The 41,607-nt window shown below is 33.5% G+C and carries 41 protein-coding genes and 1 pseudogene; 10 read left to right on the forward strand and 32 right to left on the reverse strand.

The features are described from left to right. Window positions 1-451: 451 nt before the first annotated feature. Together GOQ24_RS07605 and GOQ24_RS07610 are read left to right on the forward strand one after the other, a co-directional pair. Window positions 452-706: a hypothetical protein gene (locus GOQ24_RS07605; protein ID WP_155092383.1), complete on the forward strand. Its 255-nt coding sequence runs from the start codon at window positions 452-454 to the stop codon at window positions 704-706. Window positions 707-718: 12 nt separating this feature from the next. Beyond that, window positions 719-1,102, forward strand: coding sequence for a DUF805 domain-containing protein (locus tag GOQ24_RS07610; protein WP_155092384.1), 384 nt, complete (start codon window positions 719-721; stop codon window positions 1,100-1,102). Between the two features lie 200 nt (window positions 1,103-1,302). Here GOQ24_RS07610 and recQ read toward each other — a convergent pair whose 3' ends face one another. After that, window positions 1,303-3,498, reverse strand: a complete 2,196-nt coding sequence (gene recQ, locus GOQ24_RS07615; protein WP_160339411.1) for a DNA helicase RecQ — start codon at window positions 3,496-3,498, stop codon at window positions 1,303-1,305. A gap of 90 nt (window positions 3,499-3,588) precedes the next feature. Here recQ and GOQ24_RS07620 point away from each other — a divergent pair, with 90 nt between their 5' ends. From GOQ24_RS07620 to GOQ24_RS07645, 6 genes are all read left to right on the forward strand, one after another. Beyond that, window positions 3,589-4,554 carry an SIS domain-containing protein gene (locus tag GOQ24_RS07620; protein ID WP_155092386.1) on the forward strand — a complete coding sequence of 322 codons (966 nt, stop codon included), beginning with the start codon at window positions 3,589-3,591 and terminating at the stop codon, window positions 4,552-4,554. 37 nt (window positions 4,555-4,591) lie between these two features. Beyond that, window positions 4,592-5,410 carry a twin-arginine translocase subunit TatC gene (gene tatC / locus GOQ24_RS07625; RefSeq protein ID WP_155092418.1) on the forward strand — a complete coding sequence of 273 codons (819 nt, stop codon included), beginning with the start codon at window positions 4,592-4,594 and terminating at the stop codon, window positions 5,408-5,410. 2 nt (window positions 5,411-5,412) lie between these two features. Then, entirely contained in the window at window positions 5,413-6,153 is a 741-nt protein-coding gene (gene lptB, locus GOQ24_RS07630; protein ID WP_155092387.1) for an LPS export ABC transporter ATP-binding protein, read from the forward strand. A gap of 220 nt (window positions 6,154-6,373) precedes the next feature. Next, window positions 6,374-7,162: a polysaccharide biosynthesis/export family protein gene (locus tag GOQ24_RS07635; RefSeq protein WP_155092388.1), complete on the forward strand. Its 789-nt coding sequence runs from the start codon at window positions 6,374-6,376 to the stop codon at window positions 7,160-7,162. A gap of 5 nt (window positions 7,163-7,167) precedes the next feature. After that, the gene (locus GOQ24_RS07640) at window positions 7,168-9,573 is read left to right on the forward strand and encodes a GumC family protein (protein ID WP_160339412.1); all 2,406 of its coding nucleotides are present in this window, start codon (window positions 7,168-7,170) and stop codon (window positions 9,571-9,573) included. A 241-nt stretch (window positions 9,574-9,814) separates the two neighbouring features. Further along, entirely contained in the window at window positions 9,815-12,037 is a 2,223-nt protein-coding gene (locus GOQ24_RS07645; protein ID WP_155092390.1) for an NADP-dependent isocitrate dehydrogenase, read from the forward strand. Window positions 12,038-12,183: 146 nt separating this feature from the next. Here GOQ24_RS07645 and GOQ24_RS07650 read toward each other — a convergent pair whose 3' ends face one another. Further along, a complete protein-coding gene (locus tag GOQ24_RS07650) occupies window positions 12,184-12,876 on the reverse strand; it encodes a LytR/AlgR family response regulator transcription factor (protein ID WP_160339413.1) in 693 nt (230 codons plus the stop codon). Further along, entirely contained in the window at window positions 12,852-13,853 is a 1,002-nt protein-coding gene (locus GOQ24_RS07655) for a sensor histidine kinase (RefSeq protein WP_160339414.1), read from the reverse strand. Before GOQ24_RS07655 ends, GOQ24_RS07650 begins: the two co-directional genes overlap by 25 nt. A gap of 245 nt (window positions 13,854-14,098) precedes the next feature. Between GOQ24_RS07655 and GOQ24_RS07660 the strand changes: the two genes are divergently transcribed. Then, entirely contained in the window at window positions 14,099-16,426 is a 2,328-nt protein-coding gene (locus tag GOQ24_RS07660; protein ID WP_410505193.1) for a TonB-dependent receptor, read from the forward strand. Window positions 16,427-16,430: 4 nt separating this feature from the next. Continuing rightward, complete coding sequence (locus GOQ24_RS07665) at window positions 16,431-17,273, forward strand: DUF4249 domain-containing protein (RefSeq protein ID WP_160339416.1); 843 nt, start codon at window positions 16,431-16,433, stop codon at window positions 17,271-17,273. A 55-nt stretch (window positions 17,274-17,328) separates the two neighbouring features. Here GOQ24_RS07665 and recN read toward each other — a convergent pair whose 3' ends face one another. From recN to GOQ24_RS07805, 29 genes and pseudogenes are all read right to left on the reverse strand, one after another. Continuing rightward, the gene (gene recN, locus GOQ24_RS07670; protein ID WP_160339417.1) at window positions 17,329-18,984 is read right to left on the reverse strand and encodes a DNA repair protein RecN; all 1,656 of its coding nucleotides are present in this window, start codon (window positions 18,982-18,984) and stop codon (window positions 17,329-17,331) included. Window positions 18,985-19,001: 17 nt separating this feature from the next. Further along, window positions 19,002-19,886 carry a DUF4835 family protein gene (locus tag GOQ24_RS07675; RefSeq protein WP_155092396.1) on the reverse strand — a complete coding sequence of 295 codons (885 nt, stop codon included), beginning with the start codon at window positions 19,884-19,886 and terminating at the stop codon, window positions 19,002-19,004. Next, on the reverse strand, window positions 19,879-21,087 hold the full coding sequence (gene coaBC / locus GOQ24_RS07680) for a bifunctional phosphopantothenoylcysteine decarboxylase/phosphopantothenate--cysteine ligase CoaBC (RefSeq protein ID WP_155092397.1): 1,209 nt from the start codon (window positions 21,085-21,087) through the stop codon (window positions 19,879-19,881). Before coaBC ends, GOQ24_RS07675 begins: the two co-directional genes overlap by 8 nt. A 15-nt stretch (window positions 21,088-21,102) precedes the next feature. Further along, window positions 21,103-21,420: a DNA-directed RNA polymerase subunit omega gene (locus GOQ24_RS07685; protein ID WP_155092398.1), complete on the reverse strand. Its 318-nt coding sequence runs from the start codon at window positions 21,418-21,420 to the stop codon at window positions 21,103-21,105. Window positions 21,421-21,430: 10 nt separating this feature from the next. Next, the gene (locus tag GOQ24_RS07690; protein WP_155092399.1) at window positions 21,431-22,237 is read right to left on the reverse strand and encodes an outer membrane protein assembly factor BamD; all 807 of its coding nucleotides are present in this window, start codon (window positions 22,235-22,237) and stop codon (window positions 21,431-21,433) included. A 165-nt stretch (window positions 22,238-22,402) separates the two neighbouring features. After that, entirely contained in the window at window positions 22,403-22,918 is a 516-nt protein-coding gene (locus GOQ24_RS07695) for a ferritin (RefSeq protein WP_155092400.1), read from the reverse strand. 5 nt (window positions 22,919-22,923) lie between these two features. Then, window positions 22,924-23,808, reverse strand: a complete 885-nt coding sequence (dapA, locus tag GOQ24_RS07700; RefSeq protein WP_155092401.1) for a 4-hydroxy-tetrahydrodipicolinate synthase — start codon at window positions 23,806-23,808, stop codon at window positions 22,924-22,926. A 15-nt stretch (window positions 23,809-23,823) separates the two neighbouring features. Continuing rightward, a complete protein-coding gene (locus tag GOQ24_RS07705; protein WP_155092402.1) occupies window positions 23,824-24,339 on the reverse strand; it encodes a DUF6913 domain-containing protein in 516 nt (171 codons plus the stop codon). 62 nt (window positions 24,340-24,401) lie between these two features. Further along, complete coding sequence (ligA, locus tag GOQ24_RS07710) at window positions 24,402-26,399, reverse strand: NAD-dependent DNA ligase LigA (protein ID WP_155092403.1); 1,998 nt, start codon at window positions 26,397-26,399, stop codon at window positions 24,402-24,404. Between the two features lie 11 nt (window positions 26,400-26,410). Next, window positions 26,411-26,884, reverse strand: coding sequence for a DUF6495 family protein (locus tag GOQ24_RS07715; RefSeq protein ID WP_155092404.1), 474 nt, complete (start codon window positions 26,882-26,884; stop codon window positions 26,411-26,413). A gap of 522 nt (window positions 26,885-27,406) precedes the next feature. Continuing rightward, window positions 27,407-27,850: a 50S ribosomal protein L9 gene (gene rplI, locus GOQ24_RS07720; protein WP_155092405.1), complete on the reverse strand. Its 444-nt coding sequence runs from the start codon at window positions 27,848-27,850 to the stop codon at window positions 27,407-27,409. A 64-nt stretch (window positions 27,851-27,914) separates the two neighbouring features. After that, window positions 27,915-28,211 carry a 30S ribosomal protein S18 gene (gene rpsR / locus GOQ24_RS07725; protein ID WP_155092406.1) on the reverse strand — a complete coding sequence of 99 codons (297 nt, stop codon included), beginning with the start codon at window positions 28,209-28,211 and terminating at the stop codon, window positions 27,915-27,917. A gap of 5 nt (window positions 28,212-28,216) precedes the next feature. Further along, a complete protein-coding gene (rpsF, locus tag GOQ24_RS07730; protein WP_155092407.1) occupies window positions 28,217-28,558 on the reverse strand; it encodes a 30S ribosomal protein S6 in 342 nt (113 codons plus the stop codon). Between the two features lie 133 nt (window positions 28,559-28,691). Continuing rightward, window positions 28,692-29,234 carry a DUF4375 domain-containing protein gene (locus GOQ24_RS07735; protein WP_155092408.1) on the reverse strand — a complete coding sequence of 181 codons (543 nt, stop codon included), beginning with the start codon at window positions 29,232-29,234 and terminating at the stop codon, window positions 28,692-28,694. Between the two features lie 108 nt (window positions 29,235-29,342). After that, entirely contained in the window at window positions 29,343-31,793 is a 2,451-nt protein-coding gene (gene priA / locus GOQ24_RS07740; protein ID WP_155092409.1) for a primosomal protein N', read from the reverse strand. Window positions 31,794-32,263: 470 nt separating this feature from the next. Beyond that, a complete protein-coding gene (locus GOQ24_RS07745; protein ID WP_155092410.1) occupies window positions 32,264-32,692 on the reverse strand; it encodes a DUF2147 domain-containing protein in 429 nt (142 codons plus the stop codon). 39 nt (window positions 32,693-32,731) lie between these two features. Then, complete coding sequence (locus GOQ24_RS07750; protein ID WP_155092411.1) at window positions 32,732-33,631, reverse strand: YihY/virulence factor BrkB family protein; 900 nt, start codon at window positions 33,629-33,631, stop codon at window positions 32,732-32,734. A 31-nt stretch (window positions 33,632-33,662) separates the two neighbouring features. Beyond that, on the reverse strand, window positions 33,663-33,902 hold the full coding sequence (locus tag GOQ24_RS07755; protein ID WP_155092412.1) for a hypothetical protein: 240 nt from the start codon (window positions 33,900-33,902) through the stop codon (window positions 33,663-33,665). After that, window positions 33,899-34,906 carry an SPFH domain-containing protein gene (locus GOQ24_RS07760; RefSeq protein ID WP_155092413.1) on the reverse strand — a complete coding sequence of 336 codons (1,008 nt, stop codon included), beginning with the start codon at window positions 34,904-34,906 and terminating at the stop codon, window positions 33,899-33,901. Before GOQ24_RS07760 ends, GOQ24_RS07755 begins: the two co-directional genes overlap by 4 nt. A gap of 3 nt (window positions 34,907-34,909) precedes the next feature. Continuing rightward, window positions 34,910-36,301, reverse strand: a complete 1,392-nt coding sequence (locus GOQ24_RS07765) for a hypothetical protein (RefSeq protein WP_155092414.1) — start codon at window positions 36,299-36,301, stop codon at window positions 34,910-34,912. A 168-nt stretch (window positions 36,302-36,469) separates the two neighbouring features. Beyond that, entirely contained in the window at window positions 36,470-36,829 is a 360-nt protein-coding gene (locus GOQ24_RS07770) for a hypothetical protein (protein WP_155092415.1), read from the reverse strand. Between the two features lie 10 nt (window positions 36,830-36,839). Then, entirely contained in the window at window positions 36,840-37,700 is an 861-nt protein-coding gene (gene nadC / locus GOQ24_RS07775) for a carboxylating nicotinate-nucleotide diphosphorylase (RefSeq protein ID WP_155092416.1), read from the reverse strand. 88 nt (window positions 37,701-37,788) lie between these two features. Then, on the reverse strand, window positions 37,789-38,364 hold the full coding sequence (locus GOQ24_RS07780) for a DJ-1/PfpI family protein (protein WP_155092417.1): 576 nt from the start codon (window positions 38,362-38,364) through the stop codon (window positions 37,789-37,791). Between the two features lie 399 nt (window positions 38,365-38,763). Next, on the reverse strand, window positions 38,764-39,066 hold the full coding sequence (locus tag GOQ24_RS16460; RefSeq protein WP_166520727.1) for an RHS repeat-associated core domain-containing protein: 303 nt from the start codon (window positions 39,064-39,066) through the stop codon (window positions 38,764-38,766). A 296-nt stretch (window positions 39,067-39,362) separates the two neighbouring features. Next, the gene (locus GOQ24_RS07790) at window positions 39,363-39,755 is read right to left on the reverse strand and encodes a hypothetical protein (RefSeq protein WP_155093496.1); all 393 of its coding nucleotides are present in this window, start codon (window positions 39,753-39,755) and stop codon (window positions 39,363-39,365) included. 2 nt (window positions 39,756-39,757) lie between these two features. Then, complete coding sequence (locus GOQ24_RS16645; RefSeq protein WP_243731259.1) at window positions 39,758-40,141, reverse strand: hypothetical protein; 384 nt, start codon at window positions 40,139-40,141, stop codon at window positions 39,758-39,760. 9 nt (window positions 40,142-40,150) lie between these two features. Then, window positions 40,151-40,282, reverse strand: a pseudogene (locus GOQ24_RS16650) (RhsD protein); the annotation flags it as partial. A 270-nt stretch (window positions 40,283-40,552) separates the two neighbouring features. Next, window positions 40,553-41,014 (reverse strand): hypothetical protein, encoded by a 462-nt coding sequence (locus GOQ24_RS07800; protein WP_160339418.1) that lies wholly within the window; start codon window positions 41,012-41,014, stop codon window positions 40,553-40,555. A gap of 5 nt (window positions 41,015-41,019) precedes the next feature. Next, window positions 41,020-41,514, reverse strand: coding sequence for a hypothetical protein (locus GOQ24_RS07805; RefSeq protein ID WP_208103214.1), 495 nt, complete (start codon window positions 41,512-41,514; stop codon window positions 41,020-41,022). Window positions 41,515-41,607 lie beyond the last annotated feature (93 nt).

Below are 41,607 nucleotides of genomic sequence, written 5' to 3' on the forward strand. Positions count from 1 at the left end.
AGTTTTAGTTAAATATTTGTGATTCAGAACCTTAAATATACTAATCCTATCTCTTTTTTTATAGCTTTTTTTTGCTTTTTCTTATATCGAACTCACGTTAATCTATTAAAAACAACAGTACAACTGCTAATGAAATTTGAAAACAAAAGGGGGTGGTCGGCTTGTGATCGGCATGTGGTCGGCTTATGATCGGCTTATTTACCCTGTTTTTTAGCCGACCACCTACCTATCAATATGAAATCATACACCTAACATTTCCTTTGAATGCTAACACTACTTAACACCCTATACACCACAATCGCGAAGATTAAAACACAAGAGACCACCACATACAAACGACGCGATATGATTCATTCTGATGTTCACTATTGCTTTGGATTGAATACTGTTAAAGATTCGCTTACTTGAATCAACATATTTTATTTACTTTTGACAAGAACTTTACAACACTATGGAACGAAAAATAAAATTAATCTGGGACTTCAGAGGACCTGGAGCTTCAAAAACAGCAGAACACCATGTCATTCACTTAAAAGAGTACATCGCAATCGAAAAACTTCCTATTGCGATAATTGACATGGAAAATATAAACGAATCATACAGCTTGGCTTATATTGTCGTAAATGATGAGCAAATGCTCCAACTAAGAGATGTCCTAAAACCACATCGTGGAGAGTTGTACGAAGGAGATATAACTCATAATTAAATCTAAAACCAAATGCTAAACAACTTTTTCTCCAAGATCTATTACTATCTTTTTAACATAACTGGGAGAGCTAATAGAACCGAATATTTTATTTATTCGATAATCTATGCATTGACGACTATTGTCATTTATCGCTTGATAGACAATATCGACCTTTACAACCGCAGCATTTTAAACTGGCCATATGCTTTAGTATTGCATATCCTAATCACTACCCCTACAATGGCTGCAACCACGCGTAGACTAAAAGACGCTAATTTGTCTTTACATTGGTTTTTACTCTATTTGATACCTGTTGTTAAGTACTTTTTAATTATTTATCTCTGTATCAAAAAGACATCAGTTAATAATAAGACTATAGCAACAGACCGTGAGCGCATTCTTTATAAGGACTAAACGACAGCTTTACACTTATCAAAAGGTTTATCAATGCGAATTAAGTTTAGTACTACACTGTTATGAGTACAACAAATAAGTTCAATAATACACAACGTACTATTTCCTAATCATAGAATGATGACTACAAATCAATAAAAAAGCGAGTTTCTATAAATTAGAAACTCGCTTTTTATATTTTAATTTATCAGTTAACAAATCTAATTTGCCTCTTTACTCATAAATTGAATTCTCATCAATCGTAGTTCATCGGTATCATAATCACCTTCAAATTCCGCCATTGCAACTTTAATATTGTCTGTCTCAGATTCCATAAAGTAATCGTAGATTTCCTCTTGACTATCTTCATCAAGTACTTCCTCTAACCAGTAATCAATATTCAATTTAGTACCAGAGTAAACAATCTGCTCCATTTCTTTCAATAGACCATCCATGTCTAATCCTTTTGCTTTGGCAATATCATCAAGCGAAAGTTTTCTATCAACACTCTGAATAATGTATAATTTAAGAGCAGAGTTAGCACCTGTAGACTTCACCACTAAATCGTCTGGTCGAATAATGTCGTTTTCCTCTACATATTTCTTTATTACTTCGACAAATTCTTTACCGTATTTCTTGGCCTTACCATCACTAACTCCAATGATATTTGCCATTTCCTCAAGAGTAATAGGGTACTTCAGCCCCATTTCTTCTAATGAAGGATCTTGAAACACCACAAAAGGTGGTACACTTGATTTCTTGGCAACTTTCTTACGTAAATCTTTCAAAATACCAATCAGTACCTCGTCTACCACAGAGGCAGATTTTGAAACACCTAAATCTTGTTCGCTATCTGAGATTGAATATACGTGATCTTCAGTCATCAAGAAAGAGTAAGGTTTCTCCAAATACTCAAGTCCTGCCTCAGTAGATTTCAAAACACCATAAGTCTCAATATCTTTTTTCAATAGTCCTGCAACAAGCATTTGACGAATCAAAGCCATCCAGTACTTATCGTCGTGTTCTTTTCCACAACCAAAATAAACTTGACTATCCGTTTTATTCACTTTAATTAAAGCATTAAGCTTTCCAAGCAAAGTATTCACCACTTCTTTAGTCTTGTAAATCTGTTTGGTATCGCGAACGACTTCAATTACCTTCTTGACACTATCTTGAGCCTCGATTTTACTCTTAGGATTTCGGACGTTGTCATCCATATCAGCACCTTCGCCATTTACTTCATCAAATTCTTCTCCAAAATAGTGAAGTAAGAATTTTCTTCTCGACATAGAAGTTTCAGCATATCCAACTACTTCTTGTAATAGTGCAAAGCCAATTTCTTGTTCCGCAATTGGCTTTCCTGCCATAAACTTCTCAAGTTTCTCTATATCTTTATAAGAGTAATAAGCAAGGCAATATCCCTCACCGCCATCACGACCAGCCCTACCAGTTTCCTGATAATAACTCTCAAGCGATTTCGGTATATCGTGGTGGATTACATATCTCACATCTGGCTTATCGATTCCCATACCAAAAGCAATTGTTGCAACAACAACATCTACTTCTTCCATCAAGAACATGTCTTGGTGTTTTGCACGAGTTTTAGCATCTAATCCAGCATGATAAGGAACAGCACTAATACCGTTTACTTGCAAAACATTCGCAATTTCTTCTACTTTCTTACGACTCAAACAGTATATTACACCTGATTTACCTTCTCTCTGTTTAATAAAGCGAATGATGTCAGATTCAACATTTTTAGTTTTGGGTCTAATTTCATAAAACAAGTTAGGTCTATTAAAAGAAGCCTTAAACACGTTTGCATTTGGAATCTCCAAATTCTTAAGAATATCCTCTTGAACCTTTGGAGTTGCAGTTGCAGTTAACCCTATAATAGGAATATCTCCTAATTGCTTTATGATATTTCGAAGATTTCTATATTCTGGACGGAAGTCATGCCCCCATTCAGATATACAGTGAGCTTCATCTATTGCGACAAAAGAAAGCTTTTCTCCTTGTAAAAAAGTGACATATTCTTCTTTTGTTAAAGATTCAGGAGCAACGTATAACAATTTAGTCACACCATTTTTAATATCTTGCTTAACTTGATTCACCTCTGTTTTAGTAAGAGATGAATTCAATACATGCGCAATACCGTGCTCTGTTGACAAACTGCGTATTGCATCTACTTGATTCTTCATCAATGCAATAAGCGGTGAAACAACAATAGCAGTACCTTCCAGAACTAAAGCTGGTAATTGATAGCATAGAGATTTACCTCCCCCAGTAGGCATAATTACAAAAGTATTATGTCCCGAAATAATACTTTTAACTACATCCTCTTGTAGACCTTTAAACTGTGAAAAGCCGAAAAATCTCTTTAACTCCTTGTACAAGTCAAATTCAGTTGATTTCATTATTTTTGTATGGTATTTTACATAAATTTGCAGTACCTAAAGGTACAAAATTTCTTTAGTTCAATCCTAAACATTTAACATTCACTAATTTTGAATACAACATCAACTATACTGAATACTGCTAAAAACACTTTGTTATCTGAAAGTGAAAGCATTAAGAAACTTGTTAATTATTTATCTGATGATTTTGCACATGCTGTTGAGGCTATCTTCAACTGCAAAGGGCGAATCGTAGTGACAGGAATAGGCAAAAGTGCACTAATTGGCGCAAAAATAGTAGCAACATTCAACTCAACAGGTACTCCAGCCATTTATATGCACGCTGCAGAAGCTGTACATGGTGACTTGGGAATCGTACAACCTGAAGATTGTGTCATTTGTATTTCAAATAGTGGAAATAGTCCAGAAATAAAAGTATTAACTCCATTGTTAACAAGACAAGGCAATAAATTAATCGCCATAACAGCTAACGAAAACTCTTTCTTGGCGAAAGGCTCTGATTTTGTATTACTGTCAAAAGTAGACAGAGAAGCGGATCCAAATAATTTAGCCCCTATGAATAGTACAACAGCTCAATTAGTATTAGGAGATGCCCTTGCTGCTTGTTTAATAGAGTTAAAACAATTCACTTCAAATGACTTCGCAATGTATCACCCAGGAGGAGCTTTAGGTAAAAAACTGTTATTATTGGTAAAGAACATCTTGAAAAGTCAAAACAAACCGGCAGTTTCACCTACATCTTCTATTAAAGATGTGATTGTCGAAATATCAGAAAAACGCCTCGGTGTGACAGCTGTAGTGGAAAATAATAAAATAATTGGTATCATTACAGACGGAGATTTGCGTCGTATGCTACAAAAAAGCGATTCTTTAGCTAACTTTGTAGCCGCTGATATCATGACTCAACATCCAAAAACAATAGATGTTAACCAACATGTATCAAAAGCATTGTCCATATTAGAGGATAATTCTATCACTCAATTATTGGTAACAGACAATGAAGAATACGCTGGTGTAATACATTTACATGATATCCTTAAAGAAGGAATAGTTTAAAATTATGACAAAAAAAGTAAAGAACGAAAAAAAGGAAATGTCTTTCCTTGATCATTTAGAAGAATTACGTTGGTTATTGGTACGCTCATCTATATTTATTTTAGGTGGAGGTGCTGTAGCATTCTTCTTTAGGGACTTCATCTTTAACACAGTAATCTTTGGCCCCAAAGATCCCAATTTCATTACATATAAAATGTTTTGCAAAGTAGCCCAATACTTTAATTTTGAAGATGGCTTTTGCAATCAAGAATTACCTTTCGAAATACAGAACCGTACAATGGATGGTCAATTCTCTGTAATTATATGGACGTGTATCAGTGCAGGTTTCATAATTGCTGTGCCTTTTATTTTATGGGAAGTTTGGAAATTCATCAGCCCTGCTTTATACAAAAATGAAAAAAAATATGCGAAGCTATTTATTGTAGTATCCTCTTTGCTCTTCTTCTTGGGAGTATTATTTGGCTATTATATGATAACTCCATTATCGATTAATTTCTTAGCAAATATCCAGGTCAGCGAGATTGTCAAAAATCAAATTGATATAAACTCGTATATCAGTCTTGTTAAAACAACATCTATTGCCTGTGGATTAGTTTTTGAATTACCTATTATCATTTACTTTCTGTCTGTTATGAATTTAGTTACCCCTGAATTTTTAAGAGATTACAGAAAGTATGCGATTGTACTAATTTTGATTGTTGCGGCAGTCATCACACCTCCGGATGTGGTTAGTCAAATCATCGTATCAATACCTTTATTAATTCTCTATGAAGTTAGTATATATATTTCTAAATTCGTACAAGGATCAAATAAGAGAAAAGAGTTAGCCAATACCAATATTACTAAATCAGAGTAAGAATGAAATTAAGAGCAGACAATATCATCAAAATATATAAAAAGAGAAAAGTAGTAAAAGGAGTTTCTGTTGAAGTAAATCAAGGAGAAATCGTTGGTCTACTGGGACCTAACGGAGCTGGAAAGACCACTTCTTTTTACATGATTGTGGGACTTGTAAAACCCAATGCGGGTCATATATATCTTGACAATACAGATATAACTGATTTCCCAATGTATAAACGAGCTCAACATGGTATTGGATATTTAGCACAAGAAGCTTCAGTATTTAGAAAATTAAGTATTGAAGACAACATACTGAGTGTGCTGCAATTGACTAAACTTTCTAAACAGGAACAGATAGCAAAGATGGAATCTTTAATCGAAGAATTTAGCTTAGAACATATCCGTACCAACAGAGGAGATTTACTTTCAGGAGGAGAGCGACGTCGTACCGAAATTGCAAGAGCATTAGCTACCGACCCAAAATTCATATTATTAGATGAACCATTTGCAGGAGTTGACCCTGTAGCAGTAGAAGATATACAGAGAATCGTAGCAAAGCTAAAAAACAAGAATATTGGAATCTTGATCACTGATCACAACGTGCAAGAAACCTTAGCAATCACGGACAAAACATACTTAATGTTTGAAGGAGGAATCCTAAAAGCTGGAATTCCTGAAGAACTTGCTGCGGACGAAATGGTCAGAAAAGTATACTTAGGACAAAACTTTGAATTGCGTAAGAAAAAATTAACTTTTTAATCAAACAATCCTTAATACTAAATTATTAAGGATTGTTTGATTATATACATTTCCTTTTCTATAACAGTTCTATTTCTAAGAAAAAACACAAAGAAGTATCACTAATCAGACTTATTTAAAAATGTAATGACTCGTCAAAACACAACAATTGCGAAACCTAAATTACATTTTTATTTTTTTGACTATCTTTAAATTTTATATTTGCACAAAAAAAAAGAAAATGAAAAGTAGAATTTCCTTAAATATAACTGTTGTAATTGCAGTTTTTACACTTCTATTGACCTCTTGTGCATCAAGAGAGAAAATAGTGTACTACCAAGATGCTGACAGTGTATTAATGAACAATTTACAGGATACAAAATTTCAAACAAGACTACAACCTGATGATTTGTTAATGATTATCGTTTCAGCAGAAGATGTTGAAGCAGCAGCTCCATTCAACTTAATCAACAGTATGACCTCAAACCCTCTTAATCCAGCAGGTACAGGTCAAATGCAACAACAACTCTACTTAATTGACAACAACGGGTATGTTCAATTCCCAGTGTTAGGAAATATAAAATTAGGAGGAATGACGCGTAAAGACGCTCTTAACTACCTATCAAAAGAAATCGGACAATACATCAACAATCCTATTATTAACTTGCGTATAATGAACTTTAAAGTAACTGTTCAAGGAGAAGTTAATAAACCAGGAGTCCACTCAATAAACAGTGAAAGATTAACCTTATCAGAAGCAATTGCTTTGTCAGGTGATATGACTGTTTATGGAAAAAGAGAAAACGTTTTAATTATCAGAGAAATTGACGGTCATAGAGTCCCTATCCGCGTGGATATGACAAAATCAGACTTTATGAATTCACCTTTCTACTATTTGAACCAGAATGACATCGTCTATGTAGAACCAAATAAAACAAGAGTAAATTCTTCAGTAGTGGGACCGAACTTAAGTTTAGGTCTATCAGCACTTTCACTTCTTGTTACTATTATTGCGTTATCAACTAAATAATTACTATGGAAAACAAATTTGACAACAACGACAACAGCAACATTAATATAAGAGAAGAATTAGAAAAATATTTAATTCACTGGCGCTGGTTTGTTGTTAGTGTAATTATTACTATTATTTTGGCTTTTGTATATTTAAGATATACAGAAAAGACATACAAAATAAATACTACGATAATCGTAAAAGATGAAAAAAGGGGTGGTGGTATCGCTTCTGAGATGGCAGCTTTTTCTGATTTAGGATTATTATCGGGTGGTAAGAGTAACGTTGAGAATGAAATGCAAGTATTACAGTCGAGAAGCTTAGCTGAACGCACTGTACGCAGACTACAACTTAACATTGCATATATAAATGAAGGCAGAGTCGTAAAGAGCAATTTATACAATGACACACCTATTTCATTCAACTTTGTAAAGCGCGTATTTGACTTTGATACTATACGCTATACTTTTTATGTAAAAAATATCGATGAGAACCAATTTACTTTATTAAATGAAGATAAAGAAGAGATTGGAACTTATAAGTATACAGAGAATATTGAAACTGTTTTAGGAACATTAGTCGTTACTAAAAATCAAGAAAAACCCCTGCCTACGCTTAAAAAACTAAAAGAGGAAAAAGAAGAAGAGCCAATTAGAGATGTTACTGTAGAGATATTTCCAGTACAAAAGGTGGTAGATGATTATGTAAAAAACCTTCAAATCGCTCCTACTGATAAGTTTTCAAGTGTTTTAGACTTATCTTTACTTGATGCAACACCTACTAAAGCAATTGACTATCTAAATACATTAGTTACCCTATACAACGATGCGGCAATTGCAGACAAGCGATTTATATCAGAAAAGACATCTGAATTTATTGAAAGTCGATTAAATTTAATCACTGAAGAATTAGGTGATGTAGAGAAAAGTGTTGAGGGATATAAATCCAGACACAATATTACAGATATACCAACAGAATTAGGTCTGTACTTACAGAATACTAATGTATATGAAAAGCAAATCATTGAAAATGAAACCGAATTAAAAGTGGTTACTTCAATGATTGAATTTTTGAAAAAAAGTGAGCCTAATGAACTTATCCCTGGAAATATTATTTCTTCAGATGCAAGTTCGAATAGCTTGATTAATCAATATAATACAATAGTATTAGATAGAAATAGAATTAGCGCAAGCTCAACTTCAAAAAACCCTGCTGTAATCAAATTAGACAACCAAATTTCAGCAATGAAAGCTTCAGTTATGGAAAGCTTAATTACGCTACAGAGTTCTCTAAAAATTACACAAAAGGAATTAGCCAGTAAAGAATCAGAAATTAAAAATAGACTTTCTCAAGTTCCAAGACAGGAAAGAGAGTTTAGAATTATTGATAGACAGCAAAAAGTAAAAGAGGCAATCTACCTTTACTTATTCCAAAAAAGAGAGGAAACAGCAATTGCGTTAGCTGCAACAGATTTAAATGCTAAAGTGATCGACTTAGCAAAAAGTTCGGATAAGCCTGTATCACCTAAAAAAGCAATTATATTATTGGCTGCTTTAATCTTAGGAGGACTTATTCCTTTTGCAATTATTTACTTGCGCAGTTTATTAGACACAAAAGTGAAAACGCGTCTTGACATTGAGGAGGGAACTAATTTACCTTTCTTAGGAGATATTCCACACTCAGATAATAACGCGCAAATTGTCGATGTTTCAAGTAGAACAAGTACTGCAGAAGCTTTGCGTATCATTCGTACCAACTTAGAATTTATGCTAAGTCATACGGAAGAAGGAAAAGCAAAAATGATCTTCTTAACTTCTACTTTCCCTAAAGAGGGAAAAACTTTTACATCTGTAAATATAGCAGCGACAATTGCTTTATCAGGTAAGAGAACATTGTTAATAGGACTTGATTTGCGTAATCCTCGCTTAGATGATTACATTATGCTACCTACTCAAGGTGTATCAGATTATTTATTAAGAAAAGAAGAAAATATAGATCAATTCATTGTAAAAGTAGATGGTTATGACAACTTCTACGCTTTACCAGCAGGTACAATACCTCCTAACCCAGCAGAATTGCTTATGGGAGAAAGAATTGGTCAATTATTTGAAGAATTGAAAAACCAATATGATTATATCATTGTAGATACAGCTCCTATTAGCTTAGTAACAGATACATTATTGGTAGCCAAATATGCAGATACATTTATTTATGTTGCGAGAGCTAACTATTTAGATAAACGCATGTTAAAACTTCCAAATGACTTACATAAAGAAGGAAAACTTTCGAATATGTCTGTCATTTTAAATGACACTGTTACAACAAAAGGTTATGGAGGATATGGATATGGTTACGGATATGGTTACGGATATGGTCAAGAAATGGAAACTGAAGAACGTCCATGGTGGAAAAAACTATTGAATAGATAAAATATATAAAAAAGGTCGCTCAACTATGAGTGACCTTTTTTCATTAATTGACAAAATATTATATCAAAATATACCGATTTCGAAATATAGAAAGACGAGAATATCAAATTGATAAATCGCTATAACTAAGGGGCATTTTACTAACAATTGTATTAGTGATTTAGTATATTTGCCTTAAAGTTTTGAAAAACGAACAGACTCAAGTCTTTGATAATATTGTTTTCATTTAAAATAAAAAAGAATGACACAAAAATCTAAAATCCTTTACACGTTAACAGACGAAGCTCCAATGTTAGCTACGTTTTCATTTTTGCCAATTGTTCAAGCTTTTGCTAAAACAGCAAATATAGATGTAGAAACACGTGATATCTCTTTAGCAGGTCGTATCCTTGCAAACTTCCCAGAATTCTTAAAAGAGGACCAAAAAATTGGCGATGCTCTAACAGAACTTGGTGAATTAGCAAAAACACCAGAAGCAAACATTATTAAATTACCTAATATCTCTGCTTCATTACCACAATTAAATGCTGCTATAAAAGAATTACAAGCACATGGGTATGCTATTCCTAACTATCCAGCTGAACCAAAAAATGACGAAGAAAAAGCTATTAAAGCAAAATATGCAAAAGTATTAGGTTCTGCAGTAAACCCTGTATTGCGTGAAGGTAACTCTGACCGTAGAGCTCCAAAAGCAGTAAAAAACTATGCAAAGAAACACCCACACTCAATGGGAGCATGGACTGCAAGTTCTAAAACAAATGTTGCTTCTATGTCAGAAGGAGATTTTTATGGAACAGAAAAGTCTGTAACTGTTGCTGAAAATGGCAAATTCAAAATTGAATTCATTGCGAAAGACGGTAGCACTAAATTGCTAAAAGATTTTGCACCTTTATTAGCAGGTGAAGTTATTGACTCATCAGTAATGACTTTAAATAAATTAAAAGCATTTGTTTCTGAATGTAAAGAAGAAGCTAAAGCAAAAGGCATTCTATTTTCTACACACTTGAAAGCAACGATGATGAAAGTGTCTGATCCAATTATCTTTGGAGCTGTAGTAGAAGGTTACTTTGCGGATGTATATGCAAAGTATGCAGACGTTTTTGCTGAATTGGGAATCATACCTAACAATGGATTAGGAGATTTATACGCTAAAATTGCAGGACATGCTAAAGAAGGCGAAATAAAAGCAGCTATTGATACAGCTATAGCTAATGGACCAGCAATAGCAATGGTAAACTCTGACAAGGGGATTACTAACTTACACGTACCATCAGATGTTATTGTTGATGCTTCTATGCCTGCTATGATTCGTACTTCAGGTCAAATGTGGAACAAAGAAGGAAAACAACAAGATACATTAGCTATTATTCCAGATCGTTGTTATGCAGGTGTATATCAAACTGTAATCGAAGACTGTAAAGCGAATGGTGCTTATAACCCTACAACAATGGGATCTGTACCTAACGTTGGTTTAATGGCTCAAAAAGCAGAGGAATACGGTTCTCATGACAAAACATTCCAAGCAGATGCTGCCGGAATCATTAGAGTATCTGATGAAAAAGGTAATATCTTCTTCGAACAAAATGTAGAGAATGGAGATATATTCAGAATGTGTCAAACTAAAGATGCTCCTATTCAAGATTGGGTAAAACTTGCTGTAAACCGTTCTCGCTTATCTGATACACCAGCTATCTTTTGGTTAGACGAAAACAGAGCTCACGATAGAGAAATTATTAAGAAAGTAAATACTTATTTAAAAGATCACGATACGACTGGTTTAGATATTAGAATCTTAAATCCAGTAGAGGCTACGAAAGTTTCTGTTGAGCGAATTCGTCAAGGTTTAGATACTATTTCTGTAACAGGTAACGTATTACGTGACTACTTAACTGACTTATTTCCTATCTTAGAAGTAGGTACATCAGCTAAGATGTTATCTATTGTACCATTGATGAATGGTGGGGGATTATTCGAGACAGGTGCAGGAGGTTCTGCTCCAAAACACATTGAGCAGTTCATTGAAGAAGGTTATTTACGTTGGGATTCATTAGGAGAGTTCTTAGCTTTAGGTGCTTCATTTGAGCATTTGAGCCAAACTCAAGATAATGCTAAAGCTTTAGTTTTAGCTGAAACTTTAGATGAAGCTACAGCTAAATTTTTAGACAACGACAAATCACCTGCTCGTAAAGTTGGTTCAATAGATAACCGCGGTTCTCACTTCTACTTAGCAATGTACTGGGCAGAAGCATTAGCAAACCAAAGCAAAGATGCTGACTTAAAAGCTAAATTTGCTCCAATTGCAAAAGAGATGCTTGCTAATGAAGCAAAAATTAATGAAGAGTTGATTAGTGCTCAAGGAAAAGCTCAAGCTATCCAAGGTTACTATCAACCAAATCAAGAAGCCACTTCAAACGCTATGCGTCCAAGTGCTACTTTGAATAAAATTATCTCATCTATAGCATAAATTATAGATTAAGTATAAAATTAAAAGGTCGTCAATATATTGACGACCTTTTCTTATTTCTATTTCATACGATTCTATCAATCTAATAAAGCGAATAGAGACAATACAAGCACATCTACAAATGCTAATCGCAATAGCTCTATCCTTTATTGATCTAACAAGATTTGATACTTTCTTCCTATTGGAACTTCATCATTGTTTGTCATAGTCATTTTGCCAATAGAGCGCTCTTTTATATTCAATTTATTGACAATGAAAGAACGGTGAACTTGAACAAAATTAGATCCAGATAGGTCATTCTTTATCCCTACTAAAGAGCCATACACAAAATAGCTCTTGCGTCGGCTATTGGTAAATATCTTGATATAGTTTCCTGCACTTTCTACATAAATAATATCGTCTAAATTAATTTTATAATCCATCCCATCCTCTTTGATGGTAATAAAAGAAGGTACTTCCTTCAATTGAAGCTTATCTTTACAAAATACTTTTGCTTTTTCTACTGCTTTTAAAAACTTAGTAAAAGAAATCGGTTTCAATAAATAATCTACTGCATCATTCTGATAAGATTCTAATGCATAATCAGAATAAGCAGTTGTAACAATAGTTGTTGGTTTTACAGATAACATTTCCAAAAATTCTAATCCAGAAACCAAAGGCATATTAATGTCTAAAAAAAGAATATCCACATCTTTTTCTTGCATAAATAACAACGCATCCTTACCATTATATGCATGCCCTACACATTCTAAGTCGGCACATTGATTAATATGACTTAAAAGTACTTGATGAGCAGGTTTCTCATCATCAATAATTAAACATTTATAGGTAACTCCCATAACTCTAATTTTGTTTTATAATAATTCTTCGATTTAGTCCTTGTAAATTTATATTTCAACTTAGACACTTCTAATCGACGCTCTAAATTCTTTATCCCCACTCCTGTCCCTGTCTGTATCAACTCATCCGCTAAACAACTATTCTCAATTTCAAAAAACAAATGATTATTCTTTTCAGTTCCTCTTAACTTTATAAAGGGTTCTTCCGTTTGCAGAGCAAACTTAATAGCATTTTCTACTAAACTAAAGTACAAAAGAGGAGGTACTTTATACTTTGATATATCTCCTTCATAAGCAATATCCACTATAAGATTATTACTTCTAAACTTATAGTAGTTAAAATACTCTTTCAAAAAATCAATCTCTTGTTCTAAACTGATAAATTCTTTCTTTGTCGCTTCTAACTGATAGCGAAGTAAATGAGAAAGTTGCAAAATGCGTTCAGGCGTTTCACTTGGATTAGTCAAAGCTTCTCCATAGAGATTATTCATAGCATTCAACAGAAAATGAGGATTGAGTTGCATCTTTAAGAAATCTAATTCTGCTACAGTAGAGACAAGGCGTTTTTCTCTAACCGTAATATCATTAAATATCCATAAGTGAATAAAATATGCACCCGTACCTAAAAAGGCAAAAAACAGAATATTGACAATTTCTATCAACCAGGAGTCAAAATCTCCTGTTAACATATTCATATATGCTATTCCTATTACAACTGTTGCCCAATAAAAAGACGCTAAAGGAAAGAACTTATCATATTGTTTGGTCATGACATAACGCTTAATCAATATAATATTACTTCCCATGATAGCTCCATAAATAATAAAAAAGGTAGGTAGAAGTTCTTTCCATATTTCAGGAAGCGTTCGATCTCCACGATCTACAGAAGCGGCAAAAGTAAAAATGGATAATAGTATAAGAACTACCATCACATTTCTCAACCAAAAGTTTGAATATATCTTCCAAAGTGACTTCATACAAACAAATGTAGATAATCAATACTCTACAAACTTATAATTTATTATTATTTATTTGAAAACCATTAAAATAATACTCTTTTAGGTATATATATTTAATTAATATTTACGTTACTACCTTTACTACATTTACATTGAAATTAAAAACACTACAAATGAGAAAACACAAAAAGTTTACCAATTTATTAATTGGCATAATACTTCATTTTGGAGTATTGTCAACTTTTTCTATCGATACCCATGCGATGTCAAGTTTCTATTCTCAAAAGCTATTGACTTTTCAAGGACAAATTATGGATAAAACATCTCCTTTAATTGGAGCTACTGTCTATATAGAAGGAACTAAATATGCAACTTCCACAGATGAGTTGGGTAAATTCCAATTTCAACTTCCTGCAGGAGAGTATACTGTCACTATTTCCTATTTAGGCTATGAAAATCAATCTAGAAAATTAGAACTAACAGATGATTACACATTAAACATTCAATTAGTAAAGGACAGCAAGCAATTAGATGAGCTGATTATTGTAAAAAATGACAAGAAAGCTGATATCAGAACTCCTGAAATGAGCGTGAATAAACTCTCTATTCAAGACATAAAGAAAATGCCTGTTGTTCTTGGTGAAACAGATATTCTAAAATCAATTCTTCAATTACCTGGTGTAACTAATGCAGGAGAAGGAGCAGCTGGTTTTAACGTTAGAGGAGGTTCTGCTGGACAAAACTTAGTCCTTCTGGATGATGCACCTATCTATAGTTCCTCACACTTGTTTGGTTTCTTCTCTGTTTTCAATTCAGATGCTGTTAAGAATATCAAACTTTACAAGGGAGGAATTCCAGCTCGTTTTGGAGGGAGATCTTCTTCAGTATTAGAAGTATTCCAAAAAACGGGAAACAATACCGCATTTAACGCTATGGGAGGTATTGGCTTAATTTCAAGTAGAATTATGGCGGAAGGCCCTATACAAAAAGATAAATCCTCTTTCTTAGTAGCAGGTAGGGCTTCATATGCTCATTTGTTCTTAAAAATGTCAGACAACAAAAACTCTGCTTACTTTTATGATTTAAATACAAAACTAAACTTTGATTTGTCGCCTAAGAACAAATTGTTTTTCTCTGGGTATTTTGGTAGAGATATTTTTAGCTTCACTGATTTGCTAAAGAATAACTTTGGAAATACAGCAGCTTCACTTCAATGGAACCACCTTTTCAATGATAATTTGGTAAGTAATACTTCTTTAATTTACAGTGATTACTACTATGGTTTAGATATGGATTTGGTAGGTTTCAAATGGGATTCTGGTATTAAAACATATCAATTCAAGCTAGACTTTACGCATGACGTAAAACCAAATTGGCAACTAAAATACGGTGCTGTCTCTACTTATTATAATTTTGCACCTGGTACAATAAAACCTACTAAAGCAGATTCACCAATTAACTACAAGAAGATTGACAATAAATATGCCTTAGAAACAAATGCATACATCGAATCAGAACAACATATTGGACAACATTTTAGTTTTAACTATGGACTTCGATTATCTAATTTTAACCGTGTAGGTAAAGAAACAATTAATTTGTATGAAAACGATCAGGCTGTTATTTATAACGCTGATTTAGGTATATATGATATGGCGGATCCAATAGGAACTAAATCGTATAGCAAAGGGAAATCTATTGATAACTTTACTAATATTGAACCGCGATTTGGTATTTCTTATGCCATAAATGACGATCAATCTATTAAAGCCAGTTACAATAGAATGACACAATATATACAGTTAATTTCAAACACATCTGCTCCAACTCCATTAGATATTTGGACGCCAAGTAGTTCATATATAAAACCACAATTAGTAGATCAAGTTGCGCTTGGGTATTTTCAAAACTTAAATGAAGGAAAATATAGTATCGAGTCAGAAGTATTCTTTAAAAAAGGTAAAAATAGTATTGATTATATAGACGGCGCAGAGTTAATTGGAAATGAAGCTATAGAACGAGTTATACTAAATGGAGAATCAAGAGCATATGGTTTAGAGTTAATGCTTAAAAAGAATACAGGAGCACTCACTGGTTGGATTGCCTACACTCTTTCCAAATCAGAACAAAGAACACCTGGTAGAAATGCTAATGAACCTGGTATAAACAATGGCGAATGGTATAAAACTCCTTATGACAAATTACATGATTTATCTGTTACAGCAATGTATGAGCTAAATCCCAAGTGGAGTTTTAGTGCAAGTTTCACACTACAATCTGGTAGACCTATAACCTATCCTGAAGGTCAATATGAATATGACGGTGTGAGAGTCCCTAACTTTGGCAAAAGAAATGCACATAATCTTCCTGCTTACCACCACTTAGATGTGTCTGCTACTTATATACCAAATCCAAACTCTACAAAAAGATGGAAAGGAGAATGGGTCTTCGGAATCTACAACTTGTATGGTAGATCTAATGCAGCATCTATAACCTTCAGAGAAAATGAAGATGTGAGAGGACAGAATGAAGCAGTACGCATGTCAATATTTGGATTAGTACCAAGTGTTACTTATAATTTTAAATTTTAAAAACATGAAAAAAGCACATCTATTATATTCCATAATCATTAGTTACTTTCTTTTAACTTCATGTGAAAAGGTAATTGATTTGGATCTCCCTACTGCTCCAGCAAGATTAGTTGTAGAGGGAAATATTGATTTTACCCCTGAAAACATCAATGATACATTAAAAGTTAAATTATCTCTAACTACAGACTATTACAACTCCAATATCCCAGTTGTAAATAATGCAATCGTTTGGGTCGAAAAAGAGAATGGTACAACTTATACCTTCCGTGAAATGAATAATACAGGAGTATATATATCAACTGAAGTTCCAAAAGAAATCAACAAAAAATACAAACTTCACATAGAGTACGACAATGATGTATATGAAGCAAATGAGATACTTTTAAGTACACCTGTCATTACTGAATTAAAACAAACAAGAGAAAAACTAATCAACGAAGATTTATATGTGTTAAGGTATTACTTCCAAGATACGCCAAAGGAAGATGGCACTCTTAATTACTATTACAGCAAAATAAAGCGCAACAACGACCGACCTTACTTAAGTGTAATTTCAAATGAACATTCGAAAGGAAATCAAATCGAAAAGCTATACATTGACAAGGATACAAAAGTTGATGATGAAATAAATATTAGTTCTTATCAAATATCAAGAAACTATTACAATTATCTAAAACAACTTACATCAAACACTAATTCTGCAGGTGGCCCTTTTCAAGTACCACCAGGTCAAGTAAAAGGCAATGTAAAGAACCTAACCTCTCCAGACAAACAAGCTTTTGGATACTTTAGGATAACAGAGAAACAAACTTATAAACACAAGGTTTTTGAACAACCAAAACCGTAAACTAAAAAAAGAGTTCAATGCGATTTTACTAAATCTAATTGAACTCTTTTTTTATTTATCGCTGTAATAACTCTTTTGCGTGAACTAATGCCGACTCCGATATATCCTTACCTGATAGCATTTGAGCCACTTCCGTTATTCGACTTTCATACGTCAATTCTTCTATTTGTGACGTTGTTGTTTCTCCCTTCGCAGTCTTAAATACTTTAAAGTGGGTATCTCCTTTGGCTGCAATTTGCGGTAAATGGGTTATCGCAAAAACTTGCATTTCCTTGCTCATCTCACGCATAATTTCACCCATCTTATCAGCAACCTCTCCTGAAACTCCAGTATCAATCTCATCAAAAATAATTGTTGGTAGATTAGAATACTTGGCCAAAGTCGATTTTATAGCTAACATGATACGAGACATTTCACCTCCAGATGCAACCTTCTTTAAAAGTCCAAAATCCATTCCCTTATTAGCAGAAAATAACAACTGCATCTGATCTTTTCCATTTGACATAAAATGGGCAGTATATTCAAACTCAAACTTAAAATTTGAATTTGGCATTCCAACTTGCTTTAAAATATCTATTAATTGTTTTTGTAACACTGGAACTGCCTTCTTTCTGGCTTCTGATAACTGCTTAGCTAATCGCTCTAACACATTTTCTAAGCTCTCTATCTCTTTTGTAACTTCTACTATTTTATCCTCTAAATCAGTGGCAAGAAAAACTTTCCCACTTAACTCATTCTCAATTGTAATCAATTCTTCAACTGTAGCAACTTGATGTTTCTTTTGTAAAGAATACAACAACTGTAATTTCTCATTGGTAATCGCGAGCTGTTCAGGATCCGATAAAACGCTATCTACCATGTTCTCAATTTCACCGACGATATCTTCTACCTCAATATCAACGCTACTAATGCGATTAGACAGTTCCTCATACTCTTTAGAAATAGAAGCTAACTTCGACAGTATATTACGGGCTTCTCTTAATCCAGCAACCAAACCTACTTGCTCATCAGTAAATACAGTCAATGCATTGCTAAAGTTCTCACGCACAAACTCAACGTTATTAAGTTTGTCAAACTCTGCTTCTAATTGCTCTTGATTCAAATCTGATAGATGAGCTTCCTCTAATTCTTGTAACAGAAAAGCATTATAATCTTGTTCTTTTAAAAGTTCTGCTTGTGTCTGCAAAAACTCCTTTAACTTACTTTGCAGTTTCTTATATTGCTTTAAATGAGCTTGATATTCTTCTAAAACACTATTATTATCAGCAACAGCGTCTATAATGTGCAATTGATAATTTTCATCTGACAATTCACCTGTTTGATGCTGTGAGTGTATATCAATAAGATAACTACTTAATTCTTGTAAATCAGCAAGGTTAACTGGACTATCATTGACAAAGGCGCGAGACTTCCCAGAAGGGAGTATCTCCCTGCGAATAATAGTTACCTCTTCATATTCAATATCCAAAGTAGCGAAAACCTCTTTTAATTTATACTCTTTAATATTAAAATGTCCTTCAACTACACATTTCTCCTCCTTGTTCTTTAATGACCCTAAATCTGCTCGTTTACCTTGCAACAATCCCAGAGCACCAAGTAAAATAGACTTACCTGCCCCCGTCTCTCCAGTTATAATAGAAAAACCATTGTAGAATTCTCGCTCTAAAGATTCGATTAGAGCAAAGTTTTTAATAGTCAATAAAGTCAACATATACCTTTAGTTTTAAACTATAAATTATTCCATTTTGCCGAGTTCAGCGGAGCTAATTTATTCAATAATTCGATAACTAACTTTTTATTTTTATCTGTAACACCCGAATAAATATTACTTAACTCTTCCGTTTTTGCATCAAAAAAGATACGCATTAAAAAAGAGCCTGGTCTATTCTTGTGCAACACTTCCAAATCTTGAAGTGATTTAAAAATTCCATCTCGACCATTTTCTAAATTAGAAGACATAACATCCAATCCCTTTAAATGGTAATTGTAAAGCGCTTTTCTATATGGCATACCCGTTCCAGCAATTACATCATTCACAAGATAATATCGAGTATTCGTCCCATCTCCTTGCTTCCAACCTTTTGCCCCAGATTGCTGTGCAATTGAAACAATAGAAGACGCATTCTGATAGAACTCACTTCCTCCCTCTAACTGAAAACTATCTGCATCTAAACCGAGTATCATATTAGCGTAAAAAGCAATTAAACTGGTTAAATTAGAGTCAAAAGAGTTGGGATTATAAAACAAATTTTCAAATTCTATATAAGAAAATGAAATATCTTTATCATTAAAGTTTAAGATAGGACTAGAATAAGAAGAATTATAAATTGGTCTAGTAGCTTGCACTTGCATACTACCTCCTATCAAGTTATTATTATACGAAGTTACAGTAAGGATAAATACACAATCTACCTTTTCTACCGCATTATACTTCTTCGATCCCCAACTTGTATTATTTATAAACTCTTGTAAGGACTTCTCTAAGTTTTTAAAATAAGCTTGATTACTATTTCCTACTTGGCTATGATTAATATTTACAGTTGCATGTAACTCTTGTGAGTAAGAGTTTATCATCAAAAAAAAACAACTAATCAGCCAAATAAGTTTATTCATAATGCTCTACAATTTTTTGCACAATATCTTTTGCAACATCTTCTTTTGATTTTAACTCCATGGGTTGAATATTAAAATCCTTATCTATAAAGGTAACTTTATTTGTTGGTTTACCAAAACCTGCACCTTTATCATTTAAAGAATTCAAAACAATTAAGTCCAGATTCTTCTTTGTTATCTTCTGTTTCGCATGTTCTATCTCATTCTCTGTTTCAAGGGCAAAACCAATGAGAAACTGTTCTTTTTTAATTGCTCCTAAGGACGCAAGTATATCTGGGTTTTTGTCCATTTCGATAACAAATTCCTCAGTATTCTTTTTAATCTTTTGATTGGCAATATGCCTTGGGCGATAATCTGCTACAGCAGCAGCAGCAATAACAGCATCTACTTGCTCAAAATAATCATGACAAACAGTATACATTTCCATGGCAGACATTATCGAGATCACTTTAACCCTTTTATCTTTCACCTTCTGGTTGGTAGGCCCCGAAACCAAAATTACCTCCGCACCTAATCTTGCCAATTCATTAGCAATATCATATCCCATTTTACCAGATGAGTGATTCCCAATAAAGCGAACAGGATCAATAGGTTCGTAAGTTGGTCCCGCTGTTACTAAAACGGTCTTACCGATCAAAGACAAAGATTTTGACAATTCCTCACAAACAAACGCTACGATATTCTCTGGTTCAGCCATACGACCTTTTCCGATTAATCCGCTTGCTAATTCACCTTCCTCTGCAGGAATAATAATATTCCCAAAAGAAGCTAATCGATCTAAGTTCATCTCCGTTGAAGGATGTGCATACATATCCAAATCCATTGCAGGAGCAATATAAACAGGACATTTTGCCGAAAGGTATACTGCCATAAGCAGATTATCACAAATACCGTTAGCCATTTTACCTAATGTATTTGCCGTTGCAGGAGCAATAATCATCAAATCAGCCCAAAGAGCTAAATCAACGTGATTATTCCATGTTCCTCCTTGATCACCAGCATGAAAGAAGTTTGTAAAAGCTGGTTTCTTCGATAAAGTAGATAAGGTATAAGGAGTAACAAATTGATGAGAAGCAGGTGTCATAAGTACTTGTACTTCTGCACCTGCCTTTATAAGTAAACGTACTAAGCCAGCCGTTTTATAAGCGGCAATTCCACCAGTGATACCCAGTATTACTTTTTTTCCGCTTAATACTGACATGTTCTTAGTATATAATTATTTTACAGCTTCTTTAAAAGTCACTTTATTATCTAACCATTCTTCAACAGCTAAAGCATGAGCTTTTGGAAGTTTCTCATAGAATTTTGATACTTCGATTTGTTCTTTATTTTCAAAAACTTCATCTAAGCTATCGTTATAAGTAGCGAACTCTTCTAATTTTTCAATCAATTCACCTTTAATCTCCGTATTGATTTGGCTAGCTCTCTTAGCAATGATTGTAATAGCTTTATAAACGTTACCTACTGGTTCTTCAATTTTATTCTTGTTATAAGTAACTGTGTTTACAGGAGCATTTGTTTTCTTTAAATCCATCTCGCTTAAATTATTTTGAAAATTTTTCTAATTCTTTATTAATATCAGTAATCATACTATCCACTTTCGATCTGTACTTTGTCTCAGCATTAAAGCGAATTAAACCGTCATACATTAATTGTGCATTCTTTAAACGCTCTTCCATTTTCCAAACGACACTATTCATTGCCAATTTATATGCAGAATCAAACTTGTAGTACAATGCATCTTCTTTCAGCTCTGTTCCAGGAAAATCGTATATAAAATTATCCAAAGCTATAATAGCTGCTGTATAATTACGCGTGAATGCTCCAATAGTATTCAACTGTTTTGCATTTTCAAAGGCCTTTCTTTCCAGCTTCTTATTCATCTCTGACATAATGCTATTGGCTTCAAACACAAAATCAGATGTTGGATACTGATCTATAAATCGTTGCAGTTTATCAATAGTCTCATTGGTAATATGTTGATCTAAAGAATAAACTGGTGACAATTTCACACCACATTTAATTTCTTTTAATAGCGCTTCTTCTCTTTTTTCACTACGAGGATAACTTGCTGCAAAAATCCTAAATCTAGAACCTGCTAACTCATAATCCTTAGTAACAAACGTTGCTTCAGCAAAATTATAATACATTTCTTCAGCATCAGGACGAGCTCTATAAGCTGTTTCTAATTGCTCATACAAACGTATTGCACGTCGGTATTTCTTTTGTTCATAATATTGGTTTGCTACCTCTTTTTTATACTCTAGATCCTCTGACTTCAATGCTTTTTGCATAGGACTACACCCCACCAGAGAAAGCATTAAAAAAGATAAACCGATATATCTTTTCATAAATAATTATAGTTTTTTAAAACAAAAGTTTTGCTGCATACTTATTAGAAAGCAATTGCAAATTTAGTTATTAATTGCATTATACAAAAACCTTTTTACACTAAAAAGAAAAGATGCCACTTTTTTGACACCTTTTCTTAAGATACTTATTCTTAATAGACTAAATTACACTGTTGTGTTATTAGTTCCTTGCTGGTTAAACCCTTTAATATCATTGTCAAATAAGTATAAACCACCTTTATCGTCACCAATAAGATTTATCTTATCCAAAATTGTACGAGCCGTCGCTTCTTCTTCAATTTGTTCTGAAACATACCACTGTAAGAAATTATGTGTTGCATAATCTCTTTCTTCTAAAGCGATATGTACTAAGTCATTTATACTTTTAGACACAAAAACCTCGTGTTCAAACAATTGTTTAAAAAGAGTTTTAAAAGAAGAATGATCTAATACCGGTTTAGCTATATCCGGAATAACCGCTTCACCACCTCTTTGATTAATATACTTAATTAACTTCAACATATGCTGACGCTCTTCATCTGATTGAGCAAACATAAAAGTTGCAATTCCTTCAAATCCTTGTATTTCTGCCCACGATGCCATGGCCAAGTAAATCTGAGAAGAATCTCCTTCTAATTTAACCTGGTTGTTTAACGCTGCTTGTAATTTATCTGATAACATATTTCTTATTTTAATATTCTTTTGCTTTCATTCTCTATTCTCTCTGCTAAAGAACGATCGACATTTACTAAAGGTAAACGCAAATGAGTCTCAGATATTTTAGCAAATTTTAAAATTTCCTTAATACCCGCAGGATTTCCTTGTTCGAAAATCATATCAATGATAGGCATCATATCAAATTGCAAAGCAAATGCCTCATCTACTTTACGCGCTAATCCCAAGCGTATCATTTCACTGAACTGTTGAGGAATTCCTTGACCAATAACAGAAATCACACCTGCTCCTCCTGCTAATACAAGTGGTAAAGCAATAGTATCATCCCCAGAAATAACTAAAAAGTCCTTGCGCTCTACTTGACGTAAAATCTCCATTCCTTGAACTATACTTCCTGCTGCCTCTTTAATACCTATTATGTTTTTAAAGTCATTCGCTAACCTCGCCACTGTTCCCGGCATCATATTACTTCCTGTGCGTCCTGGAACATTGTAAAGTATAATAGGTAGAGGACTATGTTCAGCTATCATTTTGAAATGTTGATATATTCCCTCTTGTGTTGGCTTATTGTAATATGGCGATACTGATAATATAGCATCAAATCCTTCTAAATTATCATGAGACAACTCTTGCACTACGGCTTGAGTATTGTTTCCTCCTACTCCTAAAACTAATGGCAATCGCTTCTTATTAGCCTCCACTACTACGCGTTTGACTAACTGTTTTTCTTCTGTAGTTAAAGTTACAGATTCTCCTGTAGTTCCCAAAACTACAAGATACTCAACTCCTCCTTTGATTACATACTCTACCAAATTTTGCAGAGCTGCTACATCTACAGAAAGGTCACTTCTAAATGGTGTAATTAAAGCTACACCTGTCCCTTTTAATGATTGCATAATGATTCTTGACTATTAGTTCTTAAAAATATTTATATACTCAAATAATAATTTTACATATAACTCCGCATCTAATCCATTCATCTCTATATTAAAATGATTGACAAAAGACGTTACTGATGCCAAACCAACTTTGAACTTCGCTTTAGATTGACTCGTACCCCATAACAAAGGTATTGTATCACTCTTGTAAAAGCTAATCAATAGATCAAATGGTTTTTCAACAAATACCTTCAACGATTCATTTGATGTTTTCAAACTTGACTCAAAATCTCTCAACTTAAAAACATACGCATCCTCCTCTTTTACCTTCGAATTACTTCCATCGTAATACAAAACTAAAATATCTTCCCTCTTAAAACCTCTATCTACTAAAATATTTATCATACTCTCTACAGTAGACTGTTCCTTCTTCTCAGACAAAATTCCTATTGTCTTTACTTGATAATTAAATTCTAAAGGAACTGAAGGTAATTTTGTCCCTTCCACCGCCTTGCGTAAAGCTTTCTTTTTTACTGCATTAAACAACATACCATTGTGATTTTTGTAAATTTAAAAAAATTCGTAAACCATGTTGCGTATTTAACATCGATTTATTGAATCATACTTAAAAATTCCTCTTCATTCAAAATGGTAATTCCTAACTTATTTGCTTTCTCTAATTTAGATGGTCCCATTTTATCTCCTGCTACAACATAATCAGTCTTAGAAGAAATCGAACTTCCATTCTTTCCTCCGTGATCTTCTATAGCTTGTTTTATCTCATCTCTGGACATTTTAGTAAAAACACCAGAAACCACAATTGTCTTTCCTTTTAATATATCAGACACTACAGTTGATTCTTTCTCCTCTATTACAAATTGTAGACCATAAGACTTTAATCGCTCTATAATTTCTTTATTTTTCTCATTGCTAAAGAAATCTATTACGCTCTGTGCAATTCTTTCTCCAATCTCATCCACCATTATCATCTCCATCAAAGGTGCTTGAGATAAAGCATCTATATTCTTATAATGTGCTGCTAACTTCTTAGCTACGGTTTCTCCAACAAATCTAATTCCCAAAGCATACAATACTCTCTCAAAAGGAACTTGCTTAGATAGTTCTATCCCTTTTATTAGATTATCTGCGGACTTCTCTCCCATGCGTTCCAATCCCAAAAGCTGTTCTTTCTTAAGTTCATATAAATCCGCATAGTTCTCCACTAATTCATTTTTATACAACAATACAACTGTTTCTTCTCCAAGTCCATCAATATCCATCGCTTTACGGGAAATAAAGTGTTGAATTCTACCAGCGATTTGAGGAGGACAACCATATACATTAGGACAGTAATGTTGTGCCTCTCCTTCATTTCTAACCAATTTAGTTTGACATTCCGGACATTCTTTTATATAAACGGTACGCTGAGAGTCAGCTGGTCTTGCTTCTAAATTCACCCCTACAATCTTTGGTATAATCTCTCCTCCTTTTTCTACATATACAGAATCACCTTCTCGGATATCTAATTTAGCAATTTGATCTGCATTGTGCAAAGAGGCTCTCTTAACGATCGTACCCGCTAATTGCACTGGCTCCAGATTTGCAACGGGTGTTATTGCCCCTGTTCTACCTACTTGATAAGAAATAGTATTCAATATTGTCTCTGCTTGCTCTGCTTTAAACTTATAAGCAATAGCCCATCGTGGAAACTTAGAAGTATATCCTAATTCTTCCTGGTAATGAAGTGAGTTTATCTTAATTACCACACCATCTGTCTCATAAGGCAACTCATGTCTGTGTTCATCCCAATAGGCAATGAACTCCAAAACCTCATCTATATTCTTTGCTAATTTAGACACTATTGGAACCTTAAACCCCCATTCACGAGCCTTCTCTAAGCCTTCATACTGGGTTGCAAAACCTAAATCACTTCCTACAACATAGTAAAGCAAGCAATCCAAAGGTCGTTTGGCAACTTCTGCACTGTCTTGTAATTTCAAACTTCCAGAAGCGGTATTTCTGGGATTTGAATAAGGAGTTTCTCCAATTTCAATCAACTCCTGATTCATTTTCTCAAAACCTGCAAATGGCAAAACTATTTCTCCGCGTATATCAAAACTCTTTGGATAATCACCTTTCAATTTTATTGGAACAGAACGAATAGTGCGAATATTATTTGTCACATCATCTCCTTGTACACCATCTCCTCGAGTAACTGCCTTTATTAACTCGCCATCTTCATAAGTAATACTTATAGATGCTCCATCGTACTTTAACTCGCAGGTAAACTCTACAGGAACATCGCCCAAGTTCTTTTGAATGCGTTGTTCCCAATCCAGTAAATCTTCTTTAGAATAAGAATTTTCCAAAGAATACATACGATAACGGTGAACTACTGTATCAAAATTCTTAGTTATAGCCCCGCCAACACGCTGTGTTGGTGAATTACTATCAAAATATTCTGGATGAGCAAGCTCCAATTTTTCTAATTCCTTTAACTTTTGATCAAACTCAAAATCAGAAATGGTAGGCGTATCTAATACATAATAATTATAATTATGTAAATTCAATTCCTCTCTTAACGCAATAATCTGTTCTTGTACATTCATTCTAAGCAAAATTACAACTTCAACAAATCTTTAAACTGCTGATACAGCACTCCATCACTCAGGATAGCTCCTTGTTGGATAATATCAAAAACCTCCTTATTTCTGTCACTTCCAAAGTCTTTACCTCCGTGCTTTATCTCTACATCGTTTGTAAAAACAGCATCACTTAACCATTGTAATCCTTCTTGAGTCATAAAGTCGATATCTGTTAATAACGCTTTTATAACAATTGTATGTATGTGCTTCTCATCAAAACCAAAAAGAAATATATGATTTTTTGAATAGTGCTCTAAAAAACGAGCATTACTCAACACTCCTTCCCATACTAAATCCGAAAAAACATCTAACTCTTGTTCTGCGACTTCTGGTTTCTCTTCCTTCAATTTATCCCACTCATGCTTATCTATCTGCTGAGAAGCAAGAAAATTAGTGAATTCCGGGTGCATTTCTTCAAATTGCTCTTTTGTAAGACGTGTATATTTCATGATTACTTAATTTCAACTGTCAAAAATACTAATTCTAATGAACATAAAAACCAAAAGCAAATACAACAATACAATATAATATCTTAAATAAACACAAAAAGCCCTTTGGTAAACCAAAGGGCCTAAAAACTCTCTACTAAAGCTAAAACTTTCTAACAAATAGCCGACAAACCTATTTGCTTCAAAAAAAATCTAATCGTTAATAATCTAAATCACCCATGAAAAATGATTATTACAATTCAAAAGTAGACATCCTTATCTATTGTTAAAAAACAATAACAAATATTAGTAAACGATTTCAAATAAAATTCAAACAAAACGGATTCTACAACTTTCACGTTGATTCTTTACACTATTCAAAAAAATACACAACCCTAAAACCTTCACCACACTACACCTTATCAAAATACTGGAGATTGAATCTAAAAAACTCACTTATGATACCTGTACGTAGTAAGCACTTCACAAAACAAAAAAGGCCCCCTAAATTAGGAGGCCTTTTCTATATATAATCTTTTAAGACTATTCTTGCTCAGCGATTACTTCGTAATCTACTTCAACGATTACATCACGGTGTAAACGAACGTTAGCAGTATATTTACCTAAACGTTTGATAACTCCTGAAGTAATGAATTTTTTATCAACTGTTTGTCCGTTTTTAGCGAAAACTTCAGCGATATCTGCATTAGTTACAGATCCAAATAATTTCTCACCACCAGCTTTAACAGCGATTTTGATTTCCAAAGCTTTCAAAGCTTCTGCAATAACTTGTGCGTCAGCGATTAATTTAGCTTCTTTGTGCGCTCTTTGTTTTAAGTTCTCAGCTAATACTTTTTTAGCAGAAGGAGTAGCCAATACAGCCATTCCTTGAGGAATTAAATAGTTACGTCCGTATCCTGGTTTTACAGTTACTACGTCATCTTTAAATCCTAACTTTTGAACGTCTTGTTTTAAGATAATTTCCATTGTTGATGTCCTTTTAAGAAGAAGTTAGGTTTCACGAATGAAAACCAACAACTTAAGTTTTTAATTATTTTAATAAGTCAGCTACGTACGGCATTAAAGCTAAGTGACGTGCTCTTTTTACTGCTACAGAAACTTTTCTTTGGAATTTCAAAGAAGTCCCTGTTAAACGACGTGGTAAAATTTTACCTTGCTCGTTTACGAATTTTAATAAGAAATCAGCATCTTTATAATCGATGTATTTGATTCCTGATTTTTTGAAACGACAATACTTTTTAGTTTTGTTTGTTTCAATGTTTAAAGGCGTTAGATATCTGATATCTCCGTCTTTTTTACCTTTTGCAGATTGCTCTATACTTGACATAACAATTAAGCTTTTTTAGATTTTAATTTCTCTCTTCTTCTTTCAGCCCAAGCTACAGCGTGTTTGTCTAAAGCTACAGTTAAGAAACGCATAACTCTTTCGTCACGTCTGAATTCAGTCTCTAAGTTGATAATGATATCAGCTGGTGCTGTGAATTGGAATAAGTGGTAGAATCCACTTTTCTTGTGTTGGATCTCATAAGCTAATTTTTTCAAGCCCCAGTCCTCTTTAGCTACCATCTCAGCTCCTCTAGAAGTAAGAAATTCTTCGAATTTCGCTACTGTTTCCTTTACCTGAGTTTCAGATAAAACGGGATTCAAGATGAAAACAGTTTCATAATGATTCATAAATAAAAAATTTTATTTGTTATAAAAATTGGGTGCAAAAATAAGTATTAATATCATTCAACACAAGCTATTTTTGCTTTTTTATTTCATTCTAATTCTAATAGTTAGAATAAGCTATCAACACGATAATCTATTATCGTTCTATTTCCTTACCTAACAAAGCTTCTGCTCTTTCATACATTCCCTCTATTGACAGTACCAATAAATCAGGGTGTGCTTTTAACCACTTCGCATTTAACTCAACTAAGTCTTCTTCAATATCGTAAAACTCATCATTCTTTAAAGCATCTCTCGTTGGATTCTCACCAAAATAATCCGTTTCAATAAAAGCTTCTAATGCCACTTCATCATAGTCTTTCAAAAACGCTACTTGTTTTTGTAAAAAAGCCAAATGTTTCACAGCTCCCATTTTTTCTAATCCCTCGATAACTACATCGAAGAAATCATAATCAGCTTGTGTATTCCAAACTAATTGAGAGAAATTGCCATTATTATACTCTGCCAAATAGTAATCTACATAATAACTTAAAAATGCATCTGGATGAATAAACTCTGCTGGATCTGTTTCAGCTTCTTCTCTGATTAAGTTAATAAATGTAATATTTGAATACACTACATCGTACGCATCCTCACTTTTCATTGCATTCTCTGAAACAACAATCTTTAAATCTTTCATATTTATTTCTTTTAAATGGAGCGCTATACACAAAACACCTCCTAACATTATTTTCTAAACTAAGGTAATACTTTTGCATCAAATACACCTTTACCTAATTCTCTTACTTTAGTAAAAATCTACATTAATAGTCACTTTTACTGAGCGATAAGCGCCAATAGCCTCAAAGCTTTTCAAAATCTGCTTGATCTCTAATTTTGTTTTATTCAATGACACTTGCTGTGGAATCTTAATTAAAATCACGCGAATATACTGATTCCTTATTCTATTGATAGCAGGTTCTTCTGGCCCTAATACTGGAATTTGAAACTGTTGTTTCAAACTGTTATACACCCAAAAAGAGGCCTCTTTTAACTTCTCAAACTCCCTATGTCTTAAAGTCAACTTTACCAAGCGATAAAAAGGAGGGTATTTAAAATTATGTCTTTCATACATCTGCTCCTTAAACATACCTAAATAATCATTATTAGTCACTTGCTGTATGATATTGTGATATGGATTAAATGTCTGTATGATAACTTTCCCTTTTTTATCCTTTCTTCCCGCTCTTCCAGAGATTTGCACTAACATTTGATAAGCTCTCTCATGTGCCCTAAAATCTGGATGATACAAACTATTATCAGCGTTCATCACCCCTACCAAATTCACATTACTAAAATCAAAGCCTTTCGCCAACATCTGTGTACCTACAAGGATGTCAATCTCCTTCTTCTCAAATGCCTCTACCAGCTTTTCATAACCATATTTACCTCGAGTCGTATCTTGATCCATGCGGCCGATGCGCTTATTGGGAAACAACTCTTTCAACTCTTCTTCTACTTGCTCTGTCCCAAACCCCTTTGTATTCAAATCAACACTATGACAGCGATAACACTGCTTAGGCATTGGCAAAGTATACCCACAATAATGACATCTCAATTCATTTCGATACTTGTGATAGGTCAAACTCACATCACAATGTGGACACTCTGGTACAGCACCACATGTCATACATTCAACTACAGGAGAAAATCCCCTTCTGTTCTGAAACAAGATAACCTGTTCCTCCAAAGACAAAGACATATTAATTGCATCAATCAAATAATCAGAAAAATGGCCTGTCATCTGCTTGCGCTTATACTTGTCCTTGATATCAACTAAGACTATCTCTGGCAAGCGAACATTAGTGTATCGTTTGCGCAATTGAACTAATCCATACTTACCTTGATTGGCATTGTAATACGTCTCTAAACTCGGCGTAGCTGAACCCATTAATACTTTTGCACCATGTTGTTTTGCCAAAACGACTGCACAATCCCTCCCGTGATATCGAGGAGCAGGATCATGCTGCTTATAATTCGGTTCCTGCTCTTCATCAATAACGAGAAACTTCAAATTTTGAAAAGGTAAAAAAACCGCCAAACGAGTACCTATCACTACCTTCGCCTTTTCTGATTGATTCAATACCTGATCCCACACCTCTAAGCGCTCATTATGAGAATACTTGGAGTGATAAACGGCCACTTGATTGCCAAAATAATTTGTCAAGCGTTGTACCAACTGCGTTGTCAACCCTATCTCAGGTACCAAAAACAACACCTGTCCCTCTTGGGCAATTAACTTTTCAATTAACTTGATGTAAATTTCTGTTTTACCTGATGCTGTCACCCCGTACAACAAGGTTACCTCTCTTTGTTTAAATGATTCTTCAATCTCCCATTGTGCCTTGCTTTGCTCATCATTTAAAACAATGACTTCTTGTGTAGCCTCACCAAAAACAACGCGATCTTGCTGTAAGAAATATTCAACAAAGATTCCCTTATCTAATAACGCCTTTAGTACGGCATTGGTTGTATTTGACTCGTCCATTAACTGCTTTGCAGTTATTGGTTTTTTCATCGAAGCGTTCAATTGAAAATACTTCAAGATCATCTCCCTTTGCTTTTCGGCTCTTGACACCATCTCCATCAAATCTGCCAAACCATTGTCTTGAATATACTGATCAGCTAATTTAATATAGCGTATTTGCTTTGGTTTATACTTCTCTATCATCTCCTCCTGAAGGAATATAATTCCCTTTTCCAAGAGGGTATTGATGACAGGAAACACCTTCTTCCTATTTAAAATAGCTATAATCTCTTCTATTTTAAGTATAGCCTGCGATTGTAGGGCTTCGTAAATTAAATATTCAGAATCATCTAATTCGTCTGTATTGATCGTCACCTTATCGTTATACTGTACAAGTGTTTCATTCTCCAAAAGTAAACGAGAAGGCATTGCACTACGATAAACCTCTCCAATCGTACACATATAATACTCTGCCATCCACTTCCACAAAGCAATCTGCTTTTCAGTCACCACTGGAGTAATATCTATGATTTCATTAATCTCCTTAGCTTGATACAATTGAGGAACTCTATTGTGCTTCTCTATCACTAAAGCAGTGTAAACTTTTGATTTACCAAAGGGAACGGCTACGCGCATCCCTACTTGGATAAACTCAAATTCAGCTTCACTTACTTGATAAGTAAATGTTGGCTCTAATGCTAACGGAATAATAACCTCAACGAAATAATTCATCTCACTTTTTTAATACTAAATACAAAGATAACTTTTTCAGTTTACATCATTCCCAACCTCACTGCATTCGTACTTATTTATCGCAAGATTGAATACACAAACAAATATATAATTATCACATACAGCCAATATAATTTATAATCTACATAAAAAACACTATAGTATACAACAACACATCAGTATGTTTCAGGTTGGTGTAAATTTATACCGCCACACCAATAGAGCTCACTGATAACTCAACCTATGTTACACCGAAATAACACAGTGTCTTAAATTTCCTAAATATAGATAGCCCTATATGTAATGAAGCGATGAATATTTATGAATAATCCCAAGTATAAATAGCACAATGCGCAGTCCCTTCTATTTTTTTACCCAATTATATACCGTACAAGACTTACATCCAATAAAAAAGGTCATTGGCAATAGCCAATGACCTTTTCTTTATCTTATCTTTCAATCCTACAATCTTAATTTGCCTTCACCCAAGTTTGAGTTCGCCCCATTAGAGAAATTCCAACATACCCCCTAACGTCTAATTTGTCCTTTCCATTGAGCTTTACAGTACACTTGTATTGCTTACCACTTTCTGGATCTGTAATCTTACCTCCTGTGTATTCCTCTCCTTTTTTCTGCAAGCCTTTAATGATAACCAATCCTTCTATTGGCGCTCCTTTTTCATCTCCCTCACATTTCTCACATTTGGGATTTGGTTTACTCGGATTAAGTAGTTTAGCTACTTTACCGTAGTACTTTCCGTCTTTCTCATAAATCTCTACAATAGATTTTTCTTTTCCTGTACTATCATCTATCGTTTTCCACTTACCTACTATGCCTTGTGCATTTGCCGTGCATACAGCTACGAACAAAAACACTATTGTCAAAAATGAGTTTCTCATAAAATATCGTTTTGGTTTAAGGTTTATAACCAAATATAATTATTTTTTTGACTTAAGTTTACTTATAGCTAAATTTAATTCAAAACCTAACAATAGAATCATACAGTTAATCCAAAGGTAAAACATCACAACAAGCAAAGTTCCAATAGACCCATAGAGTTCATTATATCGCGCAAAACGAAGTACATACACACCAAATAAAAAGGAAGTAAGAATATATAAAATAGTAGTAAAAACGGATCCTATCGAGATAAATGAAACATTCTTCGTTTCCTTAGCGCCAAACTTGTAGAGTATAGAAGTAGTCACTAAGACGATCAACAATAAAAATAGACTTCTCGACCATTGTATCAAAGTATTATCAATCTCAAATTTAAACATCAAAACTTCTAACCCCACATAAAAAGCTACTGAGAAAATAAGTAGGAATGCTAAAAAAACAGACAGTACTAATGCTACCAAATACTGTCTTATGATATTGCGAGAGATTGTAATATGATATGATGACTCAAATCCTCCTATGATAGCAAAAACACCATTTGTCATTAAAAAAATAGACAACAAAAAACCAGAAGACAAGAGGGATTTGTAACTATTATTCATAATATCATCCAACGTGGACTTCACAGCTTCAAATGTTGTAGGTGGTACCGAATCTGCAATAAACTGCATAAAGTCAGCTTGAAAATTATCTACAGGAATATACGGTATCAAGTTAAGAATAAACAAGGCAAAAGGAAACAGAGCCATAAAGAAACTAAAGGCAATAGACCCCGCTCTATAAGAAAAAGCTCCCTTGACAATTCCCACAAAATACAACTCAATCAAATCGTACAAAGAATATCCTTCTAAAAAAGAAAACTTAATATTCTTAAAAAAACATACAATTTGATTGAGAATAGGAATACGTTCTAATTTATCCTCTATCTCTTTTGACATACTCTACTTCTTTACTATTCAAAGGTAGTGATTATTTCTTCGGATGCGCAATATTGCCTTTTGTTGTATCATATCCTTTGTGAGGATTCTTAAAGAAATAAGACACAATCAGAACTAACAATATAGATGCAACAAATAAAATTCCAATCGTCTTAAACGCATTGTTTAAATGCATTGCGTCAAACATGCTAATCCCCCAAAAACCAAGTGCCAAATACATTGTCACAAGAAGCAATAGCAAAGTAAGAAGCACTCCAATTATATATTTCATGACTTATATTTTTTTAGTATTTCTGATTTTAACTCGTCAAATTCCACTTGAGAGAGTACTCCTTCTTTCACCAAGAGATGTAGTTTCTTTAACTTCTCTAAGACATCTTCTCCTTCATCGTCCAAAATAGATTTTGTTTCTGCCGAAAATAGTTTTCCCAACTCCATACCTGCCCCTAACTGCATCCCCATTCCTGCCATTCCTCCTTCGTTACGAGCTGCATCTCTCAATGCTTTTAATTTCTCTAATTCAACAAAAGACAGACCAGCCATCTCTGCAGCTTTTGCATCCGAAGCAATATCTGATACTTTGTCAATTCGCTTTTGGGTATTAGCATCGAATAGAGTTCCTACAATTCTAAAATCAGTTAACTCTAACCCTAATTTGGCAAACTCATTATTTAATTTAGCAGTGACCTCACTTGATATCAGTTCTAATTGACTATCAATTTCTTGATAACCGAAACTTTGACTTGCCAAATAGGATGAAATTGCCTGAGGTATTCTACCACTTATTACCTCATTCATATCCTTGGTTTCAAAGTGAGTTTCTTGTCCCAATAGCTCATTAAATAAAAAAGCAACGTCGTTGATTTTATAAGAGAAATTACCATTAGCTCCCATCTCAATAGGGATATTATAGGTTTTATCCACATACTTAACAGGGGTAGCAGTTCCCCATTGTTGATTCACAACTTGTGCTTTTCTGAAGAAAAATACGCACAACTTATGTTCGCTTTCGAAATTCTGACGAATCTTCTTCAGTGTAGTAATAAAAGGGTGATTATCAGTAGATAGACTATACACTCCTTCATCTGTGATTGTATCTTGCACTTTTCCTTCATAGACTAATACACACCCTTGTCCAGGTCCGACAATTAGCTTAGAAGCATTCTTAATTTCACTTGTTGCTGAGGGATATTGAAACCACAATATCTCTCTGTTCTGCTCTGACCACTCAATAACAGTAGCCAATTGCTTTTTAAACAAATTGAATATTCCCATAATTTACTCTTTTTCTTCTACTGGTGTTTTTAAATTGGATTGATCGATTGTTGAAAGTACTTCACCCTTTGTATCAAAGATTTGAAACACATTATAATCTACTCCTACTTTGAATACGCCATCGATCATTTCAACATTTCTAAATCCTTTCATTTCTGTTTTCTTCGTCCATAAAATCGAGCCATCTTTGCTTGATAATTTTTGCAAAGAATAAGTTTCATTCTCCAATATAGACTGTTTGATTGCAATGATCACCCCTTCCTCATCTGATCCGACAACAGTACCTACTGCATATTTTCGATTAGGCGTAAAGTCCCTTACTTTTCCTATTCTCGCTTTTTTTCGCGTATAATCCAATATTAATACCTTCTTGTGTGGTGAACTACTTGAAAACACACCAGATCCACCATAATCCCTCCTCCATTCAAAGTAAAAATAATACATCGGATATCCTTCTTGATACCAATAATCATATTGAATTAGTTGTCTCGCTTCATCTGGATAATCAAAACTCTTTCTTGTAAAAAGGTAACCAGTCTTTTTAACTCCATTTGGCAATGGCAAATCATAGACTTTATAGACTTCATCACTTGAATACACCTTGTTCAAATATATATAATACATAAACTTTTTACCCAAGTTGTTAGTGACTTCTATACCTTCATCAAAAGTATTGTATTTTAATCCTGCGATACCTTCACTAAACTCTTTGTGACTTCTAAACAATTCTTCGTCTACTTTCTCAAAGCATTGTAAAACATCATTGAATTTCAGTAAGTGATAATTATTTACAATAAGGTATAAATCACGATCTGAAATCTTAAAGAACTCAACTGAAAAGTCAGTCATTAGACCAACGCCTTTCAGTGACAAGTCAACATCAATTGGTTTCCTACTGAGTTCTTCTCCCGTTATCACATCGTTTAGTATTAAAAATAAACGAACTTTATCTCTTTTTGCGAAAAAATCATTAGTCGTTGCCACTTGTACTAAGGTTACTTTATTCTCTTTTAACCTATAAAGTGTATTTGCCTTAATACTCATAGGAACCATCTTAACCTCTTTTTTAGGAGGTACAATTTCTTGAACAGGTTCTACTATTGTCGTATTCTTAGATTTTGAAGATGAAATTACACTGATAATTGGCCCTATAAAGCTTAACACCAAAATCACAGCTAAAAAGATAATTACAAACTTTATGGCAGCTTTCTTATTCTTCTCTGCATTAGGATCATAACTGTCATTATAAGTGTATTTGTGATTAATATTAATATCATCACTATCTAAGAAAAAATTGGTTTGACAACTTTCACACTTATAGTAATCATCCTTTAACTCTTTTATCTTATTACTTCCACATTGTGGACAAATTATTTTTTTTAATGTCTTTGCCATTATGAAACAGTATATTTACTAATTCTCTTTTTATCTTTCTCAAAATCACCTCTGCAAAATCACCGAACACAGCATTAAGTCAAGGCAATCTATTCAACTTAAATTACCATTATCTATAAAATATAACTCAATAAAAATAGTGCGTAGTATAGATTATAATAATTTAGATTACATTTTTTTCAAACGCAACGCAATTGTATCCGTTGAAACCTTTGGTATATGATAGATCTTCATTTCTTTGTGAAGTTTCAGGCTTTTTGCAGGCTTTTTACTTTCCTTATATCTTTGACCAACTGTGGTGACAATGGCCATAAAAATTAATAGCCCTATAGAAATCATCTTTCGTCCACTTTCATTGCTCAAAGGAATGTGTTCAACAGCTTCAGTCTTAAGTTCACCAGTCTTCTCTCCTTCGAGGACAACAAATAACTCCCTACAATTAGCACAAGAATATTGCTCATATTTAAACTCCATTACCTGTGTACTACCACAAGAAGGACAAACTACTCTACCTTGACCGTCAACCATCTTTTACGGGTTAAACAACTGCTTTTAGACTTAAATCCATATTGTGCACTGAATGTGTCAATGCTCCAGAAGAAACGTAATTCACACCGCATAACGCATATTCTCTAACAGTAGTTTCATCAATATTGCCAGAAGACTCTGTTTGACATTGATCTCCTATTAAAGCGACAGCCTCACGAGTCATAGCATAATCAAAGTTGTCTAACAAAATTCTATAAACGTTCTCACAAGCCAAGATTTGCTTAACCTCATCAATACTTCTTGCCTCTACAATAATCTTTAAATCTCTATTATTGTCTTTTAAATATTGATTTGTCTTTTCAATAGCTTCCTTAATCCCTCCTGCAAAATCAATGTGGTTATCTTTCAACATAATCATATCATACAAAGCAAATCGATGATTGCCACCACCGCCAATTTTAACTGCCCATTTCTCAATAGCACGAACACCTGGAGTTGTCTTACGCGTATCTAATATTACCGTATTAGTCCCCTCTAATAAATCAGCAAAAAACTTGGTTTTAGTTGCAATAGCACTCATGCGCTGCATACTGTTTAACATAAGACGTTCCGCTTTTAGAATTGACTGAGAATTACCTGATATATAAAGAATAATATCGCCAATCTTCACAGGAGTTCCATCTTCGATACACACCTGTACTTCCAAAGTTGGATCTACGTAATTCAATACCATTTTAGCAAACTCCACTCCTGCTATTACCCCATCTTCTTTTACAAGTAGTTTTGCTCTACCTGTTGCTGTACTGGGAATACAAGCCAAAGAACTGTGGTCCCCATCACCTACATCTTCTCGAATAGCATTACTGATAATTATATCTAATTCCCTTTGAAATTGTTCTTTCGTAATCATATTTAAAAAAATTTGCGATGCTAAAATAAGAAATGTTAAATCAATTCTCCTTTTTTAGCATCGCAAATGTGGATAATTTATTCGAATGTTAGCCAATCACAATGCCCAACATTTTATAAAATTCTCTAAGAATATCGGGATGACCAGGCCAAGCTGGTGAAGTCACCAAATTCCCATCAACTACTGCTTTATCTGCACCTACCTCCTCATACTTACCTCCTGCCAGTACAATATCTGGTCCTACTGCAGGATAAGCTGTCAATGTCCTTCCTTTTAACACATTTGCTGGAGTTAACACTTGGATACCGTGACAGATAGCTGCTACTGGTAAATTCTGTGCAAAGAAATACTTAACGATATCAATCACTTTCTTATTCAACCTAATATATTCAGAAGAACGCCCTCCACAAATGTATAATCCACTGTAATCCCCCTCTTTTACTTCATCAAAAGATTTATTGATTACAAAATTATGCCCTCTTAATTCAGCATAAGTTTGAAAACCAACGAAATCGTGAATTGCAGTAGCAATTACTTCTCCCTTTTTCTTTCCAGGGCATACTACATCCACTTGTACTCCAATAGATAAAAGTGCTTGATAAGGAACCATTACTTCGTAATCTTCCACAAAATCACCTGCCAACATTAAAACTCTTTTTGCCATATTGTTTTGATATTATTAGTTATACCCTTAATTTACAGTTTTATTTAGACAGTAGTATTAAGGGAATGTAAAATTGTAAGAAAGCTCTCGAAAAAGAAACCAATACTGCTACTTACTCTATCTCTTTAAAATCAAAAGCTCCTTGACTAAAAAGTAAAAACTAAATTTTTGTTTTTTAAAATCGTTCCCAGGAAATTTTGTTTTTAACTCACTATTAATTTGCATTTGAAGTTCTTTTATTTTTAAATACTCTACTGACTTTTTAAATAATGGATTCTTCTTGTACTGCTTATAAAGTTTATCCGATTGTATAAAAGCGTCAATATCAAAGCTATTTAAATTCAATGGCTTCTGTTGATCTAAAGATAAATGAGCTGTACTAATACCACTAGCTGTACTTCATCTATAGCCAATAATAGCATCAGGATCAATAGCTTTTATATCAGGTACATATTTACTAAAAACAGAATTTATTTCACTTTGTAATTCTTTTAATGCTTCAGAAGTAATCAACCCAAAAACATCCACCTGCCCATTACTATCCCATACATAAGCATACATAGTAGGATTGTTCCCTGCTAGACCTATCGAACCCTTAGATATGTATAACCCTGTCGTGGAATCATAATACCTAAAACGGTTATAGTAAAGTCCATTCAACTCTACATCCTCGTACTGACCAAATTGTCTGAATGAGGGCAAAGCGTTTAGTAAACATCTAGTAGATGTTTATAGCGAATGAGCCAGACTATCGCGTGGGGTCTATCGCCCTCTAAGTTTCTAAGCCTTCCATAGATGTCATAGTCTGTACTCCATACCTTAGTACCTCTATCATCGAATGCCTGTATCGGACGTCCGACACAAAACACACATACAATATGGTATTCAGTAATTTATATTTAATTTTAAAAAGACTTAACCTATTACTAGATTAAGCCTTTTGTTTTATATTTAACCCTAACTAATCATAAATGACATCATCTAAAAATCATAATGTTTCAATCATCTTTTACAGAATCAATAGCTTCTCGTATAGGAGGAAATTCTTTTGTAGATAGAGGCAAAACATCAATGAGTTTCAAAAACATATCTTTTCCCAATATTTCTTTATAATCATCTAACATAACATCAATATTTCCTTTAAATCTAGTTTTCTTTTCCGGATCTCCAGCCAAATAAAATTTATTAATATAATCTGTTGCTAATGCACTATCTATATGTAGCATAATCTCAAAGACATTACATTCAAAAGTATTATCTTTCATTAATTCATAAAGAATATTAATATCAATATTTTCTGACAACTTACTATCTACTTCTAAATTAGACAATAACTCTATTAGCTCTCTTTTTAAATCTAAATACTTAATTATCAATTTATTTAATTCCATATCTATTTATATACTTTTCCTGAACCTACAATATCATTAGGTGAAACATCATCTTTAATCTTCCAATCCATAACTCCTCCTTTTGTTTTACCTTTTAGCTCAACATTTTTTCCTTTTGTATCAATATCTACATAATAATCTGCACCAAAAGCCCCTGTACTTCTTTTAATTGCATCTCTATTTTGTAGTTTTATTTTGGTAGATGTTACACTAATCCCTCCTCTTGTATCTGTAGGATCAAATTTAAATCCATTTTTCTTAAATGCTTTATACTCAGATCTTGACATAAACCTCCTAACTATACTAGGATTTTGTGGTTTACCATCTATCAAATCTAACCCAAAAACATCCACCTGCTCATTACTATCCCATACATAAGCATACATAGTAGGATTGTTCCCTGCTAGACCTATCGAACCCTTAGATATGTATAACCCTGTCGTGGAATCATAATACCTAAACCTATTGTAGTAAAGCCCATTCAGCTCGATACCTTCATACTGACCAAGTTGTCTAAATAAGGGCAGAGCGTTTAGTAAATATCTAGTAGATGTTTATAGCGAATGAGCCAAACTGTCGCGCGGGGTCGTTCTCCCTCTAAGTTCCTTAATCTACCATAGATGTCATAGTCTGTACTCCATATCTTAGCTCCTCTATCATCGAATACCTGTACTGGGCGACCGATATAATCACTAATGATGCTGTATCGCTATTCTTTTACAACTTTAACATATTGCATGTAGTCATTAAAAAAAGACTTAACCTGATTACTAAGTTAAGTCTTTTTATTACTGATTTTATTTATTAGATATATCATAAAAATATCCACCTGCTAGTATTTCAATATAACTATCATACCCAACTATCAAATAATGTTTTAAATTAAATGTATTTGATGGATCATAAAGTTTGTTCTTTTCTTTTAGCAACTCTGAGCTATCTACTTCATAAAATCCAGAATCTGGGCAATAGCCAAATCTTTCCCAAAAATCGAATTTATTTAAATCCTCATTAACTTTAAAAATTTTATGATTAGTATAATTAGATTCAAAAAAATCTAATGTTATACATTTTACTTCTGCTACTGTATTAAAAGTTATATTTATGTCATGCAATCTTAAACTATCCTTATAATCTTGTAGTATTTTTCCTTCAACTTTAACGCTTGTTTCCCTTCTAGAATATTGGACTTTTAAGTCGATTGTTGAAATATCAAAATTAACACGTTCAGGTATTAAACTGTAATTGTATTCTTTCATTTATATTATGTATAGTTTTTAATAATTCTATCTAATCCTGTTCCATCCTTATTTTGAGTAACAGCAATACTTTTTGATGGAACAACTTCATTTGAATATCCAAGTAAACCAAAATCTTTTTTAAGTCTTTCAGGAACTTTATCAAAAGGAACAAATATAGCATCTGATGGCATTTTGCCTCCTTCGGACAATGCTGCTAATCCTCTGTTGTTTAAAGTCACAGCCTTACCTGTAGTAGGATCAACAGTATATGAAATTAAAAATATATTGGGATTTATTCTATTAGCTGCAATATCCTTTCCTACATCAGAAATAGCACGTCCTCGAATTGAAGGATGTGCTTGAGATCCAATATCACTAAAATTAGGTGTAACTCTTTGCTGACCAAAATGTAGATTATCAGGAAAAGAAGTAATAAAACCAAATTCAAATGGATCAAAACTACTCAACCCAAACACATCCACCTGCCCATTACTATCCCACCCATACGCAGTATCCACCCTAGCAAGTACATCTTGTGAGGTATAAAAATTATTCTACAGCGTCAGAGATTGCCTTTTTATAGTTATGAGGATATAAATCTGTAATATTCT

This window comes from Myroides sp. LoEW2-1 (assembly GCF_009767705.1).
GTDB lineage: Bacteria > Bacteroidota > Bacteroidia > Flavobacteriales > Flavobacteriaceae > Flavobacterium > Flavobacterium album_A.

Coding starts and splice junctions, on each gene's coding strand:
- GOQ24_RS07735 (WP_155092408.1), bottom strand. CDS start 29,234: ATGAAAGATTTAAAGATTGTTGTTTCAGAGAATGCAATGAAAAGTGAG.
- dapA (WP_155092401.1), bottom strand. CDS start 23,808: ATGCAATCATTAAAAGGGACAGGTGTAGCTTTAATTACACCATTTAGA.
- GOQ24_RS07800 (WP_160339418.1), bottom strand. CDS start 41,014: ATGAAAGAATACAATTACAGTTTAATACCTGAACGTGTTAATTTTGAT.
- GOQ24_RS07705 (WP_155092402.1), bottom strand. CDS start 24,339: ATGTTGTTTAATGCAGTAAAAAAGAAAGCTTTACGCAAGGCGGTGGAA.
- ligA (WP_155092403.1), bottom strand. CDS start 26,399: ATGAATGTACAAGAACAGATTATTGCGTTAAGAGAGGAATTGAATTTA.
- GOQ24_RS07685 (WP_155092398.1), bottom strand. CDS start 21,420: ATGGATTTAAAGAAAACAAATGCTCCTGTAAACACAGTTACTTATAAC.
- rpsF (WP_155092407.1), bottom strand. CDS start 28,558: ATGAATCATTATGAAACTGTTTTCATCTTGAATCCCGTTTTATCTGAA.
- GOQ24_RS07610 (WP_155092384.1), top strand. CDS start 719: ATGCTAAACAACTTTTTCTCCAAGATCTATTACTATCTTTTTAACATA.
- GOQ24_RS07645 (WP_155092390.1), top strand. CDS start 9,815: ATGACACAAAAATCTAAAATCCTTTACACGTTAACAGACGAAGCTCCA.
- GOQ24_RS07675 (WP_155092396.1), bottom strand. CDS start 19,886: ATGAATAAACTTATTTGGCTGATTAGTTGTTTTTTTTTGATGATAAAC.
- lptB (WP_155092387.1), top strand. CDS start 5,413: ATGAAATTAAGAGCAGACAATATCATCAAAATATATAAAAAGAGAAAA.
- GOQ24_RS07750 (WP_155092411.1), bottom strand. CDS start 33,631: ATGTCAAAAGAGATAGAGGATAAATTAGAACGTATTCCTATTCTCAAT.
- GOQ24_RS07655 (WP_160339414.1), bottom strand. CDS start 13,853: ATGAAGTCACTTTGGAAGATATATTCAAACTTTTGGTTGAGAAATGTG.
- GOQ24_RS16645 (WP_243731259.1), bottom strand. CDS start 40,141: ATGTATGCTTATGTATGGGATAGTAATGAGCAGGTGGATGTTTTTGGG.
- GOQ24_RS07770 (WP_155092415.1), bottom strand. CDS start 36,829: ATGGTTGACGGTCAAGGTAGAGTAGTTTGTCCTTCTTGTGGTAGTACA.
- rpsR (WP_155092406.1), bottom strand. CDS start 28,211: ATGTCAAGTATAGAGCAATCTGCAAAAGGTAAAAAAGACGGAGATATC.
- GOQ24_RS07635 (WP_155092388.1), top strand. CDS start 6,374: ATGAAAAGTAGAATTTCCTTAAATATAACTGTTGTAATTGCAGTTTTT.
- recN (WP_160339417.1), bottom strand. CDS start 18,984: ATGTTGACTTTATTGACTATTAAAAACTTTGCTCTAATCGAATCTTTA.
- priA (WP_155092409.1), bottom strand. CDS start 31,793: ATGAATTATTTCGTTGAGGTTATTATTCCGTTAGCATTAGAGCCAACA.
- GOQ24_RS07745 (WP_155092410.1), bottom strand. CDS start 32,692: ATGAGAAACTCATTTTTGACAATAGTGTTTTTGTTCGTAGCTGTATGC.
- GOQ24_RS07690 (WP_155092399.1), bottom strand. CDS start 22,237: ATGAAAAGATATATCGGTTTATCTTTTTTAATGCTTTCTCTGGTGGGG.
- GOQ24_RS07665 (WP_160339416.1), top strand. CDS start 16,431: ATGAAAAAAGCACATCTATTATATTCCATAATCATTAGTTACTTTCTT.
- nadC (WP_155092416.1), bottom strand. CDS start 37,700: ATGATTACGAAAGAACAATTTCAAAGGGAATTAGATATAATTATCAGT.
- rplI (WP_155092405.1), bottom strand. CDS start 27,850: ATGGAAATTATCTTAAAACAAGACGTTCAAAAGTTAGGATTTAAAGAT.
- GOQ24_RS07695 (WP_155092400.1), bottom strand. CDS start 22,918: ATGTTATCAGATAAATTACAAGCAGCGTTAAACAACCAGGTTAAATTA.
- tatC (WP_155092418.1), top strand. CDS start 4,592: ATGTCTTTCCTTGATCATTTAGAAGAATTACGTTGGTTATTGGTACGC.
- GOQ24_RS07715 (WP_155092404.1), bottom strand. CDS start 26,884: ATGAAATATACACGTCTTACAAAAGAGCAATTTGAAGAAATGCACCCG.
- GOQ24_RS07650 (WP_160339413.1), bottom strand. CDS start 12,876: ATGGGAGTTACCTATAAATGTTTAATTATTGATGATGAGAAACCTGCT.
- GOQ24_RS07765 (WP_155092414.1), bottom strand. CDS start 36,301: ATGGCAAAGACATTAAAAAAAATAATTTGTCCACAATGTGGAAGTAAT.
- coaBC (WP_155092397.1), bottom strand. CDS start 21,087: ATGTCAGTATTAAGCGGAAAAAAAGTAATACTGGGTATCACTGGTGGA.
- GOQ24_RS07760 (WP_155092413.1), bottom strand. CDS start 34,906: ATGGGAATATTCAATTTGTTTAAAAAGCAATTGGCTACTGTTATTGAG.
- GOQ24_RS07660 (WP_410505193.1), top strand. CDS start 14,099: ATGTCAAGTTTCTATTCTCAAAAGCTATTGACTTTTCAAGGACAAATT.
- GOQ24_RS07780 (WP_155092417.1), bottom strand. CDS start 38,364: ATGGCAAAAAGAGTTTTAATGTTGGCAGGTGATTTTGTGGAAGATTAC.
- GOQ24_RS07605 (WP_155092383.1), top strand. CDS start 452: ATGGAACGAAAAATAAAATTAATCTGGGACTTCAGAGGACCTGGAGCT.
- GOQ24_RS07640 (WP_160339412.1), top strand. CDS start 7,168: ATGGAAAACAAATTTGACAACAACGACAACAGCAACATTAATATAAGA.
- GOQ24_RS07790 (WP_155093496.1), bottom strand. CDS start 39,755: ATGGAATTAAATAAATTGATAATTAAGTATTTAGATTTAAAAAGAGAG.
- recQ (WP_160339411.1), bottom strand. CDS start 3,498: ATGAAATCAACTGAATTTGACTTGTACAAGGAGTTAAAGAGATTTTTC.
- GOQ24_RS07755 (WP_155092412.1), bottom strand. CDS start 33,902: ATGAAATATATAATTGGAGTGCTTCTTACTTTGCTATTGCTTCTTGTG.